54 protein-coding genes (1 of these 54 running past the window's edge) are annotated in these 55473 nt (G+C 71.4%); 33 read left to right on the forward strand and 21 right to left on the reverse strand.

Going from position 1 to position 55473, the window contains the following annotated elements; genetic code table 11:
- The first annotated feature begins 33 nt into the window (after positions 1-33).
- Positions 34-537, forward strand: a complete 504-nt coding sequence (locus ACIPSE_RS07020) for a DinB family protein (RefSeq protein ID WP_401658286.1) — start codon at positions 34-36, stop codon at positions 535-537.
- A 145-nt stretch (positions 538-682) separates the two neighbouring features.
- Here the strand turns inward: ACIPSE_RS07020 and ACIPSE_RS07025 are convergent, their stop codons facing one another.
- The 5 genes from ACIPSE_RS07025 to ACIPSE_RS07045 form a co-directional block, all read right to left on the reverse strand.
- On the reverse strand, positions 683-1726 hold the full coding sequence (locus ACIPSE_RS07025; RefSeq protein WP_401658288.1) for an ABC transporter ATP-binding protein: 1044 nt from the start codon (positions 1724-1726) through the stop codon (positions 683-685).
- Between the two features lie 26 nt (positions 1727-1752).
- Positions 1753-2808, reverse strand: a complete 1056-nt coding sequence (locus tag ACIPSE_RS07030) for an ABC transporter ATP-binding protein (protein WP_401658290.1) — start codon at positions 2806-2808, stop codon at positions 1753-1755.
- A 28-nt stretch (positions 2809-2836) separates the two neighbouring features.
- The gene (locus ACIPSE_RS07035) at positions 2837-3817 is read right to left on the reverse strand and encodes an ABC transporter permease (RefSeq protein ID WP_401658292.1); all 981 of its coding nucleotides are present in this window, start codon (positions 3815-3817) and stop codon (positions 2837-2839) included.
- Between the two features lie 101 nt (positions 3818-3918).
- Positions 3919-5682 carry an ABC transporter substrate-binding protein gene (locus ACIPSE_RS07040; protein WP_401658294.1) on the reverse strand — a complete coding sequence of 588 codons (1764 nt, stop codon included), beginning with the start codon at positions 5680-5682 and terminating at the stop codon, positions 3919-3921.
- 82 nt (positions 5683-5764) lie between these two features.
- Entirely contained in the window at positions 5765-6799 is a 1035-nt protein-coding gene (locus tag ACIPSE_RS07045; protein WP_401658296.1) for an ABC transporter permease, read from the reverse strand.
- Between the two features lie 467 nt (positions 6800-7266).
- Between ACIPSE_RS07045 and ACIPSE_RS07050 the strand changes: the two genes are divergently transcribed.
- The 5 genes from ACIPSE_RS07050 to ACIPSE_RS07070 are packed head-to-tail and all read left to right on the forward strand — an operon-like array spanning position 7267 to position 12820.
- A complete protein-coding gene (locus tag ACIPSE_RS07050) occupies positions 7267-8907 on the forward strand; it encodes an ABC transporter substrate-binding protein (RefSeq protein ID WP_401658298.1) in 1641 nt (546 codons plus the stop codon).
- 5 nt (positions 8908-8912) lie between these two features.
- Positions 8913-9836: an ABC transporter permease gene (locus tag ACIPSE_RS07055; protein ID WP_401658300.1), complete on the forward strand. Its 924-nt coding sequence runs from the start codon at positions 8913-8915 to the stop codon at positions 9834-9836.
- Positions 9829-10809 (forward strand): ABC transporter permease, encoded by a 981-nt coding sequence (locus ACIPSE_RS07060; RefSeq protein WP_401658302.1) that lies wholly within the window; start codon positions 9829-9831, stop codon positions 10807-10809. The genes ACIPSE_RS07055 and ACIPSE_RS07060 overlap by 8 nt, the downstream gene beginning before the upstream one ends.
- A 3-nt stretch (positions 10810-10812) precedes the next feature.
- The gene (locus ACIPSE_RS07065) at positions 10813-11787 is read left to right on the forward strand and encodes an ABC transporter ATP-binding protein (RefSeq protein WP_401658304.1); all 975 of its coding nucleotides are present in this window, start codon (positions 10813-10815) and stop codon (positions 11785-11787) included.
- Entirely contained in the window at positions 11780-12820 is a 1041-nt protein-coding gene (locus ACIPSE_RS07070) for an ABC transporter ATP-binding protein (RefSeq protein ID WP_401658306.1), read from the forward strand. The genes ACIPSE_RS07065 and ACIPSE_RS07070 overlap by 8 nt, the downstream gene beginning before the upstream one ends.
- Positions 12821-12940: 120 nt before the next feature.
- Here the strand turns inward: ACIPSE_RS07070 and ACIPSE_RS07075 are convergent, their stop codons facing one another.
- The gene (locus ACIPSE_RS07075) at positions 12941-15085 is read right to left on the reverse strand and encodes a prolyl oligopeptidase family serine peptidase (protein WP_401658308.1); all 2145 of its coding nucleotides are present in this window, start codon (positions 15083-15085) and stop codon (positions 12941-12943) included.
- Between the two features lie 186 nt (positions 15086-15271).
- On the opposite strand from ACIPSE_RS07075, the gene ACIPSE_RS07080 reads away from it, so the two are divergent.
- The 8 genes from ACIPSE_RS07080 to ACIPSE_RS07115 all read left to right on the forward strand — a co-directional run bounded on the left by ACIPSE_RS07080 (position 15272) and on the right by ACIPSE_RS07115 (position 22838).
- Complete coding sequence (locus ACIPSE_RS07080) at positions 15272-15466, forward strand: hypothetical protein (protein ID WP_401658310.1); 195 nt, start codon at positions 15272-15274, stop codon at positions 15464-15466.
- A gap of 18 nt (positions 15467-15484) precedes the next feature.
- Entirely contained in the window at positions 15485-16345 is an 861-nt protein-coding gene (gene mshB, locus ACIPSE_RS07085; protein WP_401658312.1) for an N-acetyl-1-D-myo-inositol-2-amino-2-deoxy-alpha-D-glucopyranoside deacetylase, read from the forward strand.
- Complete coding sequence (locus ACIPSE_RS07090) at positions 16342-16746, forward strand: DUF6113 family protein (protein ID WP_401658314.1); 405 nt, start codon at positions 16342-16344, stop codon at positions 16744-16746. The genes mshB and ACIPSE_RS07090 overlap by 4 nt, the downstream gene beginning before the upstream one ends.
- Before the next feature lie 160 nt (positions 16747-16906).
- Complete coding sequence (locus tag ACIPSE_RS07095) at positions 16907-19258, forward strand: hypothetical protein (protein ID WP_401658316.1); 2352 nt, start codon at positions 16907-16909, stop codon at positions 19256-19258.
- A 145-nt stretch (positions 19259-19403) separates the two neighbouring features.
- Positions 19404-20312: an ABC transporter ATP-binding protein gene (locus ACIPSE_RS07100; RefSeq protein ID WP_401658317.1), complete on the forward strand. Its 909-nt coding sequence runs from the start codon at positions 19404-19406 to the stop codon at positions 20310-20312.
- Positions 20309-21067 carry an ABC transporter permease gene (locus tag ACIPSE_RS07105; RefSeq protein ID WP_401658319.1) on the forward strand — a complete coding sequence of 253 codons (759 nt, stop codon included), beginning with the start codon at positions 20309-20311 and terminating at the stop codon, positions 21065-21067. Before ACIPSE_RS07100 ends, ACIPSE_RS07105 begins: the two co-directional genes overlap by 4 nt.
- Complete coding sequence (locus ACIPSE_RS07110; RefSeq protein ID WP_401658321.1) at positions 21064-22227, forward strand: sensor histidine kinase; 1164 nt, start codon at positions 21064-21066, stop codon at positions 22225-22227. The genes ACIPSE_RS07105 and ACIPSE_RS07110 overlap by 4 nt, the downstream gene beginning before the upstream one ends.
- Positions 22224-22838, forward strand: a complete 615-nt coding sequence (locus tag ACIPSE_RS07115; RefSeq protein WP_401658323.1) for a response regulator — start codon at positions 22224-22226, stop codon at positions 22836-22838. Before ACIPSE_RS07110 ends, ACIPSE_RS07115 begins: the two co-directional genes overlap by 4 nt.
- Before the next feature lie 701 nt (positions 22839-23539).
- Here the strand turns inward: ACIPSE_RS07115 and ACIPSE_RS07120 are convergent.
- Positions 23540-24391 (reverse strand): tetratricopeptide repeat protein, encoded by an 852-nt coding sequence (locus tag ACIPSE_RS07120; RefSeq protein WP_401658325.1) that lies wholly within the window; start codon positions 24389-24391, stop codon positions 23540-23542.
- Positions 24392-24408: 17 nt separating this feature from the next.
- Positions 24409-25428, reverse strand: a complete 1020-nt coding sequence (locus tag ACIPSE_RS07125; RefSeq protein ID WP_401658327.1) for a GNAT family N-acetyltransferase — start codon at positions 25426-25428, stop codon at positions 24409-24411.
- A 140-nt stretch (positions 25429-25568) separates the two neighbouring features.
- On the opposite strand from ACIPSE_RS07125, the gene fdxA reads away from it, so the two are divergent.
- Both fdxA and ACIPSE_RS07135 read left to right on the forward strand, forming a co-directional pair.
- Positions 25569-25895: a ferredoxin gene (gene fdxA / locus ACIPSE_RS07130; protein ID WP_401658329.1), complete on the forward strand. Its 327-nt coding sequence runs from the start codon at positions 25569-25571 to the stop codon at positions 25893-25895.
- Positions 25896-26010: 115 nt separating this feature from the next.
- Positions 26011-27105, forward strand: coding sequence for a bifunctional succinyldiaminopimelate transaminase/glutamate-prephenate aminotransferase (locus tag ACIPSE_RS07135; RefSeq protein ID WP_401658331.1), 1095 nt, complete (start codon positions 26011-26013; stop codon positions 27103-27105).
- Positions 27106-27194: 89 nt separating this feature from the next.
- Here the strand turns inward: ACIPSE_RS07135 and ACIPSE_RS07140 are convergent, their stop codons facing one another.
- Both ACIPSE_RS07140 and ACIPSE_RS07145 read right to left on the reverse strand, forming a co-directional pair.
- Positions 27195-27644 (reverse strand): ATP-binding protein, encoded by a 450-nt coding sequence (locus ACIPSE_RS07140; RefSeq protein ID WP_401658333.1) that lies wholly within the window; start codon positions 27642-27644, stop codon positions 27195-27197.
- Between the two features lie 310 nt (positions 27645-27954).
- Positions 27955-28905 (reverse strand): heavy metal transporter, encoded by a 951-nt coding sequence (locus ACIPSE_RS07145; RefSeq protein WP_401658335.1) that lies wholly within the window; start codon positions 28903-28905, stop codon positions 27955-27957.
- An 82-nt stretch (positions 28906-28987) separates the two neighbouring features.
- Between ACIPSE_RS07145 and dapE the strand changes: the two genes are divergently transcribed.
- Together dapE and ACIPSE_RS07155 are read left to right on the forward strand one after the other, a co-directional pair.
- A complete protein-coding gene (gene dapE / locus ACIPSE_RS07150; RefSeq protein WP_401658337.1) occupies positions 28988-30067 on the forward strand; it encodes a succinyl-diaminopimelate desuccinylase in 1080 nt (359 codons plus the stop codon).
- Positions 30068-30146: 79 nt separating this feature from the next.
- A complete protein-coding gene (locus ACIPSE_RS07155; protein WP_401658338.1) occupies positions 30147-30905 on the forward strand; it encodes a TIGR00730 family Rossman fold protein in 759 nt (252 codons plus the stop codon).
- A 72-nt stretch (positions 30906-30977) separates the two neighbouring features.
- Here the strand turns inward: ACIPSE_RS07155 and folP are convergent, their stop codons facing one another.
- On the reverse strand, positions 30978-31838 hold the full coding sequence (folP, locus tag ACIPSE_RS07160; RefSeq protein WP_401658340.1) for a dihydropteroate synthase: 861 nt from the start codon (positions 31836-31838) through the stop codon (positions 30978-30980).
- A gap of 145 nt (positions 31839-31983) precedes the next feature.
- On the opposite strand from folP, the gene ACIPSE_RS07165 reads away from it, so the two are divergent.
- The gene (locus tag ACIPSE_RS07165) at positions 31984-32376 is read left to right on the forward strand and encodes a DivIVA domain-containing protein (RefSeq protein ID WP_401658342.1); all 393 of its coding nucleotides are present in this window, start codon (positions 31984-31986) and stop codon (positions 32374-32376) included.
- Positions 32373-32951 (forward strand): DNA-3-methyladenine glycosylase I, encoded by a 579-nt coding sequence (locus ACIPSE_RS07170; protein WP_401658344.1) that lies wholly within the window; start codon positions 32373-32375, stop codon positions 32949-32951. The genes ACIPSE_RS07165 and ACIPSE_RS07170 overlap by 4 nt, the downstream gene beginning before the upstream one ends.
- A gap of 22 nt (positions 32952-32973) precedes the next feature.
- Here ACIPSE_RS07170 and ACIPSE_RS07175 read toward each other — a convergent pair whose 3' ends face one another.
- Entirely contained in the window at positions 32974-33765 is a 792-nt protein-coding gene (locus ACIPSE_RS07175; RefSeq protein WP_401658346.1) for an enoyl-CoA hydratase/isomerase family protein, read from the reverse strand.
- A 351-nt stretch (positions 33766-34116) separates the two neighbouring features.
- Between ACIPSE_RS07175 and ACIPSE_RS07180 the strand changes: the two genes are divergently transcribed.
- Entirely contained in the window at positions 34117-34284 is a 168-nt protein-coding gene (locus tag ACIPSE_RS07180; RefSeq protein WP_003966491.1) for a DUF3117 domain-containing protein, read from the forward strand.
- Between the two features lie 152 nt (positions 34285-34436).
- Here ACIPSE_RS07180 and ACIPSE_RS07185 read toward each other — a convergent pair whose 3' ends face one another.
- Positions 34437-35135 carry an O-methyltransferase gene (locus tag ACIPSE_RS07185; protein WP_401659733.1) on the reverse strand — a complete coding sequence of 233 codons (699 nt, stop codon included), beginning with the start codon at positions 35133-35135 and terminating at the stop codon, positions 34437-34439.
- Positions 35136-35346: 211 nt separating this feature from the next.
- Between ACIPSE_RS07185 and sigE the strand changes: the two genes are divergently transcribed.
- From sigE to ACIPSE_RS07210, 5 genes are all read left to right on the forward strand, one after another.
- On the forward strand, positions 35347-36045 hold the full coding sequence (gene sigE, locus ACIPSE_RS07190; protein WP_401658348.1) for an RNA polymerase sigma factor SigE: 699 nt from the start codon (positions 35347-35349) through the stop codon (positions 36043-36045).
- Positions 36042-36986 carry an anti-sigma factor family protein gene (locus ACIPSE_RS07195; protein WP_401658351.1) on the forward strand — a complete coding sequence of 315 codons (945 nt, stop codon included), beginning with the start codon at positions 36042-36044 and terminating at the stop codon, positions 36984-36986. Before sigE ends, ACIPSE_RS07195 begins: the two co-directional genes overlap by 4 nt.
- Positions 36987-37121: 135 nt before the next feature.
- Positions 37122-38867, forward strand: coding sequence for a trypsin-like peptidase domain-containing protein (locus ACIPSE_RS07200; RefSeq protein ID WP_401658354.1), 1746 nt, complete (start codon positions 37122-37124; stop codon positions 38865-38867).
- A gap of 197 nt (positions 38868-39064) precedes the next feature.
- Positions 39065-39514, forward strand: coding sequence for a sec-independent translocase (locus ACIPSE_RS07205; RefSeq protein WP_401658356.1), 450 nt, complete (start codon positions 39065-39067; stop codon positions 39512-39514).
- Between the two features lie 250 nt (positions 39515-39764).
- A complete protein-coding gene (locus ACIPSE_RS07210; RefSeq protein ID WP_401658359.1) occupies positions 39765-40421 on the forward strand; it encodes a hypothetical protein in 657 nt (218 codons plus the stop codon).
- A gap of 68 nt (positions 40422-40489) precedes the next feature.
- On the opposite strand, the gene ACIPSE_RS07215 is transcribed toward ACIPSE_RS07210, so the two are convergent.
- From ACIPSE_RS07215 to ACIPSE_RS07225, 3 genes are read right to left on the reverse strand one after another with little or no spacing between them, the layout of a single operon-like run.
- Positions 40490-41623: an Mrp/NBP35 family ATP-binding protein gene (locus ACIPSE_RS07215; RefSeq protein WP_401658361.1), complete on the reverse strand. Its 1134-nt coding sequence runs from the start codon at positions 41621-41623 to the stop codon at positions 40490-40492.
- A gap of 42 nt (positions 41624-41665) precedes the next feature.
- Complete coding sequence (locus ACIPSE_RS07220) at positions 41666-42226, reverse strand: DUF1003 domain-containing protein (protein WP_401658364.1); 561 nt, start codon at positions 42224-42226, stop codon at positions 41666-41668.
- Positions 42216-43499 (reverse strand): magnesium transporter MgtE N-terminal domain-containing protein, encoded by a 1284-nt coding sequence (locus ACIPSE_RS07225; RefSeq protein ID WP_401658366.1) that lies wholly within the window; start codon positions 43497-43499, stop codon positions 42216-42218. The genes ACIPSE_RS07220 and ACIPSE_RS07225 overlap by 11 nt, the downstream gene beginning before the upstream one ends.
- A gap of 162 nt (positions 43500-43661) precedes the next feature.
- Between ACIPSE_RS07225 and ACIPSE_RS07230 the strand changes: the two genes are divergently transcribed.
- Entirely contained in the window at positions 43662-44420 is a 759-nt protein-coding gene (locus ACIPSE_RS07230) for a hypothetical protein (RefSeq protein WP_401658369.1), read from the forward strand.
- A gap of 7 nt (positions 44421-44427) precedes the next feature.
- Here the strand turns inward: ACIPSE_RS07230 and ACIPSE_RS07235 are convergent, their stop codons facing one another.
- Together ACIPSE_RS07235 and ACIPSE_RS07240 are read right to left on the reverse strand one after the other, a co-directional pair.
- Positions 44428-44940 (reverse strand): hypothetical protein, encoded by a 513-nt coding sequence (locus ACIPSE_RS07235; RefSeq protein WP_401658371.1) that lies wholly within the window; start codon positions 44938-44940, stop codon positions 44428-44430.
- A 23-nt stretch (positions 44941-44963) separates the two neighbouring features.
- Complete coding sequence (locus tag ACIPSE_RS07240) at positions 44964-46091, reverse strand: magnesium and cobalt transport protein CorA (RefSeq protein WP_401658373.1); 1128 nt, start codon at positions 46089-46091, stop codon at positions 44964-44966.
- Positions 46092-46569: 478 nt separating this feature from the next.
- On the opposite strand from ACIPSE_RS07240, the gene ACIPSE_RS07245 reads away from it, so the two are divergent.
- The 4 genes from ACIPSE_RS07245 (at position 46570) to ACIPSE_RS07260 (ending at position 49597) form a co-directional block, all read left to right on the forward strand.
- Positions 46570-47154 carry a suppressor of fused domain protein gene (locus ACIPSE_RS07245; RefSeq protein WP_401658376.1) on the forward strand — a complete coding sequence of 195 codons (585 nt, stop codon included), beginning with the start codon at positions 46570-46572 and terminating at the stop codon, positions 47152-47154.
- Positions 47155-47331: 177 nt separating this feature from the next.
- Positions 47332-47973, forward strand: a complete 642-nt coding sequence (locus ACIPSE_RS07250; protein ID WP_401658379.1) for a DUF6758 family protein — start codon at positions 47332-47334, stop codon at positions 47971-47973.
- A gap of 108 nt (positions 47974-48081) precedes the next feature.
- Positions 48082-48939, forward strand: a complete 858-nt coding sequence (locus tag ACIPSE_RS07255) for a PHP domain-containing protein (protein ID WP_401658382.1) — start codon at positions 48082-48084, stop codon at positions 48937-48939.
- A 52-nt stretch (positions 48940-48991) separates the two neighbouring features.
- Positions 48992-49597, forward strand: a complete 606-nt coding sequence (locus tag ACIPSE_RS07260) for a MarC family protein (RefSeq protein ID WP_401658384.1) — start codon at positions 48992-48994, stop codon at positions 49595-49597.
- An 82-nt stretch (positions 49598-49679) separates the two neighbouring features.
- Here the strand turns inward: ACIPSE_RS07260 and ACIPSE_RS07265 are convergent, their stop codons facing one another.
- Positions 49680-49832, reverse strand: a complete 153-nt coding sequence (locus ACIPSE_RS07265; protein ID WP_020136747.1) for a hypothetical protein — start codon at positions 49830-49832, stop codon at positions 49680-49682.
- 205 nt (positions 49833-50037) lie between these two features.
- Here ACIPSE_RS07265 and ACIPSE_RS07270 point away from each other — a divergent pair, with 205 nt between their 5' ends.
- Positions 50038-50931, forward strand: coding sequence for an NYN domain-containing protein (locus tag ACIPSE_RS07270; protein ID WP_401658387.1), 894 nt, complete (start codon positions 50038-50040; stop codon positions 50929-50931).
- Positions 50932-50934: 3 nt separating this feature from the next.
- On the opposite strand, the gene ACIPSE_RS07275 is transcribed toward ACIPSE_RS07270, so the two are convergent.
- Both ACIPSE_RS07275 and ACIPSE_RS07280 read right to left on the reverse strand, forming a co-directional pair.
- Positions 50935-51849: an alpha/beta fold hydrolase gene (locus tag ACIPSE_RS07275; RefSeq protein WP_401658390.1), complete on the reverse strand. Its 915-nt coding sequence runs from the start codon at positions 51847-51849 to the stop codon at positions 50935-50937.
- 115 nt (positions 51850-51964) lie between these two features.
- Positions 51965-54286, reverse strand: a complete 2322-nt coding sequence (locus tag ACIPSE_RS07280) for a DEAD/DEAH box helicase (RefSeq protein ID WP_401658393.1) — start codon at positions 54284-54286, stop codon at positions 51965-51967.
- A 493-nt stretch (positions 54287-54779) separates the two neighbouring features.
- Here ACIPSE_RS07280 and ACIPSE_RS07285 point away from each other — a divergent pair, with 493 nt between their 5' ends.
- Positions 54780-55473, forward strand: partial view of a ferritin-like fold-containing protein gene (locus ACIPSE_RS07285; protein WP_401658396.1) — the 5' portion only. The gene runs 44 nt beyond the window's last position; 694 of the gene's 738 nt are visible here — the first part of the coding sequence; its start codon is at positions 54780-54782; the stop codon falls past the right edge of the window.

Genomic DNA, 55473 nt, shown 5'->3' on the forward strand with positions numbered 1-55473 from the left:
AGGACGGGTACCGGCCGGGCAGCATCCCTCCCGATGACAAGAACCGACACCCCCGCCGCCTGGGACGAACGCACCCAGCTCACCACCTTCCTCGACTACGCCCGGGCCACCGCCCGCGCCAAGTGCGAGGACGTCTCCGCGGCGGACGCCGTGCGGGCCCCGCTGCCGGGCTCGCCCCTGATGACCCTGTCCGGCCTGATCAGCCATCTGCGCTGGGTCGAACACTGGTGGTTCGACGTCGTTTTCCTGGGGGAGGAGGACCGGGGCCCGTGGACGGAGGAGGACCCCGACCGCGAGATGCGCGTCGCGGTCGACGTCCCGATCGGAGACCTCCTCCAGGAGTATGAGGACCAGGCCGCCCGCTACCGCGCCCTGGTCGACTCCACCGACCTCGACACCCGGGCCCACCGCCCCATCCGCGACGGCCGCCACGTCGACCTCCGCTGGATCCTCCTCCACCTCGTCGAGGAGACGTCCCGGCACAACGGGCATCTGGACGTGATCCGCGAACTGGTGGACGGCCGCACCGGGGTGTGAGCCCAGGGGGAGTCCGCACGGGGACGAAGAAGGCCCACGCCCGGGGGCGTGGGCCTTCGTCCCCTGGAAGCGGACGTTCACGGGCTCGGGTCAATGGGCCTGGAAAGTCCGGTCCCTGAAGGGGGCGGCTGACGAAAGGGGTGTGTCAGGCCGCCGCCTGGGGGTCCTTGGAGAGACGCGGGGCCGGGATGGTTCCCGCCGTCTCGGGGTAGTGGCAGGCGGTCAGGTGGCCGGGCTTGTTGCCCTCGACCTGGACCAGCGGGGGCGCCTCGGTGGCGCACTTGTCCGTCGCCTTCCAGCAGCGGGTGCGGAATCGGCAGCCCGACGGCGGGGCGATCGGAGAGGGCACGTCGCCCTGGAGCCGGATGCGCTCACGGGCGGTGCCGTCCACCGTGGCCTCGGGCACGGCCGACAGCAGCGCCTTGGTGTAGGGGTGCCGCGGGTTCTCGTACAGGTCGTCGCGGTCGGCGATCTCCACGATCTTGCCGAGGTACATGACCGCCACGCGCTGCGAGAAGTGCCGTACCACCGCGAGGTCGTGGGCGATGAAGACGAATGCGATGCCGAGTTCCCGCTGGACCTTCTGGAGCAGGTTGACGACCTGCGCCTGGATGGAGACGTCCAGCGCCGAGACCGGCTCGTCCGCGACGATCAGCTTCGGTTCCAGGGACAGCGCGCGGGCGACCCCGATGCGCTGGCGCTGGCCGCCGGAGAACTCGTGCGGGAAGCGGTTGTAGTGCTCGGGGTTGAGACCGACGATCTCCAGCAGCTCGCGCACGCGCTTCTCGCGTCCGCCCGCGGGGTTGATGTCGTTGATCTCCATCGGACCCGAGATGATCCTGCCGACCGTGTGCCGCGGGTTCAGCGACGCGTACGGGTCCTGGAAGATCATCTGGATCTCGGAGCGGACCGGGGCCAGGTCGCGCCGGCCCGCGTGGGTGATGTCCTGACCCCGGTAGGAGATCGTGCCGCTCGTGGGTTCCAGGAGCCGGGTGATCAGCCGTCCGGTGGTGGACTTGCCGCAGCCGGACTCGCCCACCAGGCCGAGGCTCTCGCCCTCGTGCACCTGGAAGTCCAGCCCGTCCACGGCCTGCACGGCGCCGACCGTACGGCGGATCGGGAAGCCGCCCTTGACCGGGAAGTGCTTCGTCAGGCCGGTGACGTCCAGGAGGGGTTTCGTGTTGCTCATGATCGTGAGGTCCCGTCTCGGTGACGTCAGTGCCGGGTTCCGGCGAGGTCGGCGAAGAATTCCTGGCGCTGGTCCAGCGTGAGGTGGCACGCGGAACCCCGCCCGTCCGTGATCTCCAGCAGCGGGCGCTCGGTGGAGCACCGCCCGCCGGACACCTTCTCGGCGAAGGCGCAGCGCGGGTGGAACCGGCAGCCGGAGGGCGGGTTGAGCAGCGAGGGCGGCGAACCGGGGATCGGCGACAGCGGTACGTCGACCGGTCCTTCCAGGCTCGGCATGGAGCTGAGCAGACCCACCGTGTAGGGGTGCTGCGGGGTGCGCAGCACCTCCTCCTTGGTGCCGCGCTCCACGCACCGGCCGCCGTACATCACCAGCACGTCGTCCGCGATGTCGGCGATGACACCGAGGTCGTGGGTGATGAAGACGATCGCGGTGCCGAACTCCTGCTGGAGGTCCTTGAGCAGGTCCATGATCTGGGCCTGCACGGTCACGTCGAGCGCGGTGGTCGGCTCGTCGGCGATCAGCAGCTCGGGGTCGCAGACCAGGGCCATGGCGATCATCGCGCGCTGGCGCATACCGCCGGAGAACTGGTGCGGGTAGTCGTCCACGCGTACGTCCGGCTGCGGGATGCCCACCCGCTTCAGCATCTCGATCGCCCGCGCCCGGGCCTCCTTCTTGGAGGCACCGGTGTGCTTGCGGTACGTCTCACCGATCTGCTTGCCGACGGTGTGGTACGGCGACAGCGAGGCCAGGGCGTCCTGGAAGATCATCGCCATCTTGTTGCCGCGCAGCTTCTCCAGCTCGGACTCCCGGGCTGTCGTCAGCTCCTTGCCGTCGAGCAGGATCTCGCCGTCGACGGCGGTCCGGTGACGGTCGTGCAGGCCCAGGATCGTCAGGTTGGTGACCGACTTGCCGGAGCCCGACTCGCCCACGATGCCGAGGGTCTTGCCCTTTTCGAGGTCGAACGAGAGACCGTCGACGGCCTTGACGGTGCCGTCCTCGGTGGAGAAGTGGACTTTCAGGTCCCTGACGGAGAGGAAGGCCTGCTGATCGGTGCTCGTCACGGGGACGCTCCTGGGGGTCATGCCGGGGGGTAGCTGGAGGGGGCCCGGGTCAGGCGAGCCGGATGCGCGGGTCGATGAGGGCGTACACGGCGTCCACGATGATGTTGGCGAAGACGATTCCGGCCGCCGCGATCATGGTGACGCCGAGCAGCATCGGCAGGTCGCTGTCGTCCACCGAGCGGACGGCGAGCGCGCCGAGACCCTGGATGCTGAACGTCGACTCGGTGATGATCGCGCCGCCGATCAGGGTGCCCATGTCGATGCCGAAGATCGTCACGATCGGACCCATCGCGCCGCGCCAGGCGAAGCGGAAGAAGACCGAGCTGCGGGACAGGCCCTTGGCGCGGGCGGTGCGCACGTAGTCCTCGCTGAGCTGTTCCACCAGCTGGGAGCGGGTCATACGCGTGTAGTTGGCGGTGAAGATGATCGACAGCACCAGCCAGGGCAGCAGCAGACCGGAGACCCAGGCGCCCGGGTTCTCGGTGAACGGCGTGTACGACGGCTGGTCCAGCAGATGCAGCTGGGTGACCAGGAAGAACATCGCGATGTAGCCGACGAAGTAGATCTGCATCGACGAGCCGATGAGCGAGAAGGAGCTCGCGGCCTTGTCGAGGAACTTGCCCTGCTTGAGCGCGGCCAGCATGCCCGTGCCCACGCCGATGATCAGGAAGAAGAAGGCACCGCCGATGGCCAGCGAGATGGTCGTCGGCAGCCGGTCCATGATCGTGTCCCAGACGGGCACGTTGTTGCTGAACGAGTAGCCGAAGCACGGCGCGTCGCAGTGCCCGACCCCCACGTAGTCGCGGCCCATGAAGATGCCCTGGATCCAGTGCCAGTACTGCAACGGCATCGGGTCGGCGATCCCGAGGTTCTCGCGGACCTGTGCGAGCAGCTGGGCGTCACAGACCTTGCCGCAGGCCATCCGCGCCGGGTCGCGGGGGATGGCGTAGAAGAGGAAGAAGGTGACGGCGCTGATGACCAGCAGAATGACGAGCGCGCCGAGCACTCGACGGATCAGGAAACGGAACATGGGTGATGGCTTTCCGGACGGGGCGCCGTCGCCGGGGTGTGGGGATCGGGCGTGGACGGGGCCGGGGCGGCGGCCGGTCGGACCGCCGCCCCGGGAAGACGTCAGGCCTTGGCGTAGACCTTGCCGAGCGCGACGCAGGTGTCACCGGCGTTGTAGATCACGCCGCCGACCTTGGAACCGTGGAACCAGTTGCGGATCGGGTTGTAGTCGGGCACGCAGGCCGCGAGCTCCATGATCTGCTTGTCGATCGCGCCCCAGGCCTTGTTGGCCTTCTCCGGGTCGGTCTCGGAGGTCGCCGCGGCGATCGCCTTGTTGACGCTCGTGTCGTTCAGCTGCGACCAGTTCACGCCGCCGTCGGCGATCTGGCTGCCGTCCCAGCAGGGCTGGATGACGGAGTAACCGGCCGGCCAGTCCGGGCCCCAGCCCGCGGCGAACAGGTCGAAGCCGTTGTCCAGCTGACCGATCTCGGAGTAGAAGCTGGTCTTGTCGACCTGCTTGGTCACCACGTCGAAGCCCGCCTTGGTGAGGGCGTTCTTGATGGTGACGGCCTCCTTGACGGCCTTGTCGGACTGCTGGAAGGCGATGACCAGCTTCTGGCCCTCCTTGCCGGCCTCCTTCAGCAGCGCCTTGGCCTTCTCCGGGTCACCGGTGGGCTTGGTCTTCTTGCCGTAGAGGTCGAAGTCCTCGTGGCCCGGGGTGAGCGGGGAGATGATCGTGGTGGAGGTCGCCGTGACGAGCGAACCACCGCGCTGCTGCTTGAGCTGCTGCGCCGGCCACGCCCAGTTGATCGCCTGGCGGACCTTGACGTCCTTGATCCGCGCCATGTTGATCGGGAAGTAGTAGGACGTCGTGTCGACCTGGGTCAGCACGCGCTTCTTCTGCGCGGCGTTGCCCATGACCGACTGGATGCGCTCCGAGGCGACCTCGTTGAGCAGCGACAGGGCGAACTGGTCGTTGCCGGTGTCCGCGATGTAGCGGTCGGTCGAGGCCAGCGACTGGAAGCCGAACTGCATGACGACCTTGTCCGGGTAGCCGTTGCGGCACGGGTCCAGGTCGGCGTCCCAGTGCTCGTTGCGCACCAGGGTGAGGGACTTGTCGATCGAGCGGGACTCGATCTTGTACGGGCCGCAGGAGTACGGACGCTGGTCGTACTTCTTCTGGGTGTCGTGCTTCTTGGGCACGATCGCGAAGCCGCGCATGGCGAGCATGAACGGGAAGTCGGCGTGCGCCTCCTTCAGACGGAAGGTGACGGTGGTGCCGTCCGTCTCGATGGAGGAGAGGTGCTTGCCGTCGTAGGGGCCCTTGTACTTGTCGCCGCCCTCGAGCCAGTTCTGCGGGTAGCGGGGACCCTCGGTGACGAAGGAGGCGAAGAGGCGCTCGAAGCTGTGGCGCACGTCGTCGATGGAGACGGCCGCGCCGTCCTCCCACTTCACGCCGTCCTTCAGGGTGAAGGACCAGGTCTTGCCGCCGTCCTTGACGGTGCCCGCGTCCGTGGCGAGGTCGCCGACCAGGGTGGTGTTGCCCTTGGAGTCGACCCGGTAGCCGGTCAGACCGCGCAGGAACAGGACCGAACCGGCACCCGTGTACGACGAGTAGATCTGCGCCGGGTCCAGGTGGTCGAAGTCGATCTGGTCGAGCGTGTAGATCGTGCCGCCCTTGACCGCGCCCGGCATCTCCGGGGCGGGGCCCTGGGAGTCGGTCTTGGAGCCCACAGCGATCTCGGCGGCCTTGGCCTTGTCGACCGACGGCGCCGAGCTGCTGCCGGAGCCACCGCCGGCGTTGCCGCTGCTGCAGGCGCTCAGGACGGTGCTCGCACCCGCCGCCACACCGGTGGCGATCAGGAAGTTTCTGCGGGAGAAGGACATGGCTACCTGCCTAGACGTGATGGATGAGAGAGACGTGCTGCCTGCTGACGGCCGGGGGACGGCGATGTCCGGGCCGGGGAACTCAGCGCTTGGACTTCGGGTCGAGTGCGTCACGCACCGAGTCGCCGAGGAGGTTGAACGCCAGGACGAAGATGATCATCGAGACGCCCGGGAAGATCATGAAGGTGATGTCGTCCGTGTAGAACTGCGCGCCGCGCTGGATCATCACGCCCCAGTCGGGGGTGGGGTCCTGGATGCCTACGCCGAGGAAGGCCAGGCCCGCCTCCGCGGTCACGAACGCCGGGAGGGCGAGGGTGGACTGGATCAGGATCGGGGTCCACAGGTTGGGCAGCAGTTCCTTGAAGATGATCCGCGCCGGGGAGGCTCCGGTCACCTTCGCGGCCTCGACGAACTCCCGCTCGCGCAGGGCCAGTACCTGGCCGCGCAGGAGGCGGGCGATGGAGGCCCAGCCGAAGGCCGTCAGAAGCACGATCAGGCAGACGCCGCGGGCCCAGGAGGGGATCTCCTCGTCGGCGGCGTAGAAGAGGCCGTAGACGACGGGCGTGAAGGCGATGAAGAAGAGGGTGGAGGGGAACGACAGCATGATGTCGATGACCCGGCTCACGAAGTAGTCCGTCTTGCCGCCCAGGTAGCCGGCGGAGACGCCCACGATCACCCCGACCACGGTGACCAGGACCGTGGTGATCATGGCGATCATCAGCGAGGTCCGGATGCCGTAGAGCAGGAAGGTGAAGACGTCCCGGCCCATGGACGGCTCGATGCCGAACCAGAAGTCGGCGTCGATCCCGCCGTTGGCCTTCACCGGGAAGCCCGCGTCGTTCAGGAGCGTGCCCACGGGCGCGTCCTGGCCGTACTGCGTGTACGGGTCCTTGCCGTACAGCTTGGCTATGAGAGGGGCGGTGATCGCGATCGCGAAGAAGAAGATCACGATGAACGCCGATATGACGCCCGTGCGGTCACGCTTGAACCGGCGCCAGGCGAGTTGCCCGGGCGACCGGCTCTCATTGGCCTTCGGAGAGGGAGAAGTGATCGACTTCTCGGTGCTCTCTTCCGTCACCTCGAGCGGTGCGGCCGCAGATGGAGTTGGGGGGGTCATGGTGCTCCTGGCCCAGGGGAGGGTCTGATGACTCCGCAGGGCACTACTCCCCTACGGGCTACGCCGGACTTTTTCAACGCAATTCGCTCAAGGTCAATAAATTCTCGGTCGACTTGGGTTTCTCTTTACCTTCTTTACCTCTCCTTGGGCATTCGGTAGCTACACGCGTAGCGTGCCGTGACCAGCTCGTGTCTTATTTCGGACCAACTGCCCTAATCAGGCAATGAGTTCGATATGCGGACGCTGAGATATCGGAATCCGTACATGGGCGGTTCACAATCCAACGGTTCCGCATCGGATCACGAAGATCCATTGCGTCCTTCACGGAAGGTTCACGACGGCAGAGGTCGGACCTTCCGGCGACCCGGGTGAAGGGCTGCCACTAAAGGGTCAGTGCGTGTGCGATACGCGTAGTTTGCGTCGATATTTACGGTTAACGGAAAAGTGATGTCGACAGGAGGCACTCCATGCGTGGAGCCACGCACGCCAAATGGGCCGCATGCGCGGCGGCGGTAGCGCTCGCGGCGACGGCCTGCGGAGGCGGGGGAGACGACAGCGGCGGCGGCAGTGGCGACGGCAGCGGCACGCTCAGCTCGTCCTGGGGCGACCCGCAGAACCCGCTGGAGCCGGCCAACACCAACGAGGTGCAGGGCGGCAAGGTCCTCGACATGATCTTCCGCAGCCTGAAGCGGTACAACCCGGAGACGGGCAAGGCCGAGGACATGCTCGCCGACAAGATCGAGACGAGCGACTCGCAGAACTTCACCGTCACCGTCAAGGACGGCTGGACCTTCTCCAACGGCGAGAAGGTGACCGCCAAGTCCTTCGTCGACGCCTGGAACTACGGCGCCAGCCTGAAGAACAACCAGAAGAACGCCTACTTCTTCGGCTACATCGACGGCTACGACAAGGTCCACCCCGAGGACGGCAGCAAGCAGACCGCCCAGACCCTCTCGGGCCTCGCGGTGACCGGCGACAACACCTTCACCGTCAAGCTCAACCAGAAGTTCTCGACGTTCCCCGACACCCTCGGCTACCCGGCCTACGCCCCGCTGCCGCAGGCCTTCTTCGACGACCACGACGCCTGGCTCGCCAAGCCGGTCGGCAACGGCCCGTACACCATCGACTCCTACACCAAGGGCTCCCAGATGAGCCTGAAGAAGTGGGACGACTACCCCGGGGACGACAAGGCGCAGAACGGCGGCGTGACCCTCAAGGTCTACACCGACAACAACACCGCCTACACCGACCTGATGGCCGGCAACCTCGACCTCGTCGACGACGTGCCCGCCGCCCAGCTCAAGAACGTCGAGTCCGACCTCGGCGACCGGTACATCAACACCCCGGCCGGCATCATCCAGACCCTCGCCTTCCCGTTCTACGACAAGAACTGGAGCAAGGCCGGGATGGAGAAGGTCCGCACCGGCCTGTCCCGGGCGATCGACCGGGACCAGATCACCAAGACGATCTTCAACGACACCCGCACCCCGGCCACCGACTGGACCTCCCCGGTCCTCGGCGAGGACGGCGGCTTCAAGAAGGGGCTGTGCGGCGACGCGTGCGACTACGACCCCGCGGCGGCGAAGAAGCTCGTCCAGGAGGGCGGCGGCCTCCCCGGCGGCCAGATCAAGATCACGTACAACGCCGACACCGGCTCCCACAAGCTCTGGGTCGACGCCGTGTGCAACTCGATCAACAACGCCCTCGACAACGACAAGGCCTGCGTCGGCAACCCCGTCGGCACCTTCGCCGACTACCGCACGCAGATCACCGAGAAGAAGATGAGCGGCCCCTTCCGCGCCGGCTGGCAGATGGACTACCCGCTCATCCAGAACTTCCTCCAGCCGCTCTACTACACCAACGCCTCCTCCAACGACGGCAAGTGGTCCAACGCCGACTTCGACAAGCTCGTCGACGAGGCCAACGCCGAGACCGACACCGCCAAGGCCGTCGGCAAGTTCCAGGACGCGGAGGAGGTCCTGCGGGACGAGATGGGCGCCATCCCGCTCTGGTACCAGAACGGCAGCGCGGGCTACTCGGAGCGGCTCTCCAACGTCAAGCTCAACCCGTTCTCCGTCCCCGTCTACAACGAGATCAAGGTTGGCTGACCGCCATGGGACGGTACGTCGTCCGGCGCCTGCTCCAGATGATCCCGGTGTTCTTCGGGGCGACGCTGCTGATCTTCCTCATGGTCAACGTGATGGGCGACCCCATCGCGGGACTCTGCGGTGACCGGCAGTGCGACCCCGCCACCGCGGCCCAGCTCAAGAAGGAGTTCGGCCTCGACAAGCCGGTCTGGCAGCAATACCTGACCTACATGGGCAACGTCTTCACCGGCGACTTCGGCACCGCGTTCAACGGGCAGAAGGTCACCGAGCTGATGGCCACGGCGTTCCCGGTCACCATCCGGCTGACGATCGTCGCGATCTTCTTCGAGATCGTCATCGGCATCACCCTCGGTGTCGTCACGGGTCTGCGCCGCGGCAAGCCCGTCGACACCGCGGTGCTGATGCTGACGCTGGTCGTGATCTCCATCCCGACCTTCGTCACCGGTCTGCTGCTCCAGCTGCTCCTCGGCGTCGAATGGGGCTGGATCAAACCCTCGGTCTCCTCCGACGCCACCTTCTCCGAACTGATCGTCCCCGGCCTGGTCCTCGCCTCGGTCTCCCTGGCGTACGTCACCCGGCTGACCCGGACGACGATCGCGGAGAACCGGCGCTCGGACTACGTCCGCACGGCGGTGGCCAAGGGGCTGCCGCGCCGCAGGGTCATCACCCGGCACCTGCTGCGCAACTCCCTGATCCCCGTGGTCACGTTCATCGGCACCGACGTCGGCGCCCTGATGGGCGGCGCCATCGTCACCGAGCGCATCTTCAACATCCACGGCGTCGGCTACCAGCTCTACCAGGGCATCCTGCGCCAGAACACCCAGACGGTCGTCGGCTTCGTCACCGTCCTCGTCCTGGTCTTCCTGGTCGCCAACCTGCTCGTCGACCTGCTGTACGCCGTACTCGACCCGAGGATCCGCTATGCCTGAGCAGCCTCACGAGCCCGACGGATCGATCGCGGCGACCGGCATGGGCAGCGCGATGGACCTCGCGACGAGCGAGGGCGAGACGCTCGAGAAGACGCCGGGTGGCCCGCTCGGCACGGGCCCCTCGGCCAAGCCCCGGTCGCTGTGGTCGGACGCGTGGCGCGACCTGCGCCGCAACCCCGTCTTCATCATCTCGGGCCTGGTGATCCTCTTCCTCGTCGTCATCTCCCTGTGGCCGTCCCTGATCGCCTCCGGCAACCCCCTCAAGTGCGACCTCGCCAAGGCCCAGGAAGGCTCCCAGCCCGGCCATCCCTTCGGCTTCGACGGCCAGGGCTGCGACGTCTACACCCGGACCGTCTACGGCGCCCGTACGTCCGTGACGGTCGGTGTCTGCGCCACGCTCGGCGTCTCGATCCTCGGCTCGGTGCTGGGCGGCCTCGCCGGCTTCTTCGGCGGGTTCTGGGACTCGATCCTGTCCCGCATCACCGACGTCTTCTTCGCGATCCCGGTGGTGCTCGGCGGCCTGGTCCTGCTGTCGGTGGTCACCAGCAACACGGTCTGGCCGGTCATCGGCTTCATGGTGCTGCTGGGCTGGCCGCAGATCTCCCGGATCGCGCGCGGCTCGGTCATCACCGTCAAGCAGAACGACTACGTCCAGGCGGCGCGGGCGCTCGGCGCCTCCAACTCCCGGATGCTGCTGCGCCACATCACCCCGAACGCGGTCGCCCCGGTGATCGTCGTCGCGACCATCGCGCTCGGCACGTACATCTCCCTGGAGGCGACGCTCTCCTACCTCGGCGTGGGGCTCAAGCCGCCCACGGTGAGCTGGGGCATCGACATCTCCTCGGCCTCCGCCTACATCCGCCAGGCCCCGCACATGCTCCTGTGGCCCGCCGGCGCCCTCGCGGTCACCGTGCTGGCGTTCATCATGCTCGGCGACGCGGTCCGCGACGCCCTCGACCCGAAGCTGAGGTGAGTCGTGCTCCTGGAAGTGCGGGATCTGCACGTGGAGTTCAAGACCCGGGACGGGGTCGCGAAGGCGGTCAACGGGGTCACCTACGGGGTGGACGCGGGGGAGACCCTGGCGGTCCTCGGCGAGTCGGGGTCGGGGAAGTCGGTGACCGCGCAGGCGATCATGGGCATCCTCGACATGCCGCCGGGGCGGATCGCGGGCGGCGAGATCCTCTTCCAGGGCAAGGACCTGCTGAAGCTCAAGGAGGAGGAACGGCGCAAGGTCCGGGGCGCCGAGATGGCGATGATCTTCCAGGACGCGCTGTCCTCGCTCAACCCGGTACTGAGCGTGGGCGACCAGCTCGGCGAGATGTTCGTCGTGCACCGGGGCATGTCGAGGAAGGACGCGCGGGCCAAGGCCGTCGAGCTGATGGACCGGGTGCGCATCCCGGCCGCCAAGGAGCGGGTCAAGCAGTACCCGCACCAGTTCTCCGGCGGTATGCGCCAGCGCATCATGATCGCGATGGCGCTGGCCCTGGAACCCGCCCTGATCATCGCCGACGAACCGACCACCGCCCTCGACGTCACCGTCCAGGCCCAGGTCATGGACCTGCTCGCGGAGTTGCAGCGCGAGTACAACATGGGGCTCATCCTCATCACCCACGACCTCGGGGTGGTCGCCGACGTCGCCGACCGCATCGCGGTGATGTACGCGGGCCGGATCGTCGAGTCGGCGCCCGTCCACGACATCTACAAGGCGCCGGCCCACCCCTACACCCGCGGGCTCCTCGACTCCATCCCCCGGCTCGACCAGAAGGGGCAGGAGCTGTACGCGATCAAAGGGCTGCCGCCCAACCTGATGAACATCCCGCCCGGCTGCGCCTTCAACCCCCGCTGCCCGCGGGCACAGGACGTGTGCCGCACGGACGTACCACCGCTGTACGACGTAGACGAGCAGCGCACGAGCGCCTGTCACTTCTGGAGGGAGTGCCTGCATGGCTGAGCCGATCATCGAAGTGAGCGGACTGGTCAAGCACTACCCGCTGACCCAGGGCATCCTGATCAAGAAGCAGATCGGTGCCGTCAAGGCCGTCGACGGCGTCGACTTCACCCTCGGCAAGGGCGAGACCCTCGGCATCGTCGGGGAGTCGGGCTGCGGCAAGTCGACCGTCGCCAAGATGCTCGTCAACCTGGAGCAGCCGACCGCGGGCGAGATCCGGTACAAGGGCGAGGACATCGGCAAGATGTCCGGCAGGGCCCTGAAGTCCGTGCGGCGCAACATCCAGATGGTGTTCCAGGACCCGTACACCTCCCTCAACCCCCGGATGACGGTCGGTGACATCATCGGGGAGCCGTACGAGATCCACCCCGAGGTCGCCCCGAAGGGGGACCGGCGCCGGAAGGTCCAGGACCTCCTGGACGTCGTCGGCCTCAACCCCGAGTACATCAACCGCTATCCGCACCAGTTCTCCGGCGGCCAGCGCCAGCGCATCGGCATCGCCCGGGGCCTGGCCCTGCGCCCCGAGGTGATCGTCGCCGACGAACCGGTCTCCGCGCTCGACGTCTCGGTCCAGGCCCAGGTCATCAACCTGATGGAACGCCTCCAGAACGAGTTCGAGCTGTCGTACGTCTTCATCGCGCACGACCTGTCGATCGTCCGGCACATCTCCGACCGCGTCGGGGTGATGTACCTGGGCCGCATCGTGGAGATCGGCAAGGACGCCGAGATCTACGACCATCCCACGCACCCCTACACCCAGGCGCTGCTCTCGGCGGTGCCCGTCCCGGACCCCGAGGCCCGTGAGCACCGGGAGCGCATCATCCTCGCCGGGGACGTCCCCTCGCCCACCAACGTCCCCTCCGGCTGCCGCTTCCGCACCCGCTGCTGGAAGGCCCAGGAGCGGTGCGCCCTGGAGGTGCCGGAACTGGCGGTGCCCAGCGAGTTCCGCCTGGTGCCGGGCCCGGCGGCGCACGACTCGGCCTGCCACTTCGCGGAGGAGAAGCAGGTGGTCCCGCCGGAGCCCGAGCCGGAGTAACACGGAGGCAACTTCGCCGACCCGGTTCCGATATACGGACGCGTCAGGCTGAACGACGTACGGCCGTGCGGGTGCCGTAAACGGACCGGGGTGCGCCATGTCACCCCGGTCCGTTGCTGTTCACAGCCCCAACGAGCGCTTCAGGAAGTCGACCTGGAGCAGCAGCAGGTTCTCGGCGACCTGCTCCTGAGGGGTCATGTGGGTCACGCCGGACAGCGGGAGCACCTCGTGCGGGCGGCCCGCGGCCAGCAGCGCCGAGGAGAGGCGCAGGGCGTGCGCGACGACCACGTTGTCGTCGGCGAGACCGTGGACGATCATCAGCGGGCGGTGCGGTCCGGCGGGCGCCGACAGGCCCTCGTCGGTCACCAGGGAGTTCCTCGCGTACACCTCGGGCGCCTTCGCCGGGTCGCCCAGGTACCGCTCCGTGTAGTGGGTGTCGTACAGGGTCCAGTCCGTCACCGGCGCGCCCGCGATCCCCGCGTGGAAGACGTCGGGGCGGCGCAGCACCGCGAGGCCCGCCAGCCAGCCGCCGAAGGACCAGCCGCGGATCGCGACCCGGCTCAGGTCCAGGGGGTGGCGCCCGGCGAGGTCCTGGAGCGCGTCGACCTGGTCCTCCAGGGCGAGCGTGAAGTCGTCGCGGACGGCCTTCTCCCACGCGGGCGAGCGGCCCGGGGTGCCCCGGCCGTCCGCCACGACCACCGCGAAACCCTGGTCGGCGAACCACTGCGAGGTGAGGTGCGCGTTGTGGGCGGCGAGGACGCGCGGACCGTGCGGTCCCCCGTAGGGATCGAGCAAAACCGGAAGGGGATCATCTCCTGCGTAGTCCTGTGGCATAAGCACGGCGCACGGGATTCGACGTGCGCCCCCCGTGGTGAGCGTCACGCGCGGGGACATTCCAGGATCTTCGGCGTGCGACGTGACAGACAGCCCGGCCGTGGACGCCCCCGCCGCGGGAGCCGCCGCCTTGCCGTTCCGCAGCACGCGCGCCACCGACCCCGCCCGCTCCGGTGTCGCCGACACCAGCACGGTCACGCCCCCGGCGCGCACCGCCGAGTGCACGCCGGGCTCCTGCGACACACGCTCCACGCCCAGTTCGTTGACCCGGTAGACGTGCATCTCGCCGATCTCCGGGTCGGCCGCCGCCTCGCCCGCCGACGCCGAGACCAGCACGTCGTCCGCGGACACGTCCAGCACCGCCCTGACGTGCAACTGAGGCCCGGTCAGCGGGCGTTCGCCCACCGCCAGCACGCGCGCGCCGCCCTCGTCCGCGATCCGCACGAGCTGCCCGGACGGACTCCAGCACGGCACCCCAGGGAAAAGATCAAGCCAAACCGGATCTTCGTCGGCATGCACCATCCGGGTCGTCCCCGACCCCGGATCCACCGCCAGGAAGAGCTGACTGCGCTGGTCGCGCGCCTGTACGAGCAGCAGCGGCGCCCCCGCCGCTGACCAGTGCACATGCGCCAGATACGGGTAGCGGGCCCGGTCCCACACGACCTCCGTGCGCGCCCCGTCGAGGCCGATCACGAACAGCCGCACCTCCGCGTCGGGCGTGCCCGCCGCCGGGTACGGAACGTGCTGTGGATCACGTTCCGGGTGCGCCGGATCGGAGATCCACCAGCGCCGCACCGGCGACTCGTCCACCCGTGCGACCAGCAGCCGGTCCGACTCCGGCGCCCACCAGTGGCCCCGCGTCCGCCCCATCTCCTCGGCCGCGACGAACTCCGCGAGCCCGTAGGTGACTTGATCCGACTCCGGCTCGGCCAGCGGCCGGTCCCACTCGCCCTCGGCGCCGACGACCCGCAGAGCGCCCCGCGCGACGTACGCGACGAACCGTCCGTCGGGGGAGGGGCGGGGGTCGATCACCGGCCCGGGGACGGGCAGTTCACGTGCCGTCCCGGCCCGCAGCTCCGCCGTGAAAAGCCGCCCTGACAAGGCGAAAGACGCCAACTCGACGCCCGCGTCGGTGGCATAGCCGACGATCCCCGCACCGCCCTCACGGGTCCGCTCGCGCCGCGCCCGCTCCTGCGCCGACAGGTTCTCCGAGGCACCCCCGAGCAGGGCGCGCGGGTCGGCCGCCACGCGCTCCCCGCCGCCCGCAGGATCGAGCACCCACAGCGAACTCGCCCGGTCCGTACCGGAGGACGAGCGCAGGAACACGACACGGGAACCGTCGGGAGCAACCGAGAACGCGCGCGGCGCGCCCAGGGTGAACCGCTGCGTGCGCGCGTGCCGGCGGGGGAAGGAGTCGGACGTCGTCGTCATGTGACGACCATATTGGCCATGCGCCCCCTTGTGCGGCCGTGCGCCGATCGATGCGCGCGTACGGATAGTTATGATCACTAGCGCACAGTGGGTATGAACCTGCTGGCTGACGTATGCATTTGATGGATTTATCTGCCCCCTGAGTCCGACCCCCGCGCCCCTGTGGATCTTTGGAGGTGAGCCGCCGTGGCACTCTCGATTTCGGCGGTGGTGCTGCTGGCGATCGTCGTCTTCCTGCTGGTCAAGAAGTCAGGACTGAAGGCCGGCCACGCGGTCGTCTGTATGCTCCTGGGCTTCTACCTGGCCTCGTCCACGGTCGCACCCACGATCAGCGACCTGACGACGAACATCGCGGGGATGATCGGCAGCCTCAAGTTCTGACGCCTTTAGGGTGGTCCCATGACGGAACCACCCTCCCGTCGTCTGCTGCTGGTGCACGCGCACCCCGACGACGAGTCGATCAACAACGGCGCGACGATGGCCCGCTGCGCGGCCGAGGGTGCCCAGGTGACCCTCGTCACCTGCACGCTCGGTGAGCACGGCGAGGTGATCCCGCCGGAGCTGCGCCACCTCACGGGGGCGGCGCTCGGCGAGCACCGCCTCGGCGAGCTCACCGCCGCCATGGGCGCGCTCGGCGTCGAGGACTTCCGTCTCCTCGGCGGCCCCGGCCGCTACGAGGACTCCGGGATGATGGGCACCGCCGACAACGACGACCCGGCCTGCTTCTGGCAGGCGGACGTCGACGAGGCCGCCGCCCACCTCCTCCAGGTGATCCTGGAGGTGCGCCCGCACGTGCTCGTCACCTACGACGAACACGGCGGCTACGGCCACCCCGACCACATCCAGGCCCACCGCGTCGCCATGCGTGCCGCGGAACTCGCCGCCGCCGCCGGCCGGCCGGTCCCCAAGATCTACTGGAACCGTGTCCCGCGCACCGTCGGCGAGCAGGCCTTCGCCCGGCTCCGCGAGGACCTGCCCGGCCTCCCCTTCACCGAGGCCGGCGTCCTCGACGACGTCCCCGGGGTCGTCGCCGACGACCGCGTCACCACCGAGATCGACGGCACCGCGTACGCCGCCGCCAAGAGCGCCGCGATGGCCGCGCACGCCACCCAGGTCACCGTCGAGGGGCCGTACTTCGTGCTCTCCAACGACCTCGCGCAGCCCCTCTTCACCACCGAGTACTACGAGTTGGTGAACGGGGAACGGGCGCCGGGCGCCCGCGAGAGCGACCTCTTCGCCGGGATCGGGGACCTGACATGAGCGACTCCCTGCTGGCCCAGCCGCTCAGGCCCCCGTCCGCCGGACGGGCGTTGCTCTGCCTCGCGCTGTTCCTGCTCGGCGCGCTCACCGGGGCCGCCGGGGCGCTCGTGCAGTCCGGCTGGTTCCCGGGCGGGCTGCTGCTCGCGCTCGCCGGGGAGGCCGGGCTCCTGCTCGGCGGGGCGCGGCTGACCCGCGGCCGGGCCGGGGCCGTCGCCGGCGCGGGCGGCTGGATGCTCGCCGTCGTCCTGCTCACCACGAGCCGCCCCGAAGGGGACTTCCTCTTCGCCGCGGGCGCCGGTTCGTATCTTTTCCTGCTCGGCGGGATGGCTGTGGCTGTGATCTGTGCCACGTTGAGCGGAGGACGGCAACCGGACGGCGCCCCCGTCCGACTTGCCAAGTGACGTACCACTTCGCCACGGCCGGGACGTGCGAGTCCGGTGTGGGTTTCCCCAGCGGTCGTGGGATACGCGCCAGAAGTGGCCAGTATGGTGGTGCGCGCCGCCGAGCCGTCCGGAGAGCTGAGGTCGTCTCGGGCGGTGGAGCCAACCGGGAGAACCTGCCTTGAGTCGTGAAACTGACAGTTCGTCCTCCGGGCCCAACGGGCGCGGGGGAGCCGCATACCCTTCGGGCACGCCGCCCTACGGGACCCCCATGGCTTCCCAGGACGGCACGGATGCCGGGCGTACGCCCGCGCAGCCCGAGGAGCGCAAGACCGAGACCACGCTGACGACCCGGATCCGGATCAACATCCCCGGATCGCGGCCCATTCCGCCGGTCGTCGTGCGCACCCCCGTCACCGACGCCGACAGCGGCCCCGCCGAGACCACGGCCGAGACGCCGCTCCCGGCCGCCCCCGCGGGCGGCCGGCCGAGCGCTCCCGCCGAACCTCCCGCCGAGCCCGCGGCGCCCGCCGACGAGAAGACCAGCGACTGGTTCGCCCCGCGCAAGTCCGGCCCCGCCAAGGGCGGTCAGGGCGGTGGCGCCACCAACGGCGCGGGCACGCCCACCGGTTCGGCCCCCGCTCCGGCGGCCCCCGCCCCGGGTGCAGCGCCCGGCGCTCTGCCCACGCGGCCCGGCGCGGGCCGTCCCGGCGGTGTGGTCGGCTCCATGAGCGTGCCGGGCGGCTCCCGTCCCGGCGGCGGCGCGAAGGGCGGCACCGGCCTGCCCGGCGCGACCGGCGGCCCCGTCGCCCCCGGGCACGGCGGCGGCACCGGCTCCTTCGACGTCACCGAGGCGCTGAACGCGGGCACCCGCCCCGGCCAGGGCGGCGGCGAACCCAGCCGCGACGACCTGCCGTACTTCGCCGGGAACGGCGGCGCCCAGAACGGACACGGACCGGGCGCACCCGGCACCCCCGGCGGACCGGGCGGCTACGACCCGCAGGGCGCCCCCGGCGGCGGCCCGAACGGCTTCAGCCCCTCCCACGACTTCACCGCGTCCAACGACTTCAACGGCCCCGGCGGCGTCGGCGGTCCGAACGGCCGGGGCGGCCCCCAGGGCCCCACGGGCCCGACGACCGGCCCGGTCACCGGCGACGGCCCGGTGCTCCCGCCCGTCAACGGCGGCCCGGGTGCCCCCGGCGCCCGGCGCGGTCCTGGCGGCCCCGGGTTCACCCCCGGCGGTCCCGGCGGTCCCGGCGGCCCCGGCCTTCCCGCGCTGCCCGGTGGTCCGGGTGGCCCCGGAGGCGTCCCCGGCGCGGTCCCCGGAGCCGGTCTCGGCCCCGGTGGCGGGCTGAGCGACGACACCGCGATCCTCACCCCGCAGAAGCCCGCCCCCGGCGCGGGCCCCTACGGCACCCCGCCCGACAACGTCTCCGGGCACACCGTCACGAGCGGCATCCCGGTCGTGCCGCCGGGCGCCCAGAACGCGGCGGCCTTCGGACAGAGCCCCGAGACCACGGGCTCGCACCGTCCGCCCAAGCTGCCCGAGCCCGTCGCGCAGAACGTGCCGAAGGCCGCGCCGAAGAAGAAAAAGGGCCGCAACAAGCTGGTCCTGCTCACCGGCGGCGTGTTCGTCCTGGCCGCCGGTGCCTACGGCGCCGGTCTGCTGATGAACCACTCCGACGTGCCCAAGGGCACCACCGTCCTCGGCGTCGACATCGGCGGCGGCACCCGCGACGACGCCGTCAGGAAGCTCGACGACGCCTTCGACAAGAGCGTCAACAAACCCCTGAAGCTCACGGTCGACGGCAAGACCGTCGAGCTCAAGCCCGACCAGGCGGGCCTCGCCTTCGACATGCAGGCCACCGTCAGCAAGGCCGCGACCAGCGACTACAACCCGGTCTCGGTCATCGGCTCGCTCTTCGGCCAGCACCGGGTCGTGGAGCCGGAGATGCCGGTCGACGAGGAGAAGCTGCACGCCGAACTGGCGGACGTGGCGGGCGGCGCCGGCTCGGTCACCGAGGGCACCGTCAGCTTCAAGTCCGGCAAGGCGGTCGCCGTGTACGGCAAGCCCGGCAAGGGCGTCGACGTCGACAAGTCGACGGCCGCGGTCGAGGAGGCGTACCGCACCCAGGTCGAGACGGGCACGTCCGACGCGGTGCAGGTGGCGACGACGACCCAGCAGCCGAAGGTCACCGACGCCGAGGTCGACCGGTTCATGAAGGAGTTCGCCAAGCCGGCGATGTCCGCGAACGTCCTCATCAAGGCACCGAACGGCTCCAGCATCGCGTTCGGCGCCCTCTCCCTGCCGAAGATCCTCGGCGCCAAGGCCGTCGACGGCAAGCTCGTCGAGACCTACGACCTCAAGGCCCTCAAGGAGGCGTACGGCGCCACCTTCGACGGCGTCCAGGTCACGGCCGCCACCGGCAAGCGCGACGTCCTCCCGCAGGACGTGGCCAGTGCCCTCGGCAAGGCCCTGCGCGGCACCTCCACCACGGCCCGCACGGTGACCATCGACACCGAGCCGACCTAGGCCGGCCCCGGCACACCGAGGGGGCATCCGGCAGACGCCGGGTGCCCCCTCGTCGTCGTACGGCCCGGGCACATGACATCTGTCATCCGGCAGTCAGGACCGACGGCACTGCCCCACGAGCGGCCCCCGGAGCCACCCTGGGTCCATGACGACGACAGTGGTCGCACTCGACCAGGTGAGCAAGGCGTACGGCGAGGTCAGGGCCGTCGACGGGGTGACCCTCGACCTGTACGCGGGGCAGGCGGTCGCCCTGCTGGGACCCAACGGCGCGGGCAAGTCGACCAGCCTCGACCTGCTCCTCGGCCTCAAGCAGCCCGACACCGGCACGGTCCGCCTGTTCGGCACGACCCCGCGCGAGGCGATCGTCGCCGGACGGGTGGGCGCGATGCTCCAGAGCGGCGGGCTGATGGACGAGGTGACCGTCGCCGAGCTGGTCCGGCTCGCCTGCGACCTGCACCCCAGGCCCTACCGCCCCTCCGACGTGCTCGCCCGGGCCGGCATCACCCAGCTCGCCGACCGCAAGGTCGACAAGCTCTCCGGAGGACAGGCCCAGCGCGTCCGGTTCGCGCTCGCGACCGCCGGGGACAGCGACCTGATCGTCCTGGACGAGCCGACCACCGGCATGGACGTCACCACCCGCCAGGGCTTCTGGGCCACCATGCGCGAACAGGCCGACCAGGGGCGGACCGTGCTGTTCGCCACGCACTACCTCGAAGAGGCCGACGCCATGGCCGACCGGGTGCTCGTACTGCACCGCGGGCGGCTGCTGGCCGACGGCACCGCCGCCGAGATCAAGGCCAAGGCGGGTCTGCGCCGGATCTCCTTCGACCTGGAGTCCGCCGAGCTCGACGAGACCGGCCTGAGCGGCCTGCCCTTCCTCACCTCGATCGACGTCAGCGGACACACCGTCCGCATCCAGTCCACCGACGCCGACGGCACCGTCCACGCCCTGTACGGCCTCGGCCTCTACCCCCGCAACCTCGAAGTCGCCGGGCTCGGTCTGGAGCAGGCCTTCGTCGCCATCACCGAGGCCGAGGAGGCCCGCACCGCATGACGAACACCTTCGCCTCGCGCAGCCTCATCCGGCTCGAACTCGTCCGCGCCCTGCGCAACCGCAAGTTCCTGTTCTTCTCGGTCCTCTACCCCTCGCTGCTGTTCCTGCTGATCGCGGGCAGCGCCGACAGCACCAGCGAGGTCGACGGGACGGGCCTGACCCTGCCGACCTACATGATGGTCTCCATGGCCTCCTTCGGCGCCCTCACGGCCGTCCTCATGGGCAACAGCGAGCGCATAGCCAAGGAGCGCGAGGGCGGCTGGGTACGGCAGTTGCGGCTCACCGCGCTGCCCGGACACGGCTACGTGCTCGCCAAGACCGCCGGCGCGGCCGTGGTGAGCCTGCCCTCGATCGTGGTCGTGTTCGTCGTCGCGGCGGCCGTGAAGGACGTCCGCCTGGACGCCTGGCAGTGGCTCGCGCTCACCGCCGCCATCTGGGCCGGCAGCCTCGTCTTCGCCGCGCTCGGCGTGGCCATCGGCTACCTCGCGAGCGGGGACGCGGTCCGCCCGATCACGATGATCACCTACTTCGGGCTGTCCATCCTCGGCGGCCTGTGGATGCCGACGACGACCTTCCCCGGCTGGCTCCAGGACATCGCCCAGTGGGTGCCCACGCACGCGTACGCTGCCCTGGGACAGGCGATCGAGCAGAGCCGGGCCCCGCACGCCAAGGACATCGCCATCCTGGCCGTCTTCTTCGCCCTGTTCACCGGCGGCGCGGCCTGGCTGTACCGGAAGGACACGCTGAAGGCGTGAGCAGCATCCCGATCGGGCAGCGCCCGCAGACCGGCAGACAACGGCTCGTCAAACTGTTCTGGATCGGCATCTGGCTGGCCTACCTCAGCGCGCCCGTGGGCGACCTGCTGCACGGCGGGCACGGCACCACGGTCGTCGTCCTCGGCTGGACCGGCCTGGTCGTCTTCGTGACCTGGTACTTCGCCCTGGTCTTCCGCACCGGACGCGGCGAGACCAACGCCGCGGTGCTGGGATCGGTGGCGGCCCTGGCGGTCCAGTCGACCGTCCTGTCCCTCACCCTGGGCCGCGAATGGCTCGTCCTGTTCGTGTACGTGGCGATCTCCTCCGGCGCGGCCCTCCCCTTCCGGATCGCCCGCCTGACCATTCCGGCGGTCTCCGCCCTGCTGACCGCCGTCGCCTTCGTGGTGCCCGGCGGCACGTCCTTCCTGTGGGGCCTGCTCTTCCCGGCGCTGCTCGGCGGGTTCTCCATGACCGGCGTCCGCGAACTGATCCGCACGACCATAGAGCTGCGCGAGGCCCGCGCCACCGTCGCCCAGCTCGCCGCCAACGAGGAGCGCCTGCGCCTCGCCCGCGACCTGCACGACCTCCTCGGCCACTCGCTGTCCCTGATCACCCTGAAGAGCGAGCTGGCCGGCCGGATGCTGCCCGACCGGCCCGACAAGGCGGCCCAGCAGGTCGCCGACATCGAACAGGTCAGCCGCCAGGCCCTGGTCGACGTGCGGGAAGCGGTCTCCGGCTACCGGCGTGCCCGGCTCTCCGACGAACTCGCGGGCGCCCAGGTCGCCCTGACCGCCGCCGGGGTCGCCGCCGACCTCCCGCCCGCCGAACCCGACCTCACCGGCGTCCCCGAGGACAGCGAGACCGCTCTGGCCTGGGCCCTGCGCGAGGCGGTCACCAACGTCGTCCGGCACAGCGGCGCCCGGCGCTGCACCGTCGAGCTGCTGCGCCGTCAGACCCTCGACGGGGAGACGCTCGAACTCTCGGTGCAGGACGACGGCTCGGGCGGCCCGCCCGGCGCCCACGGCAACGGGCTCACGGGTCTGGCCGAACGCCTGGAGAAGGCGGGCGGCACCCTGGAGGCGGGCCGCTCCGGACGAGGTTTCCGACTCGTCGCCCGGGCACCGGCGGGCCAGGACCCTCGCCTAGGATCCGGTGCATGAGCCGCACGATCAAGGTCCTCCTCGCCGAGGACCAGTCGATGGTCCGCGAAGCCCTCGCCGCCCTCCTCGGCCTGGAGGACGACATCGAGGTCGTCGCCCAGGTCGCCCGCGGCGACGAGGTGCTGGACGCCGCCCGCGCCCACGGAGTCGACGTGGCCCTCCTGGACATCGAGATGCCGGGCATGACGGGCATCGAGGCCGCGGCCCAGGTCCACGCGGCGCTCCCGGCGGTGAAGCTCGTCGTCCTGACCACCTTCGGCCGCCCCGGCTACCTCCGCAGCGCCATGGAGTCCGGCGCCGACGCCTTCCTCGTCAAGGACGCCCCGGCCGCCCAGCTCGCCGCCGCCGTGCGCACGGTCCTCGCCGGTGAACGGGTCATCGACCCGACGCTCGCCGCGGCGGCCCTCGCCGAGGGCGCGAACCCGCTCACCGACCGCGAACGCGAGGTGCTGCGCGCGGCGGAGGACGGCTCGACCAACGCCGAACTCGCCGGACGCCTGCACCTGTCCCAGGGGACGGTCCGCAACTACCTGTCGACGGCGATCCAGAAGCTGGCGGTCCGCAACCGGGCGGAAGCGGCGAGACTCGCCCGGGAGAAGGGCTGGCTCTGACGCGCCGGGAGAGGCCGGCCCAGGGCCGGGCCGAGGCGCAGGCCCCCGCGGCGACGACCGGCCGCGCCGCTCCACCCGTGCGGCCGTGGCGCGCCGGGTCCTGCCCGACGGGGATGCCCCGGGGGGAGGGAGCATGCACCGGACACTGCGGGGCTCGCTCTCCGTGCGGAGGGCAGGACCGGGCGGGTGGCAGGGTTGTGCGGGTGGCCGCGCCGCTCCACCCGTGCGGCCGTGGCGTGCCGGGTTCTGCCCGACGGGGGAGGCCCCGGGGGCAGGGAGCATGCACCGGACACCGTGGGGCTCGCTCTTCGTGCGGAGGGCACGGCCGGGCGGGTGGCAGGGTCGTGCGGGTGGCGGCGCCGCTCCACGCGTGCGGCTGTGGTGTGCCGGGTTCTGCCTGACGGGGGATGCCCCGGGGGGCAGGGAGCATGCACCGGACACCGTGGGGCTCGCTCTTCGTGCGGAGGGCACGGCCGGGTGGGCGGCAGGGTCGTGCGGGTGGCGGCGCCGCTCCACGCGGGCGGCTGTGGTGTGCCGGGTTCTGCCTGACGGGGGATGCCCCGGGGGGCAGGGAGCATGCACTGGACACCGTGGGGCTCGCTCTCCGTGCGGAGGGCAGGACCGGGCGGGCGGCAGGGAGCACGCACCGGACACCGTGGGGCCCGCTCTCCGTGCCGGCGGCAGGACCGGGCGGGCGCGCCCTAGTTCAACATCGCCCGGGCCGACCGTGCCTGGCCCCGCAGTCTCTCCGCGGCGCCCTCGTCCACCGGTTCCACCACCTGCGCGTACTCCTCCAACTCCCGTGCGCCGCGCAGGAAGTCCCCGCGCTGGACCAGCAACTGCGCCCGCTCGTGGCGCAGCCGGGCCGGGTGCGAGGGCAGCAGCAGGGACAACTCCACGGCCCACAGGGCGACATCGGAGCGCTCCGGCCGGGCGGCGGCCCACGCGCGGATGTTGTTCAGGATCCGCGACACGACCTCCAGCGGATCCGCGGGCGTCAGCATCGACGGCTGGAGCGGCGCCCCCGTCGCCCCCGCGACCAGCAGCTCGGCGTCCGCGCCGGTCAGCACCCGCCCCCCGTCGAACGGGTCCGCCAGCACCTGATCGCCCTCGGGCCCGAACCCGACCACGAAGTGCCCCGGCAGGGCGACCCCGTACACCGGCGCCCCCGCCCGCCGGGCAACCTCCATCCACACCACCGACAGCAGGATCGGCAGCCCGCGCCGCCGCCGCAGCACCTGGTGCAGCAGCGAGGACTCCAGCCGCTGGTAGTCCGCGGCCGACCCGCGGAACCCGCCGCGCTCGCCGAGCAGTTCCCGCATCGCCACCGCCCACGAGCGCGGCCCGCCCGGCCGGAACGGCACCTGCCCGGCGAGGTCGTCCAGGGCGATCTGGGCCGCGTCGATGCCCGCCTCGTCCAGCGTCCCGTCGGCCTCCGCGCCCAGCAGCAGGCACAGCGCGGACAGGTCGGGCCGCTCGCAGCGGGCCTCCTCGGCGAACCGCCGGCGCACCTCGGCGGAACGCTCGGGGGAGGGCGGGGTGGGGGAACGCATGGCCGGTCCGTGCCCTCTCACGACGATCCGTACCGGTCGCCCCCGGAAACCGCCGGCTGCCGGTAGTGGTGGTAGGCGTGGTGCGCGGCGAACCCGAGCCGGTCGTACATCGCCCGCGCCCCCGCGTTGTCCGTCTCGACCTGGAGCCACGCCGCCGAGGCGCCCTCGTCCAGCGCCCGCCGGGCCAGCGCGGCCATCACGGTCGTCGCGAGCCCGCGCCGCCGCTGCCCCGGGTCGACCTCGACGGCGGCGAAACCGGCCCACCGCCCGTCGACGACACAGCGCCCGATCGCCGCGGGGGAGTCCTCGCCCGGGACGGTCGCGAACCACACCGAAGGGCCGCTCGCCAGAACCTTCAGGGCCACCTCGCCCACCCCCTTGCGCTGATACCGCCCGAGCCAAGCCTCGTCCGCCTCCCGCGACAGCACCACCCCGGCGCCCTCGGCCCGGTCGGCGAGCGGCGCCAGCGCCCCGGTCCACAGCTCCGCGCTCACCTCGCGCACCCACCCGCGCCGCTCCAGCTCCGCGCACAGCACCTCCTGCGTGCCCGCGGCCCCGGTCGCCGTCTGCACGTACGCGGGCAGCCCCCGCCCGCCGTACCACTTCCGTACGGCGTCCAGCGCGTCGTCGAGCGGCAGGCCCGGGTCGCCCAGCGGCAGCACGGAGTTGGCGCGCCGGGTGAAGCCGGACGCGGCGCGCAGCTCCCAGCCGCCGAGCCGCTCGCTCTCCACGGGCCGCCACGCGCGCGCGGAGACGCGCGAGAGCTCCTCGTAGGTCGCCGCGGGCCCCCGGCGGCGGGCCGGTGCGGCGGGCACGACCTTGCCCGCGACCAGGGAGGATTCCGCGATGCGGATGGTCTGGCCGTCCCGGCGTGTGATCAGCAGCACGCCGTTGTCCCATGATGTGAGAACACCCACCGTGTCGGTGAACTTTTCCACCACGCCCGGATCGTCGCCCAAGCGCCGTACGGAGACTCGTTTGCCGACGTCAGCAGCGGTGATACGGACCTCAAGGCGTCCTGTCGCAGAGATTTCCACAGGTCAGTTCACCCCTCCTGTTCGGATCATGGCCAAGAACGGAGATACTAGGGGCGGGCATCGACGACGCCGCGCTCCCGCGCGCCAGGCGGCGGAGCCTGCGGAGGCCCGCCAGCGCCCTATCGAGGAGGAACGACAGCGTGACCTACGTCATCGCGCAGCCTTGTGTCGACGTCAAGGACAAGGCGTGCATCGAGGAGTGCCCGGTCGACTGCATCTACGAGGGCTCCCGGTCCTTGTACATCCACCCGGACGAATGCGTCGACTGTGGAGCCTGTGAGCCGGTCTGCCCGGTCGAGGCGATCTTCTACGAGGACGACACTCCGGAGGAGTGGAAGGACTACTACAAGGCGAACGTCGAGTTCTTCGACGAGCTCGGCTCCCCGGGCGGCGCCAGCAAGCTGGGCCTGATCGAGCGGGACCACCCCTTCATCGCCGCGCTGCCGCCGCAGGCCGAGGCCGAGTAACCGCACCAAGCGGCCCGCACCTCGTGCCGCCTCGGCCCCGTACGGCCTGATCCCGTCCGATCAGGTGTAGGGGGCCGAGGCGTTTGCCGTACCGAAGAAAGTGAGCGACTCAACCGTGTCCGCAGTCTCCGACCGTCTGCCCGCGTTCCCCTGGGACAAGCTGGAGCCGTACAAGAGGACGGCAGCCGCGCACCCGGGCGGGATCGTCGACCTGTCGGTCGGCACCCCGGTCGACCCGGTTCCCGACCTGATCCAGAAAGCGCTGATCGACGCGGCCGACTCGCCGGGCTATCCGACGGTCTGGGGCACCCCGGCCCTGCGCGACGCGCTCACCGGCTGGGTCGAGCGCCGCCTCGGCGCCCGTGAGGTCACCCACCGGCACGTGCTGCCGATCGTCGGCTCCAAGGAACTCGTCGCCTGGCTGCCCACCCAGCTCGGCCTCGGCCCCGGCGACCGTGTGGCCTACCCGCGCCTGGCCTACCCGACCTACGAGGTCGGCGCCCGCCTCGCCCGCGCCGACCACGAGGTCTACGACGACCCGACCGAGCTGGACCCGGACGGCCTGAAGCTGCTGTGGCTCAACTCCCCCTCCAACCCGACGGGCAAGGTGCTCGGCAAGGACGAGCTGACCCGGATCGTCGCCTGGGCCCGCGAGCACGGCGTCCTGGTCTTCTCCGACGAGTGCTACCTGGAACTGGGCTGGGACGCCGACCCGGTCTCGGTGCTGCACCCGGACGTCAACGGCGGCTCCTACGACGGGATCGTGGCCGTCCACTCGCTGTCCAAGCGCTCCAACCTGGCCGGCTACCGGGCGGCGTTCCTCGCCGGTGACCCGGCCGTCCTCGGCCCGCTCCTGGAGATCCGCAAGCACGGCGGCATGATGACGGCGGCCCCGACCCAGGCGGCCGTCGTCGCGGCCCTGGGCGACGACGCGCACGTGGCCGAACAGCGCGAGCGCTACGCCGCCCGCCGCGCCGCCCTGCGCACCGCCCTGGAGGCCCACGGCTTCTCCATCGAGCACAGCGAGGCCAGCCTCTACCTGTGGGCCACCCGCGGCGAGTCCTGCTGGGACACCGTCGCCCACCTCGCCGAGCTGGGCATCCTCGTGGCGCCCGGCGACTTCTACGGCGAGGCGGGCGAGCTGCACGTGCGCGTGGCGTTCACGGCGACGGACGAACGGGTCCGCGCGGCGGTCGAGCGCCTGACGTAGCCACGCGCGTCCGCAGGCCGGGCGCACGCGTGCGAGAAGGGGCCCGGGATCTCTCCCGGGCCCCTTCTGCGGCGTGCGGCGCGGCCGGGTCAGCCCAGCGGCAGGCCCTGGACCGGGAGGGTGCCGGTGGCGGGCAGACCGCCCTTGGTCAGGGAGTCCGTCGGAAGACCGCCCTTGGTCGCGGTGGACGCCGTGTCGCCGAGGATGTCACCGGCGGAACCGGCCGCCTCGCCGGCCGTCTTCTGCGCGGCGGGCGTCGCCTTCCTGACGGCCTTGCCGCCGGTCCTGCCCGCCGCGGGAACGGCCTGCTCGACCGTCTGGCCACCGGTCTTGCCCGCGGTGCCGGTCAGGTTCTGCGCGGCACCGTCGACGGTGTTGCCGACGTTCGCGCCGTCCAGGCTGGTCAGCCCGCCCAGGTTCGGGGCGGCGGGCAGAGAGGGGGCCGCACTCGCGGAGCCGGCCGCACCGACCCCGGCTGCCGCACCCGCGGCGACGAGCAGCGCGGCACGGGCGATCCTGCGGGTCAGGGGGAGGGACATGATGCTCCTTCGACGGGAGAGAACGATGAAGTGTCCGACCGAACCCGGCAGTTGATCACCGGCCTCGGACGCAGTGACTACCGCTCGAACCCCGCGAAGGTTGCGGAGGGCCGACGTAAAGAGTTGGTAATGCGTCGCATAATCGGCTGCGGATAAAAAGGGGCAAAGGTTCCCCGGTCCGACTGTCTGCCGATTCCTCGCGGCCCTGTCCCGCCAAGGGATTTCGCGGGTGCGGGGGTGAGCCGGCGAAAACCTGCGCGCCCTGCCCCCGGTGCCCCGTACACGTAACCCTCGCGGGTGACGGCCCGTACTACTGCGCGGTGATGATCCGCACCGAGTCCGAGCCCGCGTTCTCCGCGGTGCGCCACTGGCTCTGGCTGTTCCCGGCGGTCCACTCCCGCCCGGCGTAGCGCACGCACTGGATGTGCAGCGCCGAGGCGTTGGCCACCGCCCAGTGCGCGAACTGCCAGCCGCGCTCGCCCTGGGCCTTCCCGAGGGCCGTCACCGGCACCGTCACGGTCCGCCCCGAGACGGTCGGTGCCGGCGCCGGAGAGGCCGAGGACGGCTTCTCGTCCCCGCCCACGTCCTCGGCGGCCGTGTCCATCGCGTCCCGCCCGAAGTCCCGCACCAGCGCCTCCCGCACCCCGTCGGGACCGGCCGCGGCCGTGGCGGCCAGCCGGCCGTCGCAGGTCAGCGTGGCCGCGGCGGAGCCGGTCAGGGCGGCGGCCAGCAGCGTCGCGTCCGTCTCGTGCTTGGCGTACGCCTCGGGGTAGCCGCTGCGCTGGACGCGCTGCGCGGCCTCGGTGAGCGGCAGTTCGGCGTAGTCGTCGACCTTGACCAGATGGTCGTAGAACTTCCCGGCCGCGTACGCCGGGTCCATGATGTCCTCGCGCGAACCCCAGCCCTGCGAGGGCCGCTGCTGGAACAGGCCGAGCGAGTCCCGGTCGCCGTGGGTGATGTTGCGCAGCCCCGACTCCTGGATCGCCGTCGCCAGCGCGATCGTCACCGCCCGCTCGGGCAGCCCCCGCCCGGTGCCGACCGCCGTGATCGCCGCCGCGTTCACCGCCTGCTCCGGCGTGAACTCGTAGGACGCGCCGCCCTTCCGGCCCGAGACCACCTTGCAGCCGGGGTTCCCGGTCCCCGCGGTCACGTACTGGACCACGAGGTAGCCCGCCACGGCGGACAGGACCACGAGCGCCGCCAAGGAACGCAGGAGGCGGCCGTGACGACGGCGTCGGGGAGCGGCAGACGGCTCTGGCATCCGTACAAGGTACTGGAGGGCCCTGTGACACCGAACACGGGTACGGCAGGCCGGCGACCCGGCGCGTACTAGGGTCGTCGCCATGGCCGATACCCCGCTTGACCTGACGCTGGACGCCGCGCTGCTGACCGCGAGGCTCGTCGACATCCCCTCGGAGAGCGGCACCGAGAAGACCCTCGCGGACGCCATCGAGACCGCCCTGCGCGCCCTGCCGCACCTCACGGTCGACCGGCACGGCAACAACGTCGTGGCCCGCACGAACCTCGGCCGCAGGGAACGCGTCGTCCTCGCCGGGCACATCGACACCGTCCCCATCGCCGGCAACGTGCCCTCGCGCCTCGACGACGACGGCTACCTGTGGGGCTGCGGCACCTGCGACATGAAGTCCGGGGTCGCGGTCCAGCTCCGCATCGCGGCCACCGTCCCCGAGCCCAACCGCGACCTCACCTTCGTCTTCTACGACAACGAGGAGGTCGCCGCCCACCTCAACGGCCTCGGCCATGTCGTCGAGGCCCACCCGGACTGGCTGGAGGGCGACTTCGCGGTCCTGCTCGAACCGACCGACGGCCAGGTCGAGGGCGGCTGCCAGGGCACCCTGCGGATGCTCCTGCGGTTCACGGGGGAGCGGGCGCACTCCGCGCGCGCCTGGATGGGCTCCAACGCGATCCACGCCTCCGCGCGCGTGCTCGCCAAGCTCGCCGCCTACGAGCCGCGCAAGCCGTTCGTCGACGGCCTCCAGTACCACGAGGGCCTCAACGCCGTCCGGATCGAGGGCGGCGTCGCCACCAACGTCATCCCCGACGCCTGCACGGTCACCGTCAACTTCCGCTACGCGCCCGACCGCAGCGAGGAGGAGGCGGAGGCGTTCGTCCGCGCGTACTTCGCCGACTGCGGCGTCGACGAGTTCGTCGTCGACGACCACACCGGCGGTGCCCGCCCCGGCCTCAACCACCCCTCGGCCGCCGCCTTCGTGGCCGCCGTCGGCGGCGAGGTCCACCCCAAGTACGGCTGGACCGACGTCGCCCGCTTCACCCGGCTCGGCGTGCCCGCGGTGAACTACAGCCCCGGCAACCCGCTGCTCGCCCACAAGGTCGACGAACGGGTCAGGGCCGACCTCATCCCGGTGGCGGAGGAACGCCTGCGCGCGTGGCTCACCGCGTAGCGGACATGCCTACGTCCCCCCTCTGTAACCGACGTGGATCTACGCTGAAGCGGAACGATCGCTAGTGGAGGGAGCGCACATGGCTACCGGGAACCCCGAGGGCAAGAAGGTGCCGCCGGAAGAGCAGCGCCTGGGACCGGTCCTCCGACGGCGGGACCAGGTCACCGCCAGTACCACCGACCAGCGGCTCCTCGACGCGGGCGGCCCCTCCGACTGGGTCCACACCGACCCCTGGAGGGTGCTGCGCATCCAGTCCGAGTTCATCGAGGGCTTCGGCACGCTCGCCGAACTCCCGCCCGCGATCAGCGTCTTCGGCTCGGCCCGCACCCCGGCTGACTCCCCGGAGTACGCGGCCGGAGTGGCGCTCGGGCGGGGTCTGGTCGAAGCGGGCTTCGCGGTGATCACGGGCGGCGGCCCCGGCGCGATGGAGGCCGCCAACAAGGGCGCCTGCGAGGCCAAGGGCATCTCCGTCGGCCTCGGCATCGAACTGCCCTTCGAGCAGGGGCTCAACCAGTACGTCGACATCGGGCTCAACTTCCGGTACTTCTTCGTCCGCAAGATGATGTTCGTGAAGTACGCGCAGGGCTTCGTGGTCCTGCCCGGCGGGCTCGGCACCCTCGACGAACTCTTCGAGGCCCTGACCCTCGTCCAGACGCAGAAGGTCACCCGCTTCCCCATCGTCCTGTTCGGCACGGAGTACTGGGGCGGCCTCGTCGACTGGCTCAAGAACACCCTCATCGCCCAGGGCAAGGCCTCCGAGAAGGACCTGCTCCTCTTCCACCTCACCGACGACATCGACGAGGCGGTGGCCCTGGTCTCGAAGGAGGCGGGCCGCTGACCCGGGGCACTTCGAGCGCCGGAGGGGCCGGGTTCCTCCAGCCCTTCCGGCGTCTCACCCCGAGGGGAACCGCTACGCCAGCCCTCGGCGGGCGACCGCCGGGGCCCGGTGCCCCGCGATGGACGCGACCATGTCGAGGACCTGCCGCGTCTCGGCGACCTCATGGACCCGGTACACCTGCGCCCCCAGCCACGCGGACACCGCCGTCGTCGCCAGCGTCCCCACCACCCGCTCCTTGACCGGCCGGTCCAGCGTCTCCCCGACGAAGTCCTTGTTGGACAGGGACACCAGCACCGGCCACCCCGTCTCCACCATCTCCCCGAGCCGCCGCGTCGCCTCAAGACTGTGCCGCGTGTTCTTCCCGAAGTCGTGCCCCGGATCGATCAGCACGGACTCGCGCGGCACCCCGAGGGCCACGGCCCGCTCGGCCAGCCCCACCGTCACCCGCAGGATGTCGGCCATGACGTCGTCGTAGCCCACCCGGTGCGGCCGGGTACGCGGCTCCGCCCCGCCCGCGTGCGTGCACACCAGCCCCACGCCGTACCGCCCGGCGACCTCCGCGAGCCCGGGATCGACCCCGCCCCACGCGTCGTTGAGCACATCGGCCCCCGCCTCGCAGACGGCCTCGCCCACCGAGGCCCGCCAGGTGTCCACGCTGATGATCACGTCCGGGAACCGCCGCCTGACCTCCGCCACGAAGCCGACGGTGCGCCGCGCCTCCTCCTCGGCGGACACCTCCTCGCCGGGACCGGCCTTCACCCCGCCGATGTCGATGATCTCGGCACCCTCGGCCACCGCCTGCTCCACCCGGGCGAGGGCGGGCTCGTCGCGGAAGGTCGCGCCCTGGTCGTAGAAGGAGTCCGGTGTCCGGTTCACGATCGCCATGACCACCGGCTCGTGCGCCCCGAATTCCCGCCTGCCCAGCCTGAGCATCCGCTGTGCCCTCCCGTAGTCCGACCTGGGTACGGCCGGTTCGTCGGCCGCCTGAGACCCTAACTGCCAGACTCGCATGGCACGATCGGACTCCGGCACTTTCGACTCCGGCACATCCGACTCCGACACATGGGGAACCTCAGCGATGGTTATGTTCTTGTTCCTGGTCGTCGCCCTCGCCGTGGTGGTCGCCGCGGTGACGCTCGCCGTGGTCGGCGGCGGTGACACCGGCCCGCTGCCCGAGGCCGCGCCGGAACGCCTCCAGGACCCGCTGCCGTACGACCGTCCGGTCAGCCGCGCCGACGTCGACGCGCTGCGCTTCCCGCTCGCCGCCCGCGGCTACCGCATGGCCGAGGTGGACGACGCGCTGAGCCGTCTGGCCGCCGAGCTCGCGGAGCGCGACGCGCGGATCACCGACCTGGAGTCGGCGCTCGCGGGCGCCGGGGCGCAGAGCGCGGGCCAGGGCGCCGGCCCCGTCTCCCACGGCTCCCACGTTTCCCACGTCTCCATGGACAAGCCCGCCCAGGACGAGCAGTGAGCGACGGCGCGGCCCTCGCCGGCCCCGACGGCCTGCTGCGCTGCCCGTGGGCGCTGTCCACCGAGGACTACGTCGCCTACCACGACGACGAGTGGGGCCGCCCGGTCCACGGCGACGACGCCCTGTTCGAACGGCTCAGCCTGGAGGCCTTCCAGTCCGGCCTCTCCTGGATCACGATCCTGCGCCGCCGCGAGGGCTTCCGCGCCGCCTTCGCGGGCTTCGGGATCGCCGCGGTGGCCGCCTTCACGGAGGAGGACCGCGACCGGCTCCTCGCCGACGAGGGCATCATCCGCAACCGCGCCAAGGTCGACGCGACGATGGCCAACGCGCGCGTGCTGGCCGACTGGGCGCCGGGTGCGCTCGACGAGCTCATCTGGTCCCACGCCCCGAAGCCGGCCCCGGCGCCCAGGACCCTGGGCGACGTCCCGGCCATCACCCCCGAGTCGACGGCCCTGTCCAAGGCGCTGAAGAAGCGGGGCCTGCGGTTCGTCGGCCCCACGACGGCGTACGCCCTGATGCAGGCGTGCGGCCTGGTCGACGACCACCTCGCCGCCTGCACGGCCCGCCAGGGCTAGCGGGCGGCGCGCCCGGGGCCGTTCAGCGGCCCAGGTACGTGGGCTTCTCCTTGTTCACGAAGGCCCGCACGGCGATCGTGTGGTCCTCGGAGGCCCCGGCCCGGGTCTGGAGCTCGTCCTCCTTCTCCAGGGTCTCGGCCAGGGAGTGCGAGAACCCGTAGGCGACGGCCTCCTTGAGCGCCGCGTACGCCACGGTCGGCCCCTCGGCCAGCGCGCGCGCCACCTTCTCGGCCTCCGCGCGCAGCTCGCCCGCCGGCACCAGACGGTTCGCGATGCCCAGCTCGTAGGCGTCCTGCGCGGAGATGTTGCGCGGGAAGAGCAGCAGGTCGGCGGCGCGGCCGGGCCCGACGACCCGGGGCAGGGTGAAGGAGATGCCGGAGTCGGCGGTCAGTCCCACGCCCGCGAACGACGTGTTGAACGCGGCCGTCTCCGCCACCACGCGGTAGTCCGCGGCCAGCGCGAAGCCGAACCCGGCACCGGCGGCGACCCCGTTCACCCCGGCCACCACGGGCTTCGGCATGGAGGTCAGCGCCCGGACGATCGGGTTGTAGTGCTCCTTGACCGTGCTCATGACCTGGCCCGAGCCCTCGACCAGCAGCCCGATGTGCTCCTTGAGGTCCTGGCCCACGCAGAAGGCCCGCTCCCCGGCGGCGGTCAGCAGCACCGCCCGTACCGTCTCGTCGGCCGCCGCGCTCTCGACCGCCTCGCGCAGGGCGACCTTCGCCGCGACGTTCAGCGCGTTCATCGCCTCGGGGCGGTTGAGCGTGATCGTCGCGAGTCCGTCGGTCACTTCGTAGAGCACGGTGTCGGCCATGGAGCATCCCCTCATGCGTCGTTGCGGGTCCGTAGGACAGCATGACGGAGATCAACCGGAACGGGCGTGTGACCTGCGTCAAAGAATCCGCGGCCGAAAGCGGCGCGCGAACGGGCGCGCGACGGCGCAGTATCGCAGTCACATCGCCGAATTGGGTGGTTTTGCTCGCGCGCGTTGCCCAAGCGATGCCGACTGATGTTGGTCATCGGGTCCTGAGATGCGGGATAATGGCTTGGAAGCAATGTGTTCGATGCCGGTGTCGCGTGTCCCGCACTCCTTTAGTGGGTCCCGCGTGCCCTCCCAGGGGCCGTCGGCTTTGACGATGAGCTGGTTTCAGGAAGGGGAACGAGCATGGCGGCCATGAAGCCGCGGACGGGCGATGGCCCGCTCGAGGTGACCAAGGAGGGGCGGGGCATTGTCATGCGCGTTCCGCTCGAAGGCGGCGGTCGGCTCGTCGTCGAGCTGACCCCTGACGAGGCCGACGCGCTCGGTGACGCCCTCAAGAAGGTCGTCGGCTGACGCGGAAGCGACCATACCCCTTCGACGACCCCGGCACCGCAGGCGGTGCCGGGGTCGTCGTCTGTCCGCTCGCACTCGGGGGTCGCTCGTGCTCAGGCTGTGCGTGTGCTCAGAGGGTGCTCTTGCTCAGAGGGTGCGTGCCGTCCGGCGGGTCAGCGCTTGACCGCGCACAGCAGGCCGTCGCCCACCGGAAGCAGGGACGGCACCAGGTCCTGGCTCTCGCGCACCGCCCGCAGCAGCTCGCGCAGCCGCAGTACTTCGGTGGGCTGCGGACCGGAGTCCACCGTCCGCCCGTGCGCGAAGACCCCCTCGAAAACCACCAGCCCACCCGGGCGGAGCAGACGCAACGATTCAGCGAGGTAGTCCATGACCTCCTGCCGGTCGCCGTCGCAGAAGACGAGGTCGTAGCCCGCGTCGGCGAGGCGGGGCAGCACGTCCAGGGCGCGGCCGGGGATGAACCGGGCCCGGTTGCTGGCGAAGCCGGAGGCACGGAAGGCCTGGCGGGCGAACTGCTGGTGCTCGGGCTCCGGGTCGACGGTCGTCAGCACCCCGTCCGGGCGCATGCCGTGCAGCAGATGGATACCGGAGACGCCGGTGCCGGTGCCGATCTCGGCGACCGCCTTCGCGTCCACCGAGGCCGCCAGCAACCGCAGCGCCGCACCCGCGCCGGGCGACACCGAGCGCAGCCCTGCGTCACGGGCCCGGTCACGGGCCCAGTGCAGCGCTTCGTCCTCGGCGACATAGGCGTCGGCGAACGCCCAGCTCGTCTGCCGGTTGCCGGTGATGACCCTCTCCTGTCCCCATGGTTGCCTGGGCGTGACTGTATCCGTTGGGGGTGGGAACCTGCTGATGGGACCGGGCGTTTAGAGGGGTGGAGACGCACCCGGGGGGACACAGTTGGATCACGACGAGAAGCAGGGGCCCGACCAGGAGCTCCGCAGATCAAGTTCTCGTAAAACCGCTTATCCGGAGCTAACGGGCGAGGTGGCTATGGTAGGGGCTCCACTGGACACCACCAGAGCCGACAGGGGAGGTGCGGCTGCGCCTGTGGATCGGGGCGGAGTGCTGAGGCGCTTCCTCGGATCGGCGGGCAGGCCGAAATCCGTGAACGACACCGCTGCTGACCACAGCCACGACGAGCACACCCAGACCGCGACCTTCTCCACCGACGCGGACGGGCAGGCGTGGACGCCTCCGACCTGGGAGGAGATCGTCAGCATGCACAGCGGTCGGGTCTACCGGCTCGCCTACCGCCTCACCGGCAACCAGCATGACGCCGAGGACCTCACGCAGGAGGTCTTCGTCCGCGTCTTCCGCTCCCTGTCGACCTACACGCCGGGCACCTTCGAGGGCTGGCTGCACCGCATCACCACCAACCTGTTCCTGGACATGGTCCGGCGCAAGCAGCGCATCCGCTTCGACGCCCTCGGCGAGGACGCGGCCGAGCGACTGCCCAGCCGCGAGCCCAACCCGCAGCAGGTCTTCAACGACGCCCACTTCGACGCGGACGTCCAGCAGGCCCTCGACACCCTCGCGCCCGAGTTCCGTGCCGCGGTCGTCCTGTGCGACATCGAAGGACTGTCGTACGAGGAGATCGCCGCGACCCTCGGGGTCAAGCTCGGCACCGTGCGTTCCCGTATCCACCGCGGCCGTTCCCAGCTGCGCAAGGCCCTCGCGCACCGTTCCCCGGAGGCCAGGGCCGAGCGCCGCTCCTTCGTGGCCCGTGTCCCCGCGCTGGGGGGAGGGGGCGCGACCGCGTGAGTGGATCACGGCCCGAACCCGCCGAAGGGCATCTTGCGGAACAGCATCTGGGAGACCGACTCGCCGCGCTGGTCGACGGTGAGCTCGGTCATGACTCGCGCGAGCGCGTCCTCGCCCACCTGGCCACCTGTGCCCGGTGCCGGTCCGAGGCCGATGCCCAGCGCCGACTGAAGAACGTCTTCGCGGAGGCGGCACCCCCGCCGCCCTCGGAGAGTTTCCTGGCCCGCCTCCAGGGGCTGCCCGGAGGAGATGGCACGGACGACGGCGGCTCGCCGTTCGGGGGAGGGTTCGACGGATTCGCCGGACGCCCCGGTGTCTTCGGCGTGACGCGCGAGGACCCCTTCGCGTTCGACTACGTCCCGGCCCGTCCGCGCGGTTCCGTCCTGCCGGCCGCCGCCCGGGACGGCTTCCGCATACACGACGTCAGCCGTCCCGAGACCGACCGCTCCGCCTCCCGCGGCATGCGCTTCGGCCTGGTCGCCGCCGGCGCGGTGTCACTGGCCGCGATCGCCCTGGGCGGCGTCACCACCGGCACCCCCGTCGACACGGACGCCCGCGGCGGCACCGGTGGCAGCAACGTGACCCCGGCGCGCAGCCAGGGCTCGGGTGCCTCGACGCCCGAGAGCCAGCGGCGCCGTGCCGTGGGCCCGCTCCTCGCGGCCGGTCAGTCCCGGCTCGACGACGCCGCGGTCGCCCCGACCGAGGCGTCCGCCCCGCTGCTGCCCGGCGTACCCGCGCAGGACGCGCAGCCCACGCTGACCACCCCGGTGGTCGCCGGCGCGGCGGTGATGTCCCCTCTGATACGTCCGCTCAGCGCCACCCCGGTCCTGAGCCTGACCTCGTGGTCCACCGGCTCGTCCCTCACCTCCCCCGGCCTTCTCGCCGCACCCGTCCCCGACCCTGCCTCGTCCCCCTCCGCCTCCTCCGGCACCACCCGCTGACCAGCCACTGCGCGCCGGCCCCCGAACCTGGTTGAATCCTGGGAAGAGCCATGCCGCGGCGCCGACGCGACGTGCGCGACAGGTGTAGCTGAACGGGGCCCGCCCGCTGCGACGGGCCCTGACGGTGGGGAGAACATGAACGAGGGGAAGCCCACGAAGGCGAAGTGGTGGCACCGGGGCTCCGAGGGCCCGTCGGAGGGGGACTACGAACTGAGGCACCCTCAGGACCCGGCAGGACCCGACGGCGACTTCCGGCTCCGGGCGCCGCAGGGCGCGGAGCAGCCACCGGCGGTGCCTGCCGCGCCGGACGGGGCGGCGGACGACATCCATGGGACGCCCCAGGCCGGGCCGACGGCCCGGGCGACGGCTCCGGCGGACGTGGACGCGGGCGTCGAGGACGACCGTCCCCGGCCCCTGCACGACCCCGACCCCTACAGCACCCCGCCCTACGGCGAACCCGGCCCCTGGGCCCCGGCCCCGCCCGTCCAGCACCCGGTGACGACCCCGGCCCACGGCACCCCGCACCCGGCCCCGACCGCGCACCAGGCTCCGGCCGCGCACCCGGCCCCGGTCCCGCACCCGGCCCCCGCGTCTGCCGCGCACCCGGCCCCCGAGCCCGCCGCGCACCCCGCGCCCGCCCCGACCCCGTCCCCGGCGGCCACCGGCACCCACGGCCACAACCCCTGGCAGAACTACGACCCCTGGGCCCCCGTCCCCATTCCTGTGCCGCTCCAGCAGAACGGCGCCGCCGTCCCCGGCCGGGAGCAGCGGCGCGGCCGGGCCAGGAAGGCGCTGGTGGGCGCCGCCGTGCTGCTCGCGCTCGTCTCGGGCGGCGTCGGCGGGGTCGTCGGGGCGTATCTGGAGCGCAACGGCGGGATCGGCGAGGTGGAGCTGCCCCAGGCGGCGGCGGAGCCCGCCGGACGGGCACCGGACAGCGTGGCCGGGATCGCCGCGCGGGCGCTGCCCAGCGTCGTCACCCTCCATGTCACCGGCACCGAGGAGTCCGGCACCGGCACCGGGTTCGTGCTCGACGACCGGGGGCACATCCTCACCAACAACCACGTCGTGGAACCCGCGGGCGCGGACGGCGAGATATCGGTGACCTTCCACAGCGGGGACACCGCCAAGGCCACCGTCGTCGGCCGGGACAGCGGCTACGACCTCGCCGTGGTGAAGGTCAGCGGGGTCACCGGCCTCAAGCCCATGACCCTCGGCAACTCCGACAGCGTCCAGGTCGGTGACCCGGTCGTCGCCATCGGCGCGCCCTACGACCTCGAAGGCACGGTCACCTCCGGCATCATCAGCGCCAAGGAGCGGCCCATCACCGCCGGCGGCGAGAGCGGTGACGGCAGCGACGTGTCCTACGTCGACGCGCTCCAGACCGACGCGCCCATCAACCCCGGCAACTCGGGCGGCCCGCTGCTCGACGCCAAGGCCCGGGTCATCGGCATCAACTCCGCGATCCGCTCGGCGGACAGCGGCTCCGAGGACGGGGGCCAGGCCGGCTCCATCGGGCTGGGCTTCGCCATACCGGTCAACCAGGCCAAGCGGGTCGCCGAGGAACTGATCAACACCGGCAAGGCGACCCACCCGGTCATCGGGATCACCCTCGACATGCAGTACAGCGGCGACGGGGCCAGGGTCGGCACCAAGGGCAACGACGGCGGATCCGCGGTCACCCCGGGCGGCCCCGGCGACAAGGCGGGGATCGAGGCGGGCGACGTCATCACCGAGGTCGACGGCCAGCGCGTCCACTCCGGTGAGGAACTCATCGTCAAGACCCGCGCCCACCGCCCCGGTGACCGGCTCGAACTCACCGTCGAACGCGCGGGCAAGGAACTGACCGTGTCGCTGGTGCTCGGCTCCTCCGACGGGAGCTGAGCGCGGGGGCGGGCCGGGGGCGGGCGGGGTGTCCGTGATTGACAGAAACCTCATAGTTCTCCCGCCGCACCCCGTCCCACAAGGCAAACAACCTGGAAAACCGCCCCCGGGCACCCACTCGGGGGCCCCGGGACAGTACCGGTCGTGCGGGATCGCCGGGTACCGTGGAGCCGGCCCGGAATCGCAAGGAGCTTCAGGTGTTCAATGACATAGGACCGCTCGAGCTGGTGACGCTCGTTGTCCTCGCCGTGCTCGTCTTCGGTCCGGACAAGCTCCCGAAGGTCATCCAGGACGTCATGCGGACGGTGCGCAAGATCCGGGAGTTCTCGGAGAGCGCCAAGCACGACATACGGCAGGAGCTGGGACCGGAGTTCAAGGACTTCGAGTTCGAGGACCTCAACCCCAAGACGTTCATCCGCAAGCAGCTGGACAACGACGAGCTGGGGCTCAAGGAGATCCGCAACGGCTTCGACATCAAGAAGGAGATGGCCGAGGTCACGGACGCGGTCCACGGCCGCGACTCCGAGTCGGGTTCCTCGTCGTCCTCGTCGTCCTCGTCGTCGACCTCGGGCGGCCGGATCGACATGACCAAGAAGCCCGACGACGGTCGTGACGACCGTCCGGTCTTCGACGCGGACGCCACCTGAGCGCACCGCCCCCGCACCTCCCGGAGCCGCACGTCAGCGACGTGCGGCTCCGTCGTGCGTGACGCGTTTCATACCGCTCGGGGCCTTTCGGCGGCCTGATCCCGCCTCCGGGACGCCCCATGCGACGGGCGGTTTCCCGGCTGCTCCCGACAGGGTGGCTATGCTGCCGAGTTGTTGTGCGGACCGGACGAGTCGCCCGAAGGGGGGCGGGCCGCTGCGGTCCGACGAGAACGAGGAGGCGTCCGGGCACATGGAGACGACGAGTCAGGCGGTCGCGCAGGCGCCGGCCGCGGAGGGCGGACAGCAGCTGCCCTCCGCCCGGCGCACGGTCGACGGTTACCTGGAGGCGCCCTTCCCGTGGTACGGCCTCGACGAGGCGTTCACGGGGCCGCGGTGGCTGATGCAGGTCGGTACGGCGGCCGACGGCGCCGTCGAGCACGGTTCGATCGGACACGGTGACGAGCCCTCCGTGCGCAACGAGTCCTCGGAGGACAAGGAGAAGTTCGCGGTCGTCGTGACCGTCGCGGCCAACCCGGTGCGGCGCAGCGCCGACGGCACCGGTCTGCTGGAGGCCACCTCGGTCTCCTCGGCCGCCTGGCTCGCGGGCGTGGGGCTGTTGTCCTTCACCTGGCCGGGCCAGATGGACCACTCGCTGCGCGACGACTGGCTGGACCAGCAGACGGAGACCGCCTGGGCGCTCGCCGACGATCTCGACGGCGAGGACTGGTCACGCCTCTCGCTGCCCGTGGACGGCGTCCCCACCTCCTTCCACTACCGTGAGTCCGAGTTCGGCTGGGTCCTCGCCGGCTCCACCGCGGCGGGCGTGCACGTGGGCGCCTACGGCCGCGGCATGAGCGCGTACGGCCTCGGGTTCGCGATGGTCAAGGACATCTCCACCTACGCCTGAGCACGGCGGACACGACGAAGGGGGGCGCCGTCCGGACCGGACGGCGCCCCCCTTCGTCGTGTCCGCCGCTAGAACTTGTTGCGCGGGGTGATGCCCAGGGACATGCCCGACAGTCCGCGCTGGCGGCCTCCCAGCTTGCCCGCGATGCCGCGCAGGGCCGCGCCCGCCGGGGAGTCGGGGTCGGTGAGGACGACCGGACGGCCGTCGTCGCCGCCCTCGCGCAGCCGGACGTCGATCGGGATGGAGCCGAGGACCGGGACGGTGGCGCCGGTCGTGCGGGTCAGGCCGTCGGCGACCGTCTGCCCGCCGCCGGTGCCGAAGACGTCGACCATCTCGTCGCAGTGCGGACAGGGCAGCCCGGCCATGTTCTCGACGACGCCGACGATCTTCTGGTGGGTCTGCACGGCGATGGAACCGGCGCGCTCGGCGACCTCGGCGGCGGCCTGCTGCGGGGTCGTCACGACGAGGATCTCGGCGTTCGGGACCAGCTGGGCCACGGAGATCGCGATGTCACCGGTGCCCGGCGGCAGGTCGAGCAGCAGGACGTCCAGGTCGCCCCAGTACACGTCGGCCAGGAACTGCTGGAGCGCGCGGTGCAGCATCGGGCCGCGCCACACCACGGGCGCGTTGCCCGGCGTGAACATGCCGATGGAGATGACCTTCACGCCGTTCGCGGACGGCGGCATGATCATGTTCTCGACCTGGGTGGGACGGCCCTCGGCGCCCAGCATGCGGGGCACGGAGTGGCCGTAGATGTCGGCGTCGACCACGCCCACCTTGAGGCCGTCGGCGGCCATCGCCGCCGCGAGGTTCACGGTGACGGAGGACTTGCCGACGCCGCCCTTGCCGGAGGCGACCGCGTACACCCGGGTCAGCGAGCCCGGCTTGGCGAAGGGCACCTCGCGCTCGGTCTGGCCGCCGCGCAGGGCGTTCGCCAGCTCCTTGCGCTGCTCGTCGCTCATGACGTCGAGGGTGACGTCGACGCGCGTGACGCCCTCGACCGCGGCGACCGCGTCGGTCACGCGCTGCGTGATCGTCTCGCGCATCGGGCAGCCGGAGACCGTCAGATAGACGGTGACCGCGACCGCACCGTCCGCGCCGATCTCCACCGACTTGACCATCCCGAGTTCCGTGATGGGGCGGTTGATCTCGGGGTCGTTCACCGTCGCCAGTGCCTCGCGCACCGCGTCTTCGCTAGCCATGGCAACGATGGTACGGGGCCCTTCGGAAGGCGTGACCAGTCCTCACCGGTCTTCTACGTCACGTCCCGGCGACCGATCCGCCGGGAATACGACCTGCCCGTCCAGGTCCTTCAGCAGATCCTGGAGCTCGGAGCGGATCCAGTCCCGGGTGGCGACCTCGCCGAGGCCGATCCGCAGTGCGGCGATCTCCCGGGTCAGGTACTCGGTGTCGGCGATGGACCGCTCGTTCTGCTTGCGGTCCTGCTCCAGGTTGACCCGGTCCCGGTCGTCCTGTCTGTTCTGCGCGAGCAGGATCAGCGGGGCCGCGTAGGAGGCCTGGAGGGACAGGGCGAGGGTCAGGAAGATGAAGGGGTACTCGTCGAACTTCAGGGCGCCGGGCACCGCGATGTTCCACAGCACCCACACGATGATGACGACCGTCATCCAGACGATGAACCGGCCCGTGCCCAGGAAGCGCGCGATGCGTTCCGACAGCCGCCCGAAGGCCTCCGGGTCCCACTCCGGCAGCAGCCGCCGCCGGGGCGGACGCGGCTGGTCCAGGCGGGTGCGGGGACGCGTGGCGGCGCTGGCCCCGGCGGGGGTGCGCTCGCGTTCAGGAGCCATGGGCGGGCGTCCCCTCGTCCAGATGGAACTCCGTCTCCCGCCAGTCCTCCGGGAGCATGTGGTCGAGCACGTCGTCCACGGTGACCGCGCCCAGCAGCGCCCCCACGTCGTCGACGACCGGCGCCGCGACCATGTCGTACGTCGCGAAGAACCCGGCGACGACCGGCAGCGCGTCGTCCGGGTCCAGGGGCTGCAGATCGTCGTCGATGATCGCGCTGACCAGCGTGTACGGCGGGTCGCGCAGCAGCCGCTGGAAGTGGACCGTGCCCAGGTATTTGCCGGTCGGCGTCTCGTCCGGCGGGCGGCAGACGTAGACCTGGGCGGCGAGCGCGGGGGACAGGTCGGCGTTGCGGACGCGGGCGAGCGCGTCGGCGACGGTCGCGTCGGGGCGCAGGATGATCGGCTCGGTCGTCATCAGACCGCCCGCGGTGTGCTCCTCGTACTGCATCAGGCGCCGCATGTCGGCCGCGTCGTCGGGCTCCATCAGGCTCAGCAGGCGCTCCTGGTCGTCCTCCGGCAGCTCGGACAGCAGGTCGGCCGCGTCGTCCGGGTCCATGGCCTCCAGGACGTCGGCGGCCCGCTCCTCCTTGAGCTTGCCGAGGATCTCGATCTGGTCGTCCTCGGGGAGCTCTTCGAGGACGTCGGCGAGCCGGTCGTCGTCGAGGGCGGCGGCGACCTCGGCGCGCCGCTTGGGGGAGAGGTGGTGCAGCACGTTGGCGAGGTCGGCGGGGCGCAGCTGCTCGAAGGTGGCGAGGAGGCTCTCGGCGCCCTGCCCGTGCTCCTCCAGCGAGAACCCGGTGACGGCGGACCAGTCGACGGTCAGCGTCTCGCCCCTGGCCCGCCGGAACGCGCCGCCCTTCCTGCCCTTGCGGACGAAGACCCGGTCGACCTCCCAGTCGCGGCGGGCGGGCAGCTGCTGCACGGACACGTCCAGGACGGTGACCTCCTCGCCGGTCTCGGCGAGGGTGAGGCGCCGGTCCAGCAGCTCACCGAAGACCAGCCGCTCGGTGGGCCGCTGCTCGAAGCGGCGGACGTTGAGCACCCCGGTCGTGATGACCTGGCCCGACTCGATGCTGGTCACCCGGGTCATCGGCAGGAAGATGCGGCGCCGTGTGGACAGTTCGACGACCAGCCCGAGCACCCGGGGCGGCTTGCGCCCGACGCGCAGCATGACGACGAGGTCGCGGACCCGGCCCACCTGGTCGCCGTTCGGGTCGAAGACGGCGACACCGGCGAGGTGCGAGACGAAGATCCTGGGGGCGCCCGCTGCCATCCTCGCGCCTCCTTCGTGGGTGAATTGCCGGGTTCAGGCTAGCCCGTCCCGATGCGGTACGCCCTGGTGAAGGGTCCGGACGGTCTGGCTCCGCCTGCCGTCCGGCACCCCGGTACTCTGCGGTACGCCGCTCAAGGACCCCCGTCGAAAGGCGCCCCACCTGTGACCGCGATTCACCAGGGCCGCACCACCCGTCGCACCGGACTGAGGGGCGCGGTCTGCGTCCTGGTCCTGACGGGAACGGCGCTGACGGGGTGCAGCAGCGACCCCGACGAGGGCACCAACGGCATCGGCAAGCTGTCGGCGGACCAGATCCAGGCGAAGACCAAGACGGCGGCCAAGGCGGCGGACACGGTACGGCTGTCCGGGTCCGTGGTGACCAGCGGACGCACCTACAAGCTCGACATGCGGCTCAGCGACGACGGCGGCACCGGCTCGGTGACCTCCGAAGGCGCCACCTTCCGGCTCCTGCGGGTCGGCGACCAGCTCTACCTGAAGGCGGACGCCGAGTTCTGGACCCACGAGGACGGCAAGGGCGACGACGGCGACACGGACGTGGCCGCCGCCGACAAGCTGGAGGGCAAGTTCGTCAAGGTCCCCCGGCGGGACCCCTCGTACACCAAGTTCAGCGGCTTCACCGAGAAGGACGTCCTGCTCGACGGGCTGCTCGGCCTGCACGGTGAACTGGGCACCGACGGCTACCACGAGCAGTCCGGCACCCGCACCTTCCGCATCACCGGCGACGACGGCTCCGGCGGCACCCTCGACGTCTCCCTGGAGGGCACGCCGTATCCGCTGCGCCTGGAACGCGCGGGCGGCGCGGGCACGTTGACCTTCTCCGGCTGGGGCACCTCCTTCGAGCTGAAGGAGCCCTCGAAGGACGAGACGGTCGACTACGGCAAGCAGCTGCCCACGTCGTGACGGCCGGCTAGCCGCGCCGGCGCTTCCCCCGCAGCAGCTTCGGCAGAGCCGCCGGGATCGGGCGGCGGGTCGTCGCGGGTGTCGGCACGGGGGCCTCGGCGAGCGAACCCTCGGGCAGCGGGGCCGTGGCGCCGGTCGGCTCCAGCCGCAGCACCCGGCACTCCCGCGCCCAGCGCTCCGTCATCGCCTCACCGTCGGGCGCGTTGAGCCGCTTGCCCTTCAGCTCGGCGACGGCCGCCTCCCACGCCTCGGACCGGGCCGGCGGCTCGACGACCTTCGCGGACCAGGACACCAGCCGACCGCCCTTGTCCTTGCTGCGGACCGTCACCTCGGCCGTGCCGCCGTCCGTCAGCCCCGGCAGCGGCTGCTCGCCCGGCCCGTCACCGATCAGGCAGACCCCGCCCTCGTGCCAGACGTGCCACAGGGCCCGCGCCGGGTGTCCGGGCCCCGCGACCCAGATCAGCCCGGACTTCTTCGTGGCCTCCTCGACGAGGGCCTGGTCGAGCAGCTCGGTTGTCATGGGCCCAGACTATCCAGGGCGGTTCAGAGCCATCCGTTGCGCTTGAGGGAGCGGTGGATGCCCAGGCAGATGACACCGGTGATCATCATGATCACCGGGTAGCCGAACTTCCAGTGCGTCTCGGGCATGTAGTCGAAGTTCATGCCGTACACCCCGCACACCATCGTCGGGACGGCGATGATCGCGGCCCACGAGGTGATCTTGCGCATGTCCTCGTTCTGCGCCACGGACGCCTGGGCGAGGTTGGCCTGGAGGATCGAGTTGAGCAGTTCGTCGAAGCCGAGGACCTGCTCCTGGACGCGGGCGAGGTGGTCGGCGACGTCCCGGAAGTACTTCTGGATGTCCGGGTCGATCAGCCGCATCGGCCGCTCGCTCAGCAGCTGCATGGGCCGCAGCAGCGGCGACACCGCCCGCTTGAACTCCAGCACCTCACGCTTGAGCTGGTAGATCCGGCCCGCGTCCGTGCCGCGCGGGCTGCCCTTGCGGCCCGGCGAGAAGACCTCGGTCTCCACCTCGTCGATGTCGTCCTGCACGGCGTCCGCGACCGCGATGTAGCCGTCCACGACATGGTCGGCGATAGCGTGCAGCACCGCCGAGGGGCCCTTGGCCAGCAGCTCGGGGTCGTCCTGGAGGCGGTGGCGCAGGGCGCGCAGGGAGCCCTGGCCGCCGTGCCGGACGGTGATGAAGAAGTCCCGGCCGGTGAAGCACATGACCTCGCCGGTCTCGACGATCTCGCTGTTCGCGGTCAGTTCGTCGTGCTCGACGTAGTGGATGGTCTTGAAGACGGTGAACAGGGAGTCGTCGTAGCGCTCCAGCTTGGGGCGCTGGTGGGCCTGGACGGCGTCCTCCACGGCGAGCGGGTGCAGCCCGAACTCGCCCGCGATACCGGAGAATTCGGCCTCGGTCGGCTCGTGCAGCCCGATCCAGACGAAGCCTCCGTCACGGCGCACCTGGCGCATCGCCTCGTGCGGCGTCAGCGGCTTGGGCGTCTCGACGCGGGCCCCGTCGCGGTAGACGGCGCAGTCGACGACGGCCGAGGGCGTACCGGGGTCACGCGTGGTGTCGTAGGCGCCGGTGTCCCCGCGCAGGCCCTTGCGCAGGGAGGGGCGGGACGGGCGGACGGCGGCACGCAGGTCGCGGATCATCGACATGGCGGGCTCCTTCGCGACAGGCAACGAAAGACCGCTTCAACGGGTGGAACTGCCCGGAATGAGGACGTCCTGGCTGCGGGATGTTTGGCACGTCCACAAAGCGGGGAGCACCGCACCATTGCGGTGGCGGACTGCTTCGCTGCTGATACGGATCGAACAGATCAGGCAAGGCGAGACGAGTGCTCTTCCGATGAAGACGCGAGCGTGAGAGGACGGCGGTCAGCCGGAACCGGATCAGCTACATCAGTGGGCGGAAGAGCGAGTGGTACTGCACGGTCGACTTCGATCCATGACAGCCCCACCTCCTCCGGCCGGTCCCTCGTAAGGGACGGTCCAATCCCCGTAGGGGAGTTCCACCGCGTCGGGACTTGATGCGCGACGCTTCTGCGTGCTGCCCCGACGACCGGGCAAGAGTATCAGCCGACTGAAGTGTCAAGGCGCTGCTTTGCCCGGTACTGACGAGTTCTATGCTCGCGACATGGCTGATGTTCTTCCTCTGGTCGAGGCCCGGTTGCGCTCCGCGCTGGGCGAGCCGGACGCCCGCGCCGCCGTCACCTTCCTCGGCACGGACCGCATCGAGGTGCTCCGCTTCCAGGAGGGCGACATCGTCCGCTACGCCACGCTCGGCATGTCCGCCGGCCCCATGAGCGATCCCACCGCGACGCTCGCCGACCCGGTCGAGGGGCCCCGCGCCGAACTGGTCCTCTCGGTCCGCGCGGGCCTCGCCGACACCGACAAGGTGCTGCGCCCGCTGGCCGTGCTCGCCGCGTCCCCGCAGGTCGAGGGCGTGATCGTGGCCCCGGGTGCCTCGCTGGACGTGGGGGAGCCGCTGTGGCCCGGGGCCCCGTTCACCTCCGTCCTGGTGGCCGAGCCGGGCGGCCTGGTCGAGGATCTGGAGCTCGACGCGCCCAGGGACCCCGTCCGCTTCCTGCCGCTGCTGCCCATGACGCCGAACGAGGCCGCCTGGAAGCGCGTCCACGGTGCTCAGGCCCTCCAGGAGCGCTGGCTCACCGGCGGGACCGACCTGCGCGACCCCGCCCGGAGGTCCGTAGCGCTCGACTGAGCGCCGGAGTGAGCAAGGTCACCAAGTGGTCGCCGGGACAGGTCAGTTGGCGCAGCGGCCCTCATGGACCCCTGAGGCGCCCCTCGACCCGGCCTCCGGCGACGCGCTGCGACCGGTTCCGTCCGGACGGGTGATCGTCCTTGACGTGGCGCGGCAGGGGTAGGACCGTGGGGCCCTATGAGGGGCGAACCCAGTTGCCCGAAGTGTGGTGGCCGGGTCAGGGCTCCCGGCCTCTTTGCCGACTCCTGGCAGTGCGATGTGCACGGGACCGTGCATCCGCTGCAGCCCGTGATCCCGCCCAGCGTCGAGGCCCTCGGTGTCGTCGTGCATCGCACGCAGGTCCCGGTGTGGATGCCGTGGCCGCTGCCGGTCGGCTGGCTGTTCACCGGTGTGGGCTGCGCGGGCGACGACCGCAGCGGCGGGCGCGCGACGGCCGTGGCGTGCTCGGGACCCGGTCCGCTGGGCGGCTTCGGTGAGCTGATCCTCGTCGCCGAGGAACTCGGCGTCGGCCTCGGCGCCCGCTACGCCGGCATCGACGGACCCGACCCCGGCTCCCGCATGAGCGTCGAGAAGCCGCCCCAGGCCAAGGTGCTGGCGGCCGGCCGGCCCACCCCGCTGTGGCATGTCGCCGGGGCGCCGGACGACCGGGCCGTGTTCGCCGGGGAGGCGCTCGGACTGTGGCTGTGGGCCATCGTGTGGCCCGAGCAGACGGGGCTGCTGATGTACGACGAGCTGGTGCTGACCGATCTGCGGGACGCGGGCGCCGAGGTGGAGCTGGTGCCCTGCGGGGCGCTGTCGCCGAGACTGTTGAAACCCTAGGTGTTCCTGTAGGGGTCGCTGTGCGGTTTCGGGTGTGACATGAGGGGCGGAAAACCCGGTTATCCTTGACCGTCCCTCCCGTCCCGTCACCGCCTTGGAGTCCGCGTCGTGCGCATCGACCTGCACACCCACTCCACCGCCTCCGACGGCACGGACACCCCGGCCGAGCTGGTCCGCAACGCGGGCGCCGCCGGTCTGGACGTCGTCGCGCTGACCGACCACGACACCACCCGCGGACACGCCGAGGCGATCGCCGCGCTGCCCGAGGGGCTCACGCTGGTCACCGGCGCCGAGCTGTCCTGCCGCCTCGACGGTGTCTCCCTGCACATGCTGGCCTACCTCTTCGACCCCGAGGAGCCCGCCCTGTTCGCCGAGCGGGAGCTCGTGCGCGACGACCGGGTGCCGCGGGCCAAGGGCATGGTCGCCAAGCTGCGGGAGCTGGGGGTGCCGGTGACCTGGGAGCAGGTCGAGCGGATCGCCGGGGGCGGCTCGGTGGGACGGCCCCACGTCGCCACCGCCCTCGTGGAACTGGGCGTCGTCCCGACCGTGAGCGACGCGTTCACGCAGGACTGGCTCGCCGACGGCGGCCGGGCCCATGTCGAGAAGCACGAGACCGACCCCTTCGAGGCGATCCGGCTGGTCAAGGCCGCGGGCGGCGTCACCGTCTTCGCGCACCCCGGGGCCAGCAAGCGCGGGCAGACCGTGCCGGAGTCCGCGATCGCGGACATGGCCGCGGCCGGCCTCGACGGCGTCGAGATCGACCACATGGACCACGACGAGGAGACCCGGGCCCGGCTGCGCGGCCTCGCCGCCGAGCTGGGACTGCTGGTCACGGGCTCCTCCGACTACCACGGCAGCCGCAAGACCGTGAAGCTCGGCGAGTACCGCACCGACCCCGAGGTGTACGGCGAGATCATCCGGCGGGCGACCGGCGCGTTCCCGGTCCCGGGGACCGGCGGGGCCTGAGGTCCCACCTCGCGCCCGTCCGTTCCTCCCTTTTCACCTCGCAAGGCTCACCGTGTTCGACGTCGCCGTCTTCGGCTCTCTCTTCCTGACCCTGTTCGTCATCATGGATCCCCCCGGGATCACCCCGATCTTCCTCGCCCTGACCTCGGGGCGGCCCGCCAAGGTGCAGAAGCGGATGGCCTTCCAGGCCGTGTGCGTGGCGGGCGGTGTCATCACCGTCTTCGGGCTGCTGGGCCACCAGATCCTGGACTACCTGCATGTCTCCGTCCCCGCGCTGATGATCGCGGGCGGGCTGCTGCTCCTGCTGATCGCCCTCGACCTGCTGACCGGCAAGACCGACGAGCCCCAGCAGACCAAGGACGTCAACGTGGCCCTCGTGCCGCTCGGCATGCCGCTGCTGGCGGGCCCCGGCGCGATCGTCTCGGTGATCCTCGCCGTGCAGAAGGCGGACGGCGTCGCCACGCAGGTGTCGGTGTGGACGGCGATCCTCGCCATCCATGTCGTGCTGTGGCTGGTGATGCGGTACTCGCTGCTGATCATCCGGGTCATCAAGGACGGCGGGGTCGTCCTCGTGACGCGGCTCGCGGGCATGATGCTCTCCGCGATCGCCGTGCAGCAGATCATCAACGGCGTCACCCAGGTGGTGAAGGGCGCCTGACGCGCCCCTGGGCGGGCCGGGGACGGCCGCTCTGGATGCCAAAAGGGCCCCGGTCCGAGACCGGGGCCCTGAAGCATGTGGGTTACGAGGCCGTGGTGTCGGCCGGACGGATCCACAGCCGCTGCCCTATGGCGGCGGCCTGCTGAACGATCCGGTTGACGGAGGCGGCGTCCACGACGGTGCTGTCCACGGGCGTACCGTCGACGTCGTCGAGTCGCATGATTTCGAAGCGCACAGGCTTCTCCCTTCGTCTGGTCATCCTCCTGAGGAGAACATCTGCGTACGTACCTATCCAACGGCCTGCGTGTTACGAACATTCCCTACGCTAAAGAAATTTTTCGAACAGCTAACTACTGACCGGTAAGCGACCTCTCGGGCGCTGTCCGGGACTGAACGGGACCGGTTGTGTTCGCAGCGTGACCGCCGGGACAATAGAGGTGATGAACGACGACCTCGCGGCGCTCGCCGCCCGCATCGACCACACCAACCAACTGCTCCAGCGCGTGCTCGCCGAGGTGGCGAAGACCCCCTCGACCCATGCGATCTTCGTCGACGCGGGCTATCTGTACGCCGCCGCGGGCCGGCTGGTCGCCGGCACGGAGGACCGCCGCGCCTTCGAGCTCGACGCCGAGGGGCTCATCGAGGCCCTCATCGACCGGGCCCGCTCGATCTTCGCCGACAGCAGGCTCCTCCGGGTCTACTGGTACGACGGCGCGCGGCGCCGCATCCACACCGCCGAGCAGCAGTCGATCGCCGAACTCCCCGACGTCAAGGTCCGGTTGGGCAACCTCAACGCCAACAACCAGCAGAAGGGCGTCGACTCGCTGATCAGGACCGACCTGGAGTCCCTGGCCCGCCACCGCGCGATCAGCGACGCGGCGCTGCTCGGCGGCGACGAGGACCTGGTGTCGGCCGTCGAGGCGGCGCAGGGGTACGGGGCGCGGGTCCACCTGTGGGGCATCGAGGCGCCCGAGGGCCGCAATCAGGCCGAACCGCTGCTCTGGGAGGTCGACAGCCAGCGCGTCCTCGACCTCGACTTCTTCAAGCCGTACGTCGCCCGCCGCACGGCCGCCGCCTACGAGGCCACGGTCGCCCGGCCCACCCGCGAGGACGTCCGTTTCGTCGGCGCCCAGATCGCCGCGAAGTGGCTCGCGGCGCGGGGCCGGGAGGCGCTGGTGGAACTGCTGCCGGGCCACCCCTACCTGCCCGGGTCCGTCGACCAGGACCTGCTGGTGGAGGCGGAGGGCCTTCTCCAGTACTCCCTGCGCGGCCAGGCGGACCTGCGGCGGGCGCTGCGCGACGGCTTCTGGGAGCACCTCCAGGCGCAGTACTGAGCCCTACCGGGCCACGACGACCGTGTCCCAGAAGTCGGCGAAGGCGCGGGCCGTCTCCAGGGGGCGGTCGGTGTTGGGGGAGTGCTCCGCGTGCGGTACGACGGTGCGGTGGGCACCGAGCCGCACCGCCATCTCGTCGAGCAGCGGCACCGGCCAGGTGTCGTCACGGGAACCCGACAGGACGTGGAAGGGCAGCGGCAGGGCGGCCAGTTCGGCGACCCGGTCCGGCTCGACGCACAACTGGCTTCCGGTGGCGATCAGTTGGGCGGGCTTGGTGGCCAGCCAGCGGCGGCGCAGGTCGTCCCGGTCGTCGAGCCCCGGGTCCAGCTCCGCGCCCTGCTCCGGGTCCGTGTCCGGTGCCGCCGCGGTGTCCGTCTCCTCGGGCGGCTCCATCGCCTGGATCGCCTCCCACACCGCTGCCATGTCCATCACGGTGAGCGCGTCCCTGAGCAGCTTCACGCGCTGCTGCTGCGAGGCGGAGATCCGGGCGGGCCCGGAGGCCATGAGCGTCAGCGACACGAACGGGGACGCGTCCAGGAGCACCGCGGCCCGGGCGATCTGCCCGCCGAGCGAGTGCCCGACCAGATGCACGGGCCCACCGACGGCCGCGGCCTGCGCGAGCACGTCCTTGGCCAGCTCGTCCTGCGCGTACGCGGACTCCTCGGCCGCCGGACCGTCCGACTCGAACTGACCCCGCCCGTCCACGGCGACCGTACGGTACCCGCGGGCCGCGAGCGGCTCGTGCAGGGGGTTGAAGTCCTCCTTGCTGCCGGTGAACCCGGGCAGCAGGAGCGCGGTGCCCCGCGCCGGGACACCGTCCGCCGCGGGCGCCTCGACGACGGCGAAGTCACCGCGCGCGGTCGGCAGACGGTGGGCACGGGCGCCGGGGGGCGGGGCGAAGGTCGGGGGCCTGCTCATGGGGCGAGGCTATCCGGCGGAGGTGACGGGGAGCGGGGCGGGCCGGGCCGGGCGTGTGAACGCCGATGGCCCGGCCCACACGAGGTGGACCGGGCCATCGGCGTCGAACGGGTGCTCAGCCCTCCGTGGACTCCACGGCGGCAGCGGCCTTGCGGGTGCGGCGCACCCGGGGCTTGGCCTCCGGCTCCTCGGCGGTCTGGGCCGGGATGTCGGCGGCGACGGCCTTCTTGCGGGTCCGGCGCGGCTTGGCCTCCACGGCCTCCACGGCCTCCACGGCCTCCGCGGCCTCCGCGGACTCGGCGACGGCCTCCGGGGCGGCGGCAGCGGTCTTCCGCGTCCGGCGCTTGGGCTGCTCGACGACCTCGGCGGTCTCCACGGTCTCCGCGGCGGCGGTCGCCTTGGCGGCGGCCGTCTTCCGCGTGCGGCGAGGCTTGGCCTCGACGCCCTCGGCCGTGTCCACGGCCGCCTCGGCGGCAGCGGCGGCGGTCTTGCGGGTCCGGCGCGGCTTCACCACCGTCTCCTCCGCGACCTGGACCGGGGCCTCGGCCGCGGTCTCCGCGGGGGCGGCCTTCTTGCGCGTACGGCGCGGCTTGGCCTCCACGGCCTCCACCGTCTCGACGACGGTCTCGGCAGCGGTGGTCTCCACCGGCGCCGCCGCCTTCTTGCGGGTCCGGCGCGGCTTGGTCACGACGGCCTCGGCGACGGTCTCCGCGACCTCGGTGGCCTCCACCGTCTCGACGACGGCCTCGGCGGCAGCGGCGGCCTTGCGGGTACGGCGGCGCGGCGCGACGACGGGAGCCTCGGGCTCCGCGGCCGGCGTCGGCTCCACCGTCTCCACCACGGGCGCGGCCTCCACGGCCTCCGCGGTCCTGCGGGTCCGGCGACGGCGCGGCTTGGCCTCGACGGCCTCGGCCGTGTCGACGGCCGCCACGGCGCTCTCCGCGACCTCGGGCGCCGCGGCGACGGCCGTCACCGGCGCCGCCTCGGACCCGGCACCGGCACGCGTACGGCGACGGCGGCGCGGGGTCCGGGTCGCGGGCGCGTCCTCGGTCACCGCGGAACCGGTCGTCGTCTCGGCCACCGGCGCGGCCGTGCCGTCCAGCGGGGCGCCGCCACGGGTGCGGCGACGGCTGCGCGGGGCACGGGAGGTGCGCTCGCGCTGCTCGGCGGGACGCGACTCCTCACGGCCGCCACGGCCACCGCCACGGCGGTCACCGCGACCGCCACGGCCACCACCGCGACCGCCGGTCTCGCCCAGGTCCTCCAGCTCCTCCGCGTCCAGGCCCGCGCGGGTGCGCTCGCCACGCGGCAGGACACCCTTGGTGCCGGCCGGGATCTTCAGCTCCTCGAAGAGGTGCGGGGAGGTGGAGTACGTCTCCGGCGGGTCGTTGAAGGAGAGCTCCAGCGCCTTGTTGATCAGCTGCCAGCGCGGGATGTCGTCCCAGTCGACGAGCGTGATCGCGATGCCCTTGTTGCCCGCGCGGCCGGTACGGCCGATGCGGTGCAGGTACGTCTTCTCGTCCTCGGGGGACTGGTAGTTGATGACGTGGGTCACGCCCTCGACGTCGATGCCGCGCGCGGCGACATCGGTGCAGACGAGGACGTCGACCTTGCCGTTGCGGAAGGCGCGCAGCGCCTGCTCGCGGGCGCCCTGGCCGAGGTCGCCGTGGACCGCGCCGGAGGCGAAGCCGCGCTGCTTGAGCTGGTCGGCGAGGTCGGCCGCGGTGCGCTTGGTGCGGCAGAAGACCATGGCCAGTCCCCGGCCGTCGGCCTGCAGTATGCGCGCGACCATCTCGGGCTTGTCCATGTTGTGCGCGCGGTAGACGTGCTGCGAGATGTTCGCGACCGTCACGCCCTCGTCGTCCGGCGCGGTGGCGCGGATGTGCGTGGGCTGCGACATGTAGCGGCGGGCGAGACCGATGACCGCGCCCGGCATGGTCGCCGAGAACAGCATGGTCTGACGCCGCGGCGGCAGCATGTTGATGATCTTCTCGACGTCGGGCAGGAAGCCCAGGTCGAGCATCTCGTCGGCCTCGTCGAGGACGAGCGCCTTCACGTGCTTGAGGTTGAGCTTCTTCTGGCCCGCGAGGTCCAGCAGCCGGCCCGGGGTGCCGACGATCACGTCGACGCCCTTGCGCAGCGCCTCCACCTGGGGCTCGTAGGCGCGACCGCCGTAGATCGCCGTCACACGGACGTTGCGGACCTTGCCGGCGGTGAGCAGGTCGTTGGTCACCTGGGTGCAGAGCTCGCGCGTGGGGACGACGACGAGGGCCTGCGGGGCGTCGGTGAGGTCCTCGGGCTTGGCGCGCCCGGCCTCCACGTCGGCGGGGACGGTGACCCGCTCCAGCAGCGGGAGGCCGAAGCCCAGCGTCTTGCCGGTGCCGGTCTTGGCCTGGCCGATGACGTCCGTGCCGGAAAGGGCGACGGGGAGCGTCATCTCCTGGATGGGGAAGGGGTTGATGATGCCGACGGCTTCGAGGGCCTCGGCGGTCTCGGGAAGGATTCCGAGATCTCTGAACGTCGTAGTCAGGGTGCTGCCTCTTCTGTGTACGCGGCGCGAGGCGAGCGCGGGGGTCTCATCAAGACCGTGCTGGGGACGTCGACTTGCCTTACGGGCTGGCCGTGAAGGCGCGGGACCTCTGCCGACGCTCTAGCGCTCGAACCGCTGAGGGTCCCTCCGGATGCCGTACGCACAGTGCCGTACGGGCCAGGAGAGCTGTCAGGTCGGAGCCGATCGGGCCACCGACCGGGCATCCTCATACGTGCGGCCCGTCGAATACGGCGTCGTCACAGACGTACCTATTCAGCAGGCGCATTACCACCATACCCCGGAAACGCGCACATGTGACGGCCGAATTGGTCACGTAGTCGTCGTCACACTGATTGACCAGGGACTTCCACCGCTCGGCGAGCGGACTATTGTGCGCTTCATGACGACGCCTGACAACACCTCCGACGCACCCGCCGAACCCACCGGAGTGGCCGCCCAGAACTGGGACCGGGCCGCCACCGACCCGCAGTACCGGGCCGCGGTCGTCGACCTTCTCGGGGCGCTCGCGTACGGCGAGCTCGCGGCGTTCGAGCGGCTCGCGGAGGACGCCAAGCTGGCGCCGACGCTGGCCGACAAGGCGGAGCTGGCCAAGATGGCGTCGGCCGAGTTCCACCACTACGAGAAGCTGCGCGACCGGCTCACCGAGATCGGCGCGGAGCCCACCGCGGCCATGGAGCCCTTCGTCGCCGCCCTGGACGGCTTCCACCGGCAGACGGCGCCCTCGGACTGGCTGGAGGGCCTCGTCAAGGCGTACGTCGGCGACTCGATCGCCAGTGACTTCTACCGCGAGGTCGCCGCCCGTCTCGACGCGGACACCCGTGAGCTCGTCCTCGCCGTTCTCGACGACACCGGGCACGCCGGGTTCGCCGTGGAGAAGGTGCGTGCCGCGATCGACGCCGACCCACGCGTCGGCGGGCGGCTCGCGCTGTGGGCGCGGCGCCTGATGGGTGAGGCGCTGTCCCAGTCCCAGCGGGTGGTCGCCGACCGCGACGCGCTGTCGACGATGCTCGTGGGCGGTGTCGCGGACGGGTTCGACCTCGCGGAGGTGGGGCGGATGTTCTCGCGGATCACCG

This window comes from Streptomyces sp. NPDC090106, assembly GCF_044747265.1.
GTDB lineage: Bacteria > Actinomycetota > Actinomycetes > Streptomycetales > Streptomycetaceae > Streptomyces.

Bases quoted from the DNA above. Each gene is read 5' to 3' on its own strand.
- ACIPSE_RS07020 (WP_401658286.1), top strand. From the start codon at position 34: ATGACAAGAACCGACACCCCCGCCGCCTGGGACGAACGCACCCAGCTC.
- ACIPSE_RS07025 (WP_401658288.1), bottom strand. From the start codon at position 1,726: ATGAGCAACACGAAACCCCTCCTGGACGTCACCGGCCTGACGAAGCAC.
- ACIPSE_RS07030 (WP_401658290.1), bottom strand. From the start codon at position 2,808: ATGACCCCCAGGAGCGTCCCCGTGACGAGCACCGATCAGCAGGCCTTC.
- ACIPSE_RS07035 (WP_401658292.1), bottom strand. From the start codon at position 3,817: ATGTTCCGTTTCCTGATCCGTCGAGTGCTCGGCGCGCTCGTCATTCTG.
- ACIPSE_RS07040 (WP_401658294.1), bottom strand. From the start codon at position 5,682: ATGTCCTTCTCCCGCAGAAACTTCCTGATCGCCACCGGTGTGGCGGCG.
- ACIPSE_RS07045 (WP_401658296.1), bottom strand. From the start codon at position 6,799: ATGACCCCCCCAACTCCATCTGCGGCCGCACCGCTCGAGGTGACGGAA.
- ACIPSE_RS07050 (WP_401658298.1), top strand. From the start codon at position 7,267: ATGCGTGGAGCCACGCACGCCAAATGGGCCGCATGCGCGGCGGCGGTA.
- ACIPSE_RS07055 (WP_401658300.1), top strand. From the start codon at position 8,913: ATGGGACGGTACGTCGTCCGGCGCCTGCTCCAGATGATCCCGGTGTTC.
- ACIPSE_RS07060 (WP_401658302.1), top strand. From the start codon at position 9,829: ATGCCTGAGCAGCCTCACGAGCCCGACGGATCGATCGCGGCGACCGGC.
- ACIPSE_RS07070 (WP_401658306.1), top strand. From the start codon at position 11,780: ATGGCTGAGCCGATCATCGAAGTGAGCGGACTGGTCAAGCACTACCCG.
- ACIPSE_RS07075 (WP_401658308.1), bottom strand. From the start codon at position 15,085: ATGACGACGACGTCCGACTCCTTCCCCCGCCGGCACGCGCGCACGCAG.
- mshB (WP_401658312.1), top strand. From the start codon at position 15,485: ATGACGGAACCACCCTCCCGTCGTCTGCTGCTGGTGCACGCGCACCCC.
- ACIPSE_RS07090 (WP_401658314.1), top strand. From the start codon at position 16,342: ATGAGCGACTCCCTGCTGGCCCAGCCGCTCAGGCCCCCGTCCGCCGGA.
- ACIPSE_RS07100 (WP_401658317.1), top strand. From the start codon at position 19,404: ATGACGACGACAGTGGTCGCACTCGACCAGGTGAGCAAGGCGTACGGC.
- ACIPSE_RS07105 (WP_401658319.1), top strand. From the start codon at position 20,309: ATGACGAACACCTTCGCCTCGCGCAGCCTCATCCGGCTCGAACTCGTC.
- ACIPSE_RS07115 (WP_401658323.1), top strand. From the start codon at position 22,224: ATGAGCCGCACGATCAAGGTCCTCCTCGCCGAGGACCAGTCGATGGTC.
- ACIPSE_RS07120 (WP_401658325.1), bottom strand. From the start codon at position 24,391: ATGCGTTCCCCCACCCCGCCCTCCCCCGAGCGTTCCGCCGAGGTGCGC.
- ACIPSE_RS07140 (WP_401658333.1), bottom strand. From the start codon at position 27,644: ATGTCCCTCCCCCTGACCCGCAGGATCGCCCGTGCCGCGCTGCTCGTC.
- ACIPSE_RS07145 (WP_401658335.1), bottom strand. From the start codon at position 28,905: ATGCCAGAGCCGTCTGCCGCTCCCCGACGCCGTCGTCACGGCCGCCTC.
- dapE (WP_401658337.1), top strand. From the start codon at position 28,988: ATGGCCGATACCCCGCTTGACCTGACGCTGGACGCCGCGCTGCTGACC.
- ACIPSE_RS07155 (WP_401658338.1), top strand. From the start codon at position 30,147: ATGGCTACCGGGAACCCCGAGGGCAAGAAGGTGCCGCCGGAAGAGCAG.
- folP (WP_401658340.1), bottom strand. From the start codon at position 31,838: ATGCTCAGGCTGGGCAGGCGGGAATTCGGGGCGCACGAGCCGGTGGTC.
- ACIPSE_RS07165 (WP_401658342.1), top strand. From the start codon at position 31,984: ATGGTTATGTTCTTGTTCCTGGTCGTCGCCCTCGCCGTGGTGGTCGCC.
- ACIPSE_RS07175 (WP_401658346.1), bottom strand. From the start codon at position 33,765: ATGGCCGACACCGTGCTCTACGAAGTGACCGACGGACTCGCGACGATC.
- ACIPSE_RS07180 (WP_003966491.1), top strand. From the start codon at position 34,117: ATGGCGGCCATGAAGCCGCGGACGGGCGATGGCCCGCTCGAGGTGACC.
- ACIPSE_RS07200 (WP_401658354.1), top strand. From the start codon at position 37,122: ATGAACGAGGGGAAGCCCACGAAGGCGAAGTGGTGGCACCGGGGCTCC.
- ACIPSE_RS07210 (WP_401658359.1), top strand. From the start codon at position 39,765: ATGGAGACGACGAGTCAGGCGGTCGCGCAGGCGCCGGCCGCGGAGGGC.
- ACIPSE_RS07215 (WP_401658361.1), bottom strand. From the start codon at position 41,623: ATGGCTAGCGAAGACGCGGTGCGCGAGGCACTGGCGACGGTGAACGAC.
- ACIPSE_RS07220 (WP_401658364.1), bottom strand. From the start codon at position 42,226: ATGGCTCCTGAACGCGAGCGCACCCCCGCCGGGGCCAGCGCCGCCACG.
- ACIPSE_RS07225 (WP_401658366.1), bottom strand. From the start codon at position 43,499: ATGGCAGCGGGCGCCCCCAGGATCTTCGTCTCGCACCTCGCCGGTGTC.
- ACIPSE_RS07235 (WP_401658371.1), bottom strand. From the start codon at position 44,940: ATGACAACCGAGCTGCTCGACCAGGCCCTCGTCGAGGAGGCCACGAAG.
- ACIPSE_RS07240 (WP_401658373.1), bottom strand. From the start codon at position 46,091: ATGTCGATGATCCGCGACCTGCGTGCCGCCGTCCGCCCGTCCCGCCCC.
- ACIPSE_RS07245 (WP_401658376.1), top strand. From the start codon at position 46,570: ATGGCTGATGTTCTTCCTCTGGTCGAGGCCCGGTTGCGCTCCGCGCTG.
- ACIPSE_RS07250 (WP_401658379.1), top strand. From the start codon at position 47,332: ATGAGGGGCGAACCCAGTTGCCCGAAGTGTGGTGGCCGGGTCAGGGCT.
- ACIPSE_RS07270 (WP_401658387.1), top strand. From the start codon at position 50,038: ATGAACGACGACCTCGCGGCGCTCGCCGCCCGCATCGACCACACCAAC.
- ACIPSE_RS07275 (WP_401658390.1), bottom strand. From the start codon at position 51,849: ATGAGCAGGCCCCCGACCTTCGCCCCGCCCCCCGGCGCCCGTGCCCAC.
- ACIPSE_RS07280 (WP_401658393.1), bottom strand. From the start codon at position 54,286: ATGACGCTCCCCGTCGCCCTTTCCGGCACGGACGTCATCGGCCAGGCC.